This is a genomic window from Nocardia sp. NPDC006982 (assembly GCF_042869435.1).
In the GTDB taxonomy this organism is placed as follows: Bacteria; Actinomycetota; Actinomycetes; order Mycobacteriales; family Mycobacteriaceae; genus Nocardia.
Genome location: NZ_JBIAFV010000019.1, coordinates 1 through 56,582, shown reverse-complemented (window position 1 = coordinate 56,582; position 56,582 = coordinate 1). Strand labels below are relative to the sequence as shown.

The window sequence follows — 56,582 nt, the reverse complement described above, 5'->3', positions numbered from 1 at the left end:
CGCCTACCGCACGATCTGCGACGACGTGGCGGCAAACGACTACCACGCATTCCTGTTCCGGTCCTGAACCGACGACACACTCGGGTGAACCGAGTTTCCAACCAGCAGAAGGAGGTTCGCATGCAGGTTCCTGCAGCGGTCCTGTGGGCGCAAGGTGCGCCCTGGAAGATCGAGACCGTCGAACTGGACGCCCCGCACGAGGGCGAGGTTCTGGTGAAGCTCGCCGCGAGCGGGCTGTGCCATTCCGACGATCACGTGGTCACCGGCGATACGCCGTGCGCCTTCCCCATGATCGGCGGGCACGAGGGCGCCGGCGTCGTGGAGGCCGTCGGGCCGGGCGTCACCCGCACCGCGGTCGGCGACCATGTCATCCTGGCCGCCGTCCCGGCCTGCGGTCAGTGCCGGGCGTGTTCGCGTGGCCGGGCGAACCTGTGCGATCGGGGCGCGTTCGCGCTGACCGGGCACGGGCCGGACGGCACCTACCGGCGTCACATCGGGGACACCGGGATCGGCGCGTACTGCCAGATCGGCACGTTCTCCCCGTATGTGGTGGCGCACGAGACCCAGACGGTCCCGATCCGCCGGGACGTACCGCTGGAACTCGCCGCCCTGATCGGCTGCGGTGTGACCACCGGGGTCGGCGCGGCGGTGAAGGTGGGCCGGGTCCAGATCGGCGACATCGTCGTCGTGGTCGGCATCGGTGGTGTCGGGATCAACGCGGTCCAGGGCGCGCTGCTCGGCGGCGCCGCGACTGTGGTCGCGGTGGATCCGGTTGCCCGCAAACGGGATTGGGCCTTGCAGTTCGGGGCGCACCATGCCGTGTCGAGCATGGCGGAGGCCACCGAACTGGTCGGCAAGCTGACCGACGGGGCGGGGGCCGATCTGGCCATCCTGTGCGTCGGTGTCGCGCACGGTGACATGGTCGGCCCGTTGCTCGGACTGATCGCCAAGGGCGGACGGGCGGTGGTCACCTCCGTCGCGCCGGTGGCGGAGGAGAACATGAGCGGCCGGCTGTTCGAACTGGCCATGTGGAACAAGACCCTGTCAGGCCACGTTTTTGGCCAGGCGAACCCGATCGACGACTTCCCCCGGACGGTCGAGCTGTACCGCTGTGGCGCAATCAAATTGGAGGAACTCGTGACCGCCCGCTACACCCTCGACGAGATCAACGAGGGGTACCGGGCGATGCACAGCGGAGAGAACCTCCGCGGCATCATCGTCTACGACTGATCGGCGCGGGCCGCGCCGTCGGGCACGACGACGGCGCGGCCGACCACCTGCCCCGCGTGCAGCCGCGCGAAGGCGGCGTCGACCTCGGTCAACGTGAACCGAGTGGTGGCCGGCACGACCTTGCCGGCCTCGGCCAGCTTCACGATCTTCCAGGCGTCGTCCAGCGCGGCGGCCAGCGCCAGCGTCTCCGCCGAACCGACGCAGTCCAGCACCGCGTCCGCGCGGCCGTACTCGAGCTCGTGGGGGCAGTCGCGCCGCCAGTTCACCGTTCATGAGATAGGCAGCGTCGGCACCCAATTCGAGCACGTGCTCGACGGCCGGGGTGCGCGTCCACCGCGATCACGGTCGCCGCGCTCGTCGCCCGGGCCACCTGGACGGCGAGGTGACCGACCCCGCCGATGCCGATGATCACCAGGGGGCCCGCCTCCGGCACCCGGCGCAGCGCCGCTGAAACCGCATGGTAGGCAGTCAATCCGCATCCATCAGGGGTGCCGCGGCGCCTCGCTCCAGCCCTGCACCCCGGGGCCGAGGGCCTCGATCCAGGCTGTCGTCTCGTGGCCGATCGTGAGCGGGAGGGTGACATGCGGCAGCTGCCCCGGCGCTTCGACCAGCGATACGTCGCTGTGGCAGATACCGTAGGCGCCGACCCGCAGCAGTACCTCGCCCGGTCCGGGCACAGGTTTCGGGATCTCCGTCAGCTCGGCCCGGCCGGGGGCGATCAGCCGGTAGGCGGTTATCATCGTCATGCGTTCTCTCCGTTGATATTTCGCGCTGCAAGATCGGACCAGTCGGAGGTCGGCGCGAAGCCGTGCAGCGCGTGGGTCACCCGTTCGGTCCCCGCGAGCAGCCGGAGCACGTAGTCGCGCAGCTCACCGGTGGGCAGATTCGGCGGGAACTGGCTCATGGTGAACGCGAGTTCGACGCGGCCCGTCGAACCGAAGATCGGCGCCTTGAATCGTGTCACGATCGCCAGCTTGGGCTCATAGTCGTCGATCGTGAACGGGCCGAACGCAACTCGGCCGACGGCGTCGCGCAGTTCGCGCGCTCCGGGCAGGTCCACGAAGCCGTTCAACAGCCGCCGCAGCGCGCGGGCCTCGTCCAGGACGGAGATCCGGTAGCCGACCCGGCGGACATGGTCGAGGCGGCGATAATAGGCCTCGCGCTTGGGTTTGTCCGACCTGGGCAGGGCGTGGTCCAGCCACTTGTCCACGGTCGCCCGTGGCGCCCAAGCCATGAACTCCTGCCCCGAGGGCGGGACGATCGGTACCGCGTGACCGACGGGCGAGAAGTCGATCAACGGGCGTTCCGTATCCCGCCGGGCCACCACGATGGTGTCGAAGCCACGCAGGGCCGTCGCGACGCACGACACACCCAATTCGTCGTGTATGGCCAGTAGTTCGGCGCGGGCGATATCCAGCACCTCGTCACCGGCCACCTGGGCCGCGGTCGCCAGATCCACCAGCGCCGCACCCAGGGTGTAGGTCTTGTCCACCGCATCGCGTACCAGCAGGTCCTCCGACGCCAACTCCATGAGCATGGCGTGGCAACTCGCCTTGTTCAGTTCCAGGGCCCGAGCGATCTCGGTCAGGGTGAATCGCTCGCGCGGGTGCGCGCCCATAAACTCCAACACGCGGGCTGTACGGCTGACCGAACGCGCGGGTCGTGCCATCGGTTCACCTCCCATCTTTGTTTGCCATTTCGATTACCAGTTTGCACATACAGTACGGACACGACGGTGAAAATTACAGCCTTCCACTCGGCAGCGAGCCGCCCATTCACTGGTAAATCGAATGGTCGACGCCACCGGATCCGAGCCCGGCCGACTCCGGAGACGGGATCGCGCGACACCGCAGCACACCGAGCAAAATCGGTCACCAGATCGACGGATCGCGCGAAACTACAAACAGTAGGTCGGCAGTGACCGCCGCCACTCTCCGGCAAACTCGAGCTGACGGGCATGGTGTGCGAACATTGACCCACCAGTTGTTTGCAAATACGAACAACGTGCTAGTAGCGTTGCTACGACACTGTTCCACACGACCCGCTCGGCAGCGAGCTCGGAGGTGAGATGACATGGCCAGACCCGCACCGTCGGTGGAGCGCACCGTCAAGCTCTTGAAGTTCCTCGCCGACCACCCCCGAGAGCGATTCTCGTTGAGCGACATCGCCCGTCGGCTCGAGTTCAACAAGGCGACCTGCCATGCGATGCTGACCGAATTGGTCAACGAGGGCATGCTGATCCGGCACCCGTCGGAGAAGACCTATCTGCTCGGCCCGGCGCTGGTCAATCTCGGCACCGCGGCCACCCTGGACGCCGCAGAGGCCCTCGACATCGCCAAGGTCGAGATGTCGGCGATCCACGAGGAACTCAACGTCTCCTGCGTGGCCACGGCACTGGTCGGCCGCGACATCGTGGTCATGGCTCGGCGCGATGTCCAGCGCCCACTGTTCGGGCACCTGCCGGTCGGCAACCGGTCGCCGTTGCAGGCTCCGTACGGCGCCGAATTCATGGCCTGGGCGCCCGAGGCCGAGGTCGAGACCTGGCTGGATCATCACGAACCGAATCTCAGCCAGGATCAGCGCGACGCCTACTTCACCTTCCTGGATCGCATCCGGTTGACCGGCTACCAGGCGACCTCGTTCGAACAGGTGATGGCGCTGCGCCGCATCCTCGAGCTGCTGCGTGGCCTGCCCGGCGCCGCGGAACTCGAGCAGGCGATCCAGGAGCGGGCGGATCAGGTCTACGTCGAGGCGGTGCCTCCGCGCGATTTCGCGGCCGTCACCGCGATCAAGGCACCGGTGTTCGGGCCGTCCGGCCGGGTCGTCCTGGCGCTGAGCATCGCACAGTTCGATGTGGACGCGTCCCGGGACGAGATCGCCGCGGGCGCCGAGCGCCTACTGGAGGGCACGCGCCGGGTGACGGCCGCGCTGCACGGCAGCGAGCCGTTTCCGCACTGGGCCCGGCCGGTGGACGCCGGCGGGCGGCTGCGCTCCGACCTACCCGACAAACTGCCGGAGCTGTCCCCTATCAGCAACTCGGCCGAAGCGCCACCGAGCCGGCCGGCCGCCGCGCGAACCCGGGAACTGCGCAGCCGGAGCACGAAGACCGGCACCCGCACCACACGCAGCCGCTCCACCGCGGTCTGAGCGAATACAATTGCCAGACCGGCACTTTCGTGCCGCTCCGGATCCTCGCTCGCCATTCGGCGCGTCTCCGGTCGCCGACGCTCGCCATACGGCACATATGCTTGTTTGCGATACCGTCCAGAATGCGGGGCCTTCGCATCTTCGACACCCCCATTCCCTTCGGTGGCTACAAGCAGTCCGGGCTGAGCCTCGAGGGCGGACCGGAGGGGCTGGAGGATTTCCTGGAGTACAAGGCGATTCACCTCGCGTGAGCCGGAAATAGTTGGCGGCGGTGCGAATTCGATTCGCACCGCCGACTCTCGTTTTATTCCCGGCTACGCGCCCGGAAGTTGCAGGAATTCGACCGGGACGCCGTCGGGATCGCGGACATAGAAGCTGCGCACGCCGGGTACGGGCAATTTCACGATCGCGGTGGGTTGATGCGCTCCGCTCGCGGTGATCTCGGCGTGTTTGGCATCGACATCGTCGACGTTGATGCAGAAATGCAGATTGCCCACCCGATTGTGCCCGGTGGCCGGTTCGGGATTGCCCGCCGCGTGGTACTGGACCAGTTGCAGGTGCACATCGCCAGCGCGCAGGGTCACCGCATCGATGATCGCCCCGGCATTCTCGGTCAGGGTGTCGAACCATTCCCCGCCGGTCTTGAAGCCCCGCTTCGCGATCTCCATGCCGACCACATCGCGATAGAACGCGACGGAGGTCTCCAGATCCGTAACGGTCAGGCCGATGTGGTTCACCAGGCGGGTGACAGTCGATGTCACATCAATATCCCTTCTTCGTGTCGACGAGCCCCTCGAGCGGGGCACCGCTCGCGAACGCCGCGACATTGCGCCGAATATGATCGGCATATTCCTCGACGTTGGGCTCCCAGGGCAGCCCGACGAACGGGTTGGCGGTGTGCGGCGTGATCAGCACGTTGGGCAGTGACCAGAGCGGATGACCGTCCGGCAGCGGCTCCGGGTCGGTGACGTCGAGGGCCGCCGCGCCGAGCCGGCCGGATGTGAGGCAGGCGAGCAGCGCCTCGGAGTCGACGATCTCGCCGCGGGCGACATTGATCAGCACGCCGTCCGCACCCAGTGCGGACAGTTCGCGCTCGCCGAGCAGTCCACGGGTCTGCTCGGTGTACGGCAGTCCCACGATCGCGGCCTGTGCGCGGAACAGGACCGAGTCCAGATCGGAGACGGCGGCGACCGTGTCGAAACCCGTTGCCGCGGTGCCACTTCGGTTGACCCCGATGGTCCGCACGCCGAACGGCGCGAGCATCCGCGCCGTTGCGCCGCCGATGCCGCCGGTCCCCAGAATCGCCACGGTCTGGCCCCGGAGCCGGCGTCCGGGATCCGAAACCCAGGTGGTCCGCCGGGCCGCCCCGATCAGATGCCGATTGCAGGCGAGCAGCAGCGCCACCGCGTGCTCGCCCACCGTATTGCCGTAGGTCCCCTTCGTCGCGGTCCACTGCCGGTCGGCGGTGATGATGCCCGCCGCGACGTAGCGATCGACACCCGCGACCGGTAACGAGACCCAGCGGGTCCGGTCGCCGATCGCGGCGCGCAGACCCTTGACGTCGAAGGGATCGGTCCAGATCAGCGCGTTGGCCTGCGCGGGATCGGTGACCAGGTCCGCACCGGCCTCGGCCGCGGCGGCGGACAGCAGTGGATGTTCCCTGGGGCCGAGAAATATGGGGGTGTTCATCCGACCGACACGGTCATGTCGTCGACCTTCCCTTCTCCGCCCGTACCCGCATCCGGCGCCCGGGAGGAGGTCACCGCGGCGCGGTTCCGGATGCCGAGACAGCCAGCAGGACTTTTGCAATATCGTCCAACTGGTTGTTATCTAGCACGCGGTACTATACGCGAGAAGCCGGGTTACGTCATCGACCTCGCACTAATCAGCCCACCCCGCTCCCGAGCTATCGCATTATAGTCGGAATATCGACCGATTATTCGATATTCCGACCGTATCTGCTACCTTGAAGTCAGCGTTCAGTCGGTCGCGGTGGAGCAATCGCCCGGTGCCCGGCGTGGATGCGTCATCCCCATGACGCCGAGTTGAGAGGGCGAGATGAGCGAGCGGCGCAACGCCCAGCCCACATACGATCTGACGAGCAAGTACGTCCAGGAATCCGGGTCGGTGTACCTCACCGGACTCCAGGCGCTCGTCCGCGTGCCGATCGATCAGATGCGAGCCGACCGCCGGGCCGGGTTGTCGACCCGGGGCTTCGTGTCCGGCTATCCGGGCAGTCCGCTCGCGGCGCTGGACATGGAATTCGAGGCACGCGAGCCGCTGCTCACCGAATACGGGATCGTGCACCGGCCCGGTCTGAACGAGGAGCTCGCGGCCACCGCGGTGATGGGCAGCCAGACCGCCAGCAAGCTCGGCAAATTGGGCTACGACGGCGTCTTCGGCATCTGGTACGGCAAGGCCCCCGGGCTCGACCGGGCCGTGGACGCCCTGCGGCACGCGAACTACGCCGGGACGCTGCGGCACGGCGGCGCGTTGGCCTATGTCGGCGACGACCCGACCTGCAAATCCTCCACCCTGCCCAGCACCTCCGAGGCGGTGCTGGCCGACCTCGCCATGCCCACTCTGCACCCGGGCACCATGCAGGAGGTGTTGGACTTCGGCCGCCACGGCATCGCCCTGTCCCGGGCCAGCTCGCTGTGGACCGGTATCAAGGTGGTCACCGCGATTGCCGACGGTGCCGGGACCGCGCTCACCACGCCGGATCGGCTGTCGATCGTGATGCCGGTCGGTGCGGACGGACAGCCGCTGGGCCGGACCACCCCGCCGTCGTTGTCGCCGATGAACATCCTCGCCGTCGAGCAGGAGATTACGGAGGTGCGGATGCCCGCCGCGCTGCACTACGCGCGGCTGAACCGGCTCAACGAGATCACCTTTTCCACCGATCAGGACTGGATCGGGATCATCGCCCCCGGCCATCTGTATTACGAAGTGCTGGAATCACTTCGGGCCCTCGGGCTGGCGGAGTCCGACCTGTCCCGGTACGGCATCCGGCTGTTGCGCCTGGGCATGGTGCATCCGCTCGACGAGTTACTGATCCAGGAGTTCGCGGCCGGACTCGGCGAGATCCTGGTGGTCGAGGACAAGCGGCCACGTCTGGAAACCCTGGTGCGCGAAGCTCTCTACCGGCGCGCGAACACACCGCTGGTGCTCGGCAAGCGGGACGAAAAGGGCCAGGCACTGCTGCCCGGCTACGGTGCGATCGACGCCGATGTGTTGATTCCCGTTGTGCGGCAACGCTTGTCGTCACGCATCGCCGAATCGAACCTGCGTCCGGTGGTCCGGCCACGCGGCAACCTGGAGCTGACGATCATCCCGCGCACCCCCTACTTCTGCTCGGGCTGCCCGCACAACGCGAGCCTGCGGGTGCCCGAGGGGACCCAGGTCGGCGCGGGGATCGGCTGCCATTCGATGGTGTCGTTCATGGCGCCGGATCTGGTCGGCACCATCACCGGCGTCACCCAGATGGGCGGCGAGGGCGCGCAGTGGATCGGCGCGCAGCCCTTCGTGGGCGATCAGCATTTCATCCAGAACCTCGGCGAGGGCACCTTCTTCCACTCCGGCGAGATGGCCGTGCGGGCCTCGGTCTCGGCGGGTTCGAACATCACCTACAAGATTCTCTACAACCGGGCGGTCGCGATGACCGGCGGTCAACACGCCGAGGGTCTGCTCGAGGTTCCGCAGCTGGTGAACCTGCTGAAGACGATCGGGGTCGCGAAGATCATCGTCACCACCGAGGACAAGGGTCGCTACCGGCACGCCCGGCTACCGCGCGACGTCGAGGTGCTCGACCGCGACGAGATCGTCCCGGCGCAGGAACGGTTGGCGAAGGTTCCGGGCGTCACTGTGCTAATCCACGATCAGCAGTGCGCGGCCGAGGCCCGGCGGTTGCGCAAGCGCGGTCAGCAGGTGGAGCCCAGCACTCAGGTCCTGATCAACGAGCGGGTCTGTGAGGGCTGCGGCGACTGCGGGGCGAAATCCAACTGCCTGTCGGTCCGGCCGATCGATACCGAGTTCGGCTCGAAGACCGCGATCGATCAGACCTCGTGCAACCGCGACTACTCCTGCTTGAAGGGCGACTGCCCGTCGTTCGTCACGATCCAGCCGAAGCGCGGTGCGCAGGCTGCCAAGCCGGTTCCGGCGGCTCGGCCGGCTGGTCAGGCGCCCATGCTGACCGACGAGGATCTGGCCGAACCGGCGACCATCGTGGATCCGGCCGACTTCCGGGTGCGGATGCCCGGCATCGGCGGCACCGGCGTCACCACCGTGGCCCAGATCGTCGGTACCGCGGCGCTCCTGGACGGCCGGTACGTCACCGGCATGGACCAGACCGGCTTGGCCCAGAAGGGCGGCCCGGTCGTCTCCGATGTGCGAATCAGCCAGGCACCCAAGCCGAGTGGCGCCAAGGCGCGGGCCGGATCGGTGGACCTCTATCTGGCGCTGGACCTGATCGTCGCGCTGACCCCAGCCAATCTGGCCGCGATCTCGCCCGACCGGACGGTGATCGTGGGATCGACGACCCGCACCCCGACCGGCCGGATGATCGGCACCACGGCGCGGCAGCCGGCGATCGACGATCAGATCGCGGCGCTGGCCTCCCGCTCCCGCGCGGACCACAGCGTCTATGTCGACACCGCGGGCGTGACTGAGGATCTGTTCGGCCGCAGCACGACCGCGAACATCTTCGCCCTCGGCGTCGCGTACCAACTGGGTGCGCTGCCGGTACCGGCCACTGCCATCGAGCGCGCGATCGAACTCAACGGCGTGGCGGTGTCGATGAACACCCAGGCGTTCCGCTGGGGCCGCATGTCGGTGCTCGAGCCCGAGCGCCTCGATGCCGCGCGGGCCGTGGCGAAGGAGAGCGAGTCGGTCGCCGCGGAACCCGAACCGCGCCGGGCGCCGGCTGCTGCCGGTCTGCAATACCTCTTGGACGCCGGGCTCGGCGGTGAGCTGGGCCGGCTGGTCGCCGTCCGGTTCCCGGATCTCATTGCGTACCAGAACCTTTCGTACGCTCGGAGCTACCTGGACGACGTCGTCGCGATCAACCGGGCCGAGCAGGCGATCACCCCGGGTTCCGCCGTGCTCGCCGAGGCGGTCGCCCGCTACCTGTACAAGCTGATGGCGTACAAGGACGAGTACGAGGTGTCCCGGCTATACCTGGAATCCACCTCGAAGGCCCAGGTCGAGGCACTGGCCGCGGGCCGGCCGGTGAAGGTCCGAATTCGACTGCACCCGCCGGCCCTGCGGGCGATGGGCATGAAACAGAAGATCGCGCTGCCGCCGGTGCTGTTCCGGCCGGCCTTCGGCGCGCTGCGGGCGATGCGCAAGCTGCGCGGCACCCCGCTGGACCTCTTCGGCTACGCCCACCTGCGCCGCGTCGAGCGGAAGCTGGTCGCAGACTACCGGTCGGACCTGCGCGAGATCGAGCAGCGGCTCACGACCGGCAACCTGGACACTGCGGTCGCCCGGGCGAATCTGCCGGAAAGCATCCGCGGCTACGAGGACATCAAGCTGTCGGCGGTCGAGAAGTACGAATCGGAGCGCGCCGACCTGATGAACCGCCTGAACTCGGCCGATGTGGTCGGATAGCCCGGCAGCGATCGACCGGGCCCGCCACCCGCATGGAATCCAAGGAGGCAGACCGCTGTGACCGCACCCAGCACCCCGACCGGCCTGGCCGTCAAGCTCAACGGACTGGTTCCGCTGCTGGCCTCCGGACTCGATCGGCTCCCCACTGCCGCCCGCGCGGTGGAGCAGTGGGGGGCCGATCAGGTCGTGCTCGGACAGCACCTCTTCTACGACTCCGATCTGCGTCATCCCGGTGCGGTGCCACTCGATCCCGGCCGGATCTCACTCGATCCGATCCCCGCCCTGGCTGCCGTCGCGGCGGCCACGACCACCCTCGGGCTCGCTACGGGCGCGATCATCGCCCCGCTACAGAGTCCGGTCGCCCTGGCCAAGGCCGCGGCGACACTGGACGTGCTGTCCGGGGGCCGCTTCGAACTCGGGGTCGTCGCCGGTTGGCAGGAGTCCGAGTTTCACGCGGTCGGGGTGCCGTACCACGAACGCTTCGCCCGGCTCGACGAGGCGCTGGCGTTCTGTCGCACGATGTGGGCCGGCTCGCCGTTCTCCTTCGACGGCCGCTGGACGAAGGTGCAAGACGCACATGCCAATCCGCCCCCGACTCGCGGAGCGCGGCTGCCGATCCTGATCGGCGGCCGGCCCACCGCGGTCACCGCGCGGCGGGTCGCCCGGCTCGGCGACGGCTGGATCGCCAGCGAGTCCGCAGGCGCGGAGGCCGTCGCGACGGGTGCGGCACTGCTCCGAGAAGCGTACCGAACGGCCGATCGCGACCCGCGCGATCTGGTTGTCCGCGCCACGGTCGGCATCGCGGATCTCGGTACGAGCCGGATCGAGGAACTCCGTACCCGCGTCCGTGCTCTGTGCGCGGCCGGTGCCACGGTCGTCACGATCCCGCTCGCCGACGCGGCTCGCGACGCCGCGGAGGCGGAGGATCTGCTGTGCTCCCTCGCCCAGCTGAAATCATCGGACGGCGAGCCCGCGACACGGTGAACTGCCCTCGTGCGGACAACATCTCGGATCGGGCGCGCGGCCCGACACGTCCGGCCGGGCTCGTTCGCTTTGGCGACCCGCGCGTCATTATTGCGTCCACTGCAACGGCCCGGCGGCCGAAGTTCAGACCGACTCGATCTCGGAGTCGCGCCGGGCCACGGTCTTGAGCATTACCAGGGGGACTACCTCGTGGACCAGGCCCGCTCGGGCCGCCTCCTCCGCCCGGACGTAGCCCGACCAGTCGGCGGCCTCCAGCCAGGCCGGCGGCTCGGCGCCCGGCGCAGCCAGCCGGGACAGGGCCGGCCTCGAGAACAGCGCTTGGGCCGACGCGACGACCTCGTCCGCCTCGTCGAGAAAGGTGAATCCCTCCGCGCAAACCGAGCCGTTGACCGCCGCGACGATCCGCTGGCCGACACCGCAATGCCGGGGCGTGAACGGCTCGGTGGGCGGCGCGAGCTTGTCAAGACCCAGGCAGAACGTCTCCGGGCCGACACCGGTGATCACCACGGTCGGAACATCGGGCTCGTCGCGCAGCCAGTCCCAGATCCGCCGTAGTTCGCCCGCCAGCTTCCGGTCGACCATGTTGCCCGAGTGCTGACGGTTCAGCCGGACCCACAGCACATGGTCGAGCAAGCCGCACAGCGCGGTCTGTTGCCGCTGGAGAACCAATGGGATGTTCATACCGAACCGCCTGTCCGTCCGTGCACATCCGCGGTGTGCTCGGCGAGCGAGCCGGCCCGGATGCTTTCCGAGGTGTGTCCACGCGACATCCGCGCTCTTGACCACCACTGTCTTCTAGAGTCAGAATAGCGAACAGTTATTTGCATTGACAACCATCGTGGTGCCATTCGGAAGGACCAGCCCGAGATGAAGATCGAGATCGACCGCGCCCGCTGCCAGGGTCACGCACTGTGCGCGGCGGTGGACGAGACGCTGTTCCCGCTCGATGAGGAGGGCTACAGCGCCGTCCGGGATCAGCAGGACATCGCCCCGGCGGACGAGAACACCGCTCGGACGGGGGCCGCGGCCTGCCCCGAACGCGCACTGCGCGTGGTGAATTGAGAATCCCAGCTACATGGAGGTGATGACGTGCAGACCATCTCGGTCGGCGGTGCCACACTGGCCGTACTGGACGACGGCCGCTTCGACATGCCGCCGGATTTTCTGAGCGGCCCCGCCGAACCGGGCATCGAGGATCGGACCGAGGGCGGCCGGATGCCGCTGCCGATCCAGGCATTCGCCGTCACCGGGCGCCGGACGGTGCTCGTCGACGCGGGGCTGGGGCCCGATCCGGAGCGGGCGCTGAGTTCGCTTGCCGCACTGTTGAACCGGCCCCGGCAGGCGATGAGCATGGTCGGCACCGCCGGTCTGGTGCGGGAACTCGCCGCGCACGGAATCGAACGCGGCACTGTCGACACTGTCGCCATCTCGCATCTGCACATCGATCACACGGGCTGGCTGGCCGATGCGGACGGCTCCCCGATCTTCGAGAACGCCCGAATCCTGTTGCCACGCGCCGACTTCGAGCACTTCGTGACGGGCGGTCACGCCAGTCTGCTGCCCCGCGAGACCGTCGACGCGCTGCGCGCCCTGGTCGGCAGCGGCCGCGCGGAATTGTTCGACGGCGAAACCGTGATCAGCCCCGAGGTGACGGCGCTCCCGGCGCCGGGGCACACCCCCGGCCACACCGTCTTCGCCGTCGTCGACAGCGGCGAACGCGCCGTGCTCGTTGGGGACGCGCTCTACTGTCCCGCGCAGCTGGGCGAACTCGAGGTCGGCGCGATACACGACGTCGATCCTGTGCTGGCCCGGAGGACGCGCGAGTTGATCGCCCGCGACGTCGAGAAACACGAGGCCCGCGCGATCGGTTGCCACTTCGCCGGGGGCCGCGTCGCCCGGCTCGTGTCCGGGAGACCAGTGATCGGCTGACGAGCGTCAACGATCGCTGGCCGGGCGCACCGACGGGGTGTTCTACCGCCACTGACCGAGGTCTTCCCGGGCGAATCCTCCGGGGTCCGCACGGTAGCCGGTGGCAGCGCTGGACCGCAGAGAATACCGCGATCACACGGACCGGCCGCGCATCGGACGATGCGCGGCCGGTGGCTCCGGGAACGACTACCGCTCGTAAGTGGCCGGACTCGGGGGCTTCCAGTACAGCGCGAGCTGCGCCAGACCACCCGCGACACCGAGACCGGCCGTCACCAGCGCGCCGGACAGCCCGGTCCCCCGCGTGTCCCTGCCCAGGATCCGATCCACACTGAACCGGCCGCCGCCGAGCGCGCCTAGCGCCACGGAGGCCGCTGCCAGGTTGAGAACGTACTCGTAACCCTCTGCAGTGATGAAGAACCCGTTACGCACGTGTACCGAACGAGCCGCGACCACCATCGTGCCGACGACGGCAGCACCGGCCAGCGGCGTCGCCACGCCGGCGACGAGGGCTGCGCCCGAACCGATCTCGACCACCGCGCTGGCCTTCGCCTGCAACTCCGGGTTGCGAAAGCCGATGGAGGCGAACCACTTACCGGTTCCCTCCAGCGATCGCGCGTGCTTGATGCCGTGCGCGACCATCGTCGCGCCGACCACCGTGCGCAAGGCGAGACTCGCCAGATCCGAAGCACCCATTGCGATCTTCTCCCGTCAGAGCCGCTCGATGATCGTGGCGTTGGCGAGACCGCCACCCTCGCACATGGTTTGGAGGCCGTAGCGGCCGCCGGTGCGCTCGAGGTGGTGCAGCATCGTGGTGAGCAGCCGGCCGCCGGAGGCGCCCAGCGGATGCCCGAGCGCGATCGCGCCGCCGAGCGGATTCACCTTCGCCTCGTCGGCGCCGAACTTGCGCAGCCACGCGAGCACCACCGGCGCGAACGCCTCGTTGACCTCGAAGTGGTCGATATCACCGATGCTCAGCCCGGATTTGGCGAGCGCCTTCGCGGTCGCCGGAATCGGTCCGGTCAGCATCATGATGGGGTCGACGCCGGCCAGCGCGAAGGTGTGGAACCGGGCGCGCGGACGCAGGCCCAGCTGTTCGGCGCGCTCTCGGGACATGATCAGCAGCGCCGAGGCGCCGTCGCTGATCTGCGAGCTGTTACCGGCGGTGATCGAACCCTCCGGCGTGAAGGCGGGTTTCAGCTCCGCCAGCTTCGCCGCGGTGGTACCGGGCCGTACCCCCTCGTCGGCGGACAGGACGCTGCCGTCCTCGACGACCTCCCGGGTCTCCTTGTCCAGCCGCTTGGCGGGCAGCGGCACGATCTCGCCGGCGAAGTGCCCCGCGGCGGCCGCCGCGGCCGCGCGCTGCTGGCTGCGAGCGCTGTACTCGTCGAGATCCTCGCGGGTCAGACCCCACTTGCGGGCGATGAGCTCCGCCGACAAGCCCTGGTTGATCCGGCCGCGCTGACCGAAGTTCTCCTGATCCGCGTACCTCTGGTCGACCAGGGGGCCGAACGGCTGCCCGTAGGCAGGATCGGAGACCTGGGCGCGCATCGGGATCTGGGTCATGTTCTCGACCCCACAGGCGATCGCGATGTCATACGCGCCGGAGATGACGCCCTGCGCGGCAAAATGCGCTGCCTGCTGCGAGGATCCGCACTGCCGGTCGATCGTGGTGGCAGGCACGCTCTCCGGCCAGCCGGCCGCGAGCACCGCGGACCGGCCTACGTTGAGGGCCTGCGAGCCGACCTGGTTGACGCAACCGGTGATCACGTCGTCGACCAATTCCGGGTCGAGACCGGTCCGGGTGACCAGTTCGGTCAGGGTGGCGGCGAGCAGGTCGGCCGGGTGCCAGCCGGACAGCGATCCGTGGCGCTTTCCGGTCGCGGTCCGCACCGCTTCGACGATCACGGCTTCCGTCATCAGAGGTTCTCCATCATTGGTTCGAGGGGTGCGCAGCCGGAGCCCCTAGGCCCGGTCGCGGATCGTGGGACGTCAGGCGGTCAACTGGATCTCGGCGACCCGGGCCTGGTGGTCGTGGACGTCACCCAGCAGCAGCCGGTCCACCTTCCCGCGCCGCCAGAACAGGTGCGCGTCGTGCTCCCAGGTGAAACCGATACCGCCGTGGGTGTGGATAAGGGTGTCCGCGGCCTGTTCCAGCGCCGCGCCCGCGTAGGCCGCCGCGGCCGAGGCGTAGAGCGCCAGGTTCTCCGGCTCGGCGTCCGCCGACCAAGCGGCGAGCCACACCAGCGACCGCAGTTGCTCCTCGGCGACGTAGGCCTCCACCAGCGCGTGCTTCAGCGCCTGAAAACTGCCGATGGTCCGGCCGAACGCCTGTCGCTGTTTGGCGTATTCGACTGCGCGGCGCACACATTCGGAGGTGGCGCCGAGATCCTCGGCGGCCAAGACGACGGTCGCGATATCGGTGGCCCGCTGCCAGGCTCGCGTCGCGTGGTCGCCGGACGCCAGCGTCACGGCCGGCGCGCCGCGGAATTCGAGGGTCGCCAGGCGCCGGGTCGGATCGAGGTGGTGGCGCGGGCTACGGGCGATATCGCCGCCGGCCTCGACCGACACCAGCACCGGCTCCCCCGCGTGCTCGGTGAGCACGAGGATCGTGTCCGCGACAGCGCCGTCGAGCACCGGGGCGCTAGTGCCGTGCACCGAACTATCTGCGGTGCAATGGATTCCGGGACCGTCGGCCACAGCGACGGCGACCGTCCCGCTGAGTACCGCGGTGAGCAGTTCGAGCGCCTCCGGGGTACCGGCGGCCTCGAGCAACGGCACCGCGCGGGCGGAGGTGCCGACCAGCGGCGACGTGGCCACGGTGCGCCCGGCCTGTTCGGCGACCACGGCGAGGTCCAGTACGGTGCCGCCGCGCTCCTCGACCGCCAGGATGCCGAGCACCCCGAGCTTCGCCAGATCGGCCCGGAGGTCCGGCAATCCGTCGATGCCCTGGTCGAGCGCGATGCGGGCCGCCTCGATGCCGGGCTTGCTCGCGAAGAAGTCCCCGGCCATCTCCTGGAGGGCGACTTGTTCTTCGGACAACTGGAAATCCACGGTCAGTCCCTCCGAGCCGGGGCGGCCTTGTCGGCGCGCGGCTCGGGCGCGAGGCCGAGCACCCGTTCGCCGAGGATGTTCTTCATGACCTCGGTCGTGCCGCCGGCCAGCGCGATTCCGGGCGCGAAGGTCGCGATGTCCTGCCAGGTGCCCGCGTAGGCGCCGTCGTCGCCCTGCACCCGCACACCCAGTTCGGCGGCGCGCGCGAGCAATCGGCTCGACGCGAGCTTGCCGACGCTGCCCTCCGGGCCGGGTTCCCTGCCGTGCGACAGCGCGGTGAGCATCCGGTTGCCGGTCATCCGGCACGCCAGCGCCTCGATCCAGCAGGCCGCGTATTCCTGGAGTACACCCGGCCGGCGATCCGCGGACAGACCGGGCAACCCGACCCGGACCGCGCGGGTGAGCGCCTCGGGCCCGGCGCCGTAGACCGACCCGTCGCCGGCGACGGTGTACCGCTCGTTCATCAGCATGGTGAGGCCGACCGCCCAGCCGCCATCGATCTCACCGAGGCGCGCGGAGTCGGGCACCACGACGTCGTCGAAGAAGATCTCGTTGAAGACCGCGGCGCCGGTCATCTCCCGCAGCGGCCGCACGGTGACCCCGGGGGCGTGCATATCGAGTAGGAACATGGTGAGCCCGCGATGTTTCGGCTTGGCGGGATCGGTGCGCGCGAGCAGCATGCCGTAGTCGCACCACTGGGCACCGGTGGTCCACACCTTCTGCCCGGTGATGCGCCAGTTGTCACCGTCGCGGACCGCGCGGGTCGACAGGCCCGCCAGGTCACTGCCCGCACCGGGCTCGCTGAACAGCTGGCACCAGATCTCCTCGGCCCGCAGGATAGGCGCGAGGTAGCGGTCCTTCTGCTCGTCGGTGCCGTGGGCCATGATCGTCGGGCCGCACATGCCGACGCCGATCCAGTTGATCAGCCGCGGCACCTCGGCACGCGCGAGTTCCTGATCGATGATCACCTGCTGGACCGGATTGTTGCCCCGGCCACCGTAGGCGACGGGCCAGGTGGAGCCCACCAGCCCCGCCGAATGCAGCAGCGCCTGGGCCCGTTTGAGCTCCGGTACCCGCTCGGGCGAGGCGCCGCGGCCGATCGACAGGTCGGCGCGCTGTGCGGTGACGAATTCCCGCACACCCGAACGGAATTCGGCTTCCGCGGGCGAATCTCCGATATCCACACCCGCTCCCTACTTCGGCTGGAGGCGCGCGGCGCCGTCGAGCCGGACGACTTCACCGTTGAGATAGCTGTTGCCGACGAGTTCGATTGCGAGACTGGCGAACTCGTCCGGCCGGCCGAGCCGCGAGGGGAACACCACATCGCGGCGCAGCTTCTCCTTCACTGCGGCCGGATCGGGGAAGCCGTCGTAGATCGGGGTATCGACCAGCCCTGGGGCGATGGTGTTGACCCGTACCCCCAGCACGGATAGATCCCTGGCCACCGGCAGCGTCAGGCCGACGATCCCGCCCTTGGACGCGGAGTACGCGGCCTGGCCGATCTGACCGTCGAACGCCGCGATCGAGGCGGTGTTGACGATGGCGCCCCGCTCACCGTCGGCGTCGGATTCGTTGCGGCCCATAGCCGTTGCTGCCAGCCGGATGCAGTTGAAGGTGCCGATCAGGTTGACCGTCACGATCCGGGTGAACTTCTCCATCGGGAACGCCGCGTCGAAGTCACCGTCGCGGCCCGCCGTCCGGGCGGAACCACCGATCCCGGCGCAGTTGACCAGGATGCGCAGCGGCGCGATGGCCACCGCGGCCTCGATGGCGGCTCGGACCTGCCCGTCGTCCGTCACATCGGCGCGCACGTAGGTGCCGCCGTTCTCGGCCGCGACCGATACGCCCTTGTCGTTCTGGAGATCCACGACAATGACCGATGTACCCCTGGCCGCAAGCGCCCGGACCACGGCTTCGCCGAGCCCGGATGCACCCCCGGTCACGATCGCCGACGACCCCGCGAAGTCCACCTCGGCCTCCTCACCCTGTCCACAGAAGACACTATTGCATCTAGTCGTTTGCAATTTCGAACTTAGAGATCAGCTTTCGCAGTGTCAAGGGTCGGGACCCGTATTGACAGCGAGAACCATCTAGACATACGTTCACAGTTACAAACTATCAGTCGCTTATACAAACATCCGGAAGGGCTCGAGTCATGGCGGTCTCCAGCTTGGCGGGCAAACGCGTGGCGATTACCGGCTCGTTCTCGGGAATGGGCCGCGCTGCTGTCGAGCACCTGTTGGCCGACGGCGCCGAAGTACACGCACTCGACATCCGGCGCAACGAACTGCCGGTCACGTCGTACCGCGAGCTGGACCTGCGCGATCCCGAAGCGATCACCAGTGCGACCGACACCCCGATGATGGACCACTTCCGCAAGACGCGGACCGACGCGCAGCTGAATGCCTCCACCGGCGGGATCGGCCGGATGGCCCGGCCGGAGGAGCAGGCCCTGCCGCTGCTGTCCCTGGCCAGTGACGCGGCGAGCTACGTCTCGGGTGTCAACCTCGTCGTCGATGCCGGCACCCTCGGCGGATTCATCACCGGCGAACTCGCGCCGCCGGACGTGCCGCAGTACGCGAACGTCCGCGCCGGCGCTACCGCGGGCGCCTGACCGACCCGATCCCAACCTCCAGGAGGCATGCGTTTCATGAACGCACTCACCGACGCACCGCTGCACGACGCGATCATGCGGCCGGAATTCGTCGAGGACCCCTACGGCGTCTACGGCCGGATGGTGACCGACGCGCCACTGTTCTGGGCGACCGGCACCGACCTGCTCGTATCGAATTACGCACTGTGCCGGCAGGTTCTGACCGACGCGGACACCTTCGGGCAGCGACCGGCCTCGTACCTGCCGGTGCTCGGCGCAGGCCACCACACCAGCGTCAACCTGATCGGCAACGGGATGCGGGCGCTGCTGTCCAACCCGGATCAGGTCGCACTGCTGAAGGCCCGGCCCGAACTGATCGGCAACGCGGTCGAGGAGATGCTGCGGATCGATCCGCCGTTGCAGGTGGAACCGCGACTCGCGTTGCGGGACACCACCATCGGCGGCGAGTACGTCGCGGAGGGCACCATGGTCCACGCCATCCTGGCCGCCGCCAACCGCGATCCGGAGGTCTTCGCCGACCCGGAGCGGTTCGATGTCGCGCGTGCCGACGCCAAGAAGCACCTGAGCTTCGGCATGGGCATTCACCACTGGCTCGGCGCCTCGCTGGCCCGGACCGAGGGTCTGGCCGCGGTGAGCGCGCTGCTGACACGGCTGGACGGCCTGCGGCTCGACGGCGACGCCGAGCACGACGGGCTCTACCGCCCGCGCGGCTTGGCCGACCTCCCCGTCACCTGGGACGCGTGATGAGCGTCGAATCCGTTCGGCTGGAACAGCATTGGATCGGAGGCCGGTGGGTCGACCCGGTCGGTTCCGAGCGCGTCGAGGTCGTCGACCCGGCGACCGAGGAGGTCGTCTATTCGGTGCCCGCGGTCACCGACGTGGAGGTCGTGCGCGCCGTGGACGCGGCGCAACAGTCCTTCCGCGCCGGGGACTGGTACCGAGCGGGTATCGCCGAGCGCGCCGCAGTGATCGAGCGCGCCTCCGATCTGGTCGCGGCGCGAGCCCCGCGGATCGGTGAGGTGATGACCCGGGAGATGGGCGCGCCGCTGAGCGGTACCGTCGGTGGTCACGTCACCGCTTCCGTCGCTGCGATGCGGGAACTCGCGGCGATCGCCCGGACCATCCCGGAACGGGAGATCCGTTCCGGCCGGGGGCCCGACGCTCTCATCGCCCGCGAGCCGGTCGGTCCGGTGGCGGCGCTGACGCCGTGGAACGGACCGTTCGCGACCGCCGTCAACAAGGCGGTCGCGGCCCTGCTGATGGGCAATCCGGTCATCGCCAAGCCATCCCCGCAGACCCCGCTCGACGTCTACCATCTGGCCGAGTCGCTCGCCGAAGCCGGTCTGCCGCAGGGGTTGTTCAGCATCCTGCCGGCAGGTGCGGCCGAGTCCGAGGCGCTGATCTCGCATCCGGACATCACGGCCGTCTCCTTCACCGGCAGCACCGCGGTCGGCGCCCGGATCGGTGAGATCTGCGGCCGCCGGTTCGCCCGCGTGCAACTCGAACTCGGCGGTAAGTCCGCCGCGGTGGTGCTCGACGACGCGGACGCGGAGACCGTCGCAAATGTCCTGCGGTCCGGCGCATTTCGCAATGCCGGGCAGGTGTGCACCGCGCTCAGCCGGGTGCTCGCGCCCCGGGATCGGTACGATGAGATCGTCGATGCCCTGTCGGCGACCGCCGATCGGATCGTCGTCGGCGATCCGATGGATCCCGCGACCGAGATGGGCCCGCTGGCCACCGCCGCGCAGCGCGACCGCTGCGAGACCTTCATCCGTCAGGCCGTTGCCGACGGCGCCGAAATCGCTTACGGCGGAGAGCGTCCCACGAAACCGGGCCGCGGCTGGTATCTGCGGCCCACGGTGCTGCGCAACGTGCACAACCGGATGCGGGTGGCGCAGGAGGAGATCTTCGGCCCGGTCGTGGTCGTGATCCCGCACGACGGCGACGACCACGCGGTGGAGATCGCGAACGATTCCCCGTACGGCCTGCACGGCGCCGTGTTCACCGCCGACGAGGGCCGGGCCCTGTCGGTGGCCGCGCGGGTGCGCACCGGCACGTTCAGCGTGAACAGCTGCGTCAACAATCCGACCCCGCCGTTCGGCGGGGTGAAGGCCTCCGGGATCGGCCGGGAACACGACCGGGAGGGGCTGGAGTTCTTCACCGAACTCAAGACCGTCAATCTCGGTGGCGGCCTGACGGGTTCGCGCGCGCTCGATCTGATGGCGGGGCGGTTGTGACCACTCCCGCATTCGAGACGCTGCGTTACGAGGTCGACGAGGGCATCGCGACCGTCACACTGAACCGGCCGGACAAGCTCAACGCGTTCAACATCGCGATGCGCGACGAGCTCATCGCGGCCTTCGATCACACCGACGCCGACGACGCCGTCCGCGCGGTGATCGTCACCGGCGCCGGGCGCGGGTTCTGCGCCGGCGCCGACCTGTCCGGCGGCGGCTTCGAGGCGGCGAAACGCGGTAACGGCGAACAGTTCCCGCCGTTGCCGCCCGATTCCGCGGGCATGGTCACGTTGCGGATCTTCGCCTCCGTGAAGCCGGTGATCGCGGCGATCAACGGACCCGCGGTCGGCGTCGGCGCCACCATCCCCCTGGCGATGGACATCCGGCTCGCCTCCGAGAAGGCGCGCTGCGGCTTCCTGTTCGCGCGGCGCGGCATCATCCCGGACGGGGCGTCCAGCTGGTTCCTACCGCGGGTGGTCGGCATCGGGAAGGCCGCCGAATGGGCACTCACCGGACGGATGATCGCGGCCCCGGAGATGCTGGACACCGGCCTGGTGAACGGGGTGTACCCCGAGGCCGACCTGCTGCCCGCGGCTCGCGAGATCGCCCGGGAGATCGCCGCCAACGTCGCGCCGGTGTCCGCGGCCCTGACCCGGAAACTGTTGTGGCGCATGCTCGGCGCCGACCATCCGATGGCCGCGCACCTCGCCGAATCGCGCGGGCTGTACGAACGCACCCGGAGCGCGGACGCGGCCGAGGGGGTGGCCGCCTTCCTCGACAAACGGCCGGCCGTGTTCCCGATGTCCGTCGCCCACGACACCCCCGACATCTTCGACGGCGTCACCGATCCGGCATTCCCCGACGAGCGGGTGTCGAGCCGGTATTCGCCTGCACAGCAACAGATCTGATCGATCGGGTTGGATACCCGGGATGTCGACTTGGCACAGCCAACGACTACTTCACCCCAGGCTCACCGAGAGGTGCATCGGCTTGACACCTCCAAAGAAGCCGACCATTCTATCCGACATAGCAAACCATCGTTTGCATGGTGAGACTGAAGGCCTCGGAGGCCGCGGGCGCCACACCGGGCCCGGGCCCGGATTCGGGCCGCACGGCACGCTCTCAGGCAAGGAGCACAGATGAGCACGATTCTCCGGGCCGTCGTCGTCACCGGCGGCGGATGCGGCATCGGTGCGGCACCGTGACCGGTGGGCCACGGATTCGCCGTTCCGGTCCCGGATCGGACCAGGATGTCGGTGTGAGCGATCGTCGAAGCGATCGCCCACACCACCTCACGCCCGCCCGGCGCGGACTGCGGATGCCACTCGGGTCCAACCGCCCGGGTGGCCGGCGGCCTCCGAGTACTACGAGCGCTACTGTCGAAACACGTTCGGCCGGAGCCGATTCGGCCGTGCCCGCGGTCGCCGCCGCGGGCGTGCCGGGCATTCGCGCATTGATCGGGGTGCCCCTCGGGCCGACCGCCTGGACCGGTATCACCTCGGAGCGGGCGGCCGCATTCGCCTACGCCACGGGCGATCACCAATGCCCGTAAACCATCGCCGGAGACCGGACGGCGCCCCGGTTCCTGCCCCTGTCGCTCGTTCCACGATTCCTCTCTCAGCTCATGGGACTCGACGGATTCGATACCGCGGTGAATTACGGATGCGAGAAAGTACGGTTCCCGGTCCCGGTGCCCCGCGGCGGCCGGGTGCGGGCGCGCGCCGTTGTGGAGAACCTCATCGAGGTCGACGGCGGCGTCCAGCTGTGGTTGACGCTGACCATCGAGATCGAGCACGAAATCCCCCCCGGCGTGTGTCGCCGTGGTCCTGCTCCGCCGCTACCACTGACCGACCTTCCGAAGGACACCGATGACCGCACCACCCGCCGCGCTCCCGACCGGTCGCGCCATCCTCGACGGCCTCCGGGTCATCGAGGTGTCGAGTTTCGTCGCCACTCCGCTGGGCGGCATGACCCTGGCCCAGTTGGGCGCGGACGTCATCCGGATCGATCCGCTCGGCGGCGCCGCCGACATCGGCCGCTGGCCACTGGCACCGAGCGGGACGAGCATGTACTGGACGGGCCTGAACAAGGGCAAGCGATCGGTCACCGTCGACTTCCGCTCGCCGGCCGGGCGCGAGCTGATCACCCGGCTGATCACCGAGTCCGGTCCGGCCGGCGGCATCCTGCTTACCAACGCCGGGAACCTGACCTGGCTGGCCCACAACGAGTTACAGCGAATCCGGCCGGATGTCATCCAGGTGCAGATCCAGGGCCACCACGACGGGGCCGCCGCGGTGGACTACACCGTCAACGCGGCCATCGGGTTCCCGCTGGTGACCGGCCCGGCGGAGCACGACGGACCGGTGAACCACGTCCTGCCCGCCTGGGACATCGCCTGCGGGCTCTATGCCGCCGTCGGCATCCTCGCCGCCGAAAGACGCCGTCGCACCACAGGTTCCGGCGAACTGGTCCGAGTCGCCCTGTACGACGTCGCGCTCGCGATGGCCGGCAACCTCGGTCTGCTCGCCGAGGCCGGGATCAACGGGACCCGGCGGGAGCCGATCGGCAACCACCTCTACGGCGGCTACGGCTGCGACTTCCGGACCCGCGACGGCCGGCACGTGATGGTCGTCGCCCTGACCACGCGGCACTGGCGGGACCTGCTCACGGTCACCGGTCTGCACGAGGCCGTGACCGCGCTGGAGCAAATCCTGCACGCGGACTTCACGATCGAAGGCGACCGATACCGGCATCGGGCCGTGCTCTCGGCCCTGCTCGGCCCGTGGTTCGAGGAACGGAAACTGCCGGAGGTCGAGCAGGCGCTGGGAGCCACCTCCGTCCTGTGGTCGACCTATCGCAGTTTCGCGGATCTGGTCGCCGATTCCGATGGTCTGCGCGCGAATCCGATCATGGCGGAGATCGAGCAGACCGACGTCGGCACCGTGTTCGCGCCCGGTTCCCCGTTGCGATTCGGCTACTCCGAGCCCGTACCGGTCCGGCCGGCACCGGAACTGGGGGCGCACACTGATGCGGTCCTCACCGAAATTCTCGGCCTGACACCGGCGGAACTGGCCGGACTACATCGCGATCACGTCCTGGAGCCGCACGCATGAGCCTGGCCGATTATCTCCGAGACTGGCACCCGGACAACGATATTCGCACCGAGCGCCTCTCCCCCGGCCCTATGCGGGGCCTCGCCGCGTTGCTGGATCGGACCGTCGCCGCCGACGAAGGCAGCCCACTGCCGCCCCTGTGGCACTGGCTGTATTTCCTCGACGCGCTGCCGCAATCCGCGCTGGGCCCGGACGGCCATCCGCGCGACGGCGGCTTCCTGCCGCCGATTCCGCACCGCCGCCGGATGTTCGCCGGCGGCCGCCTCACCGTGCACCGCCCTCTCACGATCGGCGACGAGGTCACCCGGGTGTCGACGCTCGAACGGACGACGCTGAAGCAGGGTTCGACCTCGGAGCTGTTGTTCGTCACGGTACGGAACGAATTCAGCGTCGGCGGAACGCCGATGGTCGTCGAGGAATCGGATCTCGTGTACCGGTCCGATGATTCGGCGACTCCCGCGGCCGCTTCGGGCCCGCCGATCGAGCCCGCCCCCGCGACCGACGCCCCCTGGCAGCTGACCTTCACCGCCGACCCGGTACGGCTGTTCCGGTTCAGCGCTCTCACCGGCAACGCGCACCGGATCCATTACGACGAGCCCTACACCCGTGAGGTGGAAGGCTTTTCCGGGCTGGTGGTGCACGGCCCGCTGCTGGCCCTGCTGCTGCTCGAACTGCCGCGCCGATTCGCCCCCGAGCGCACCGTGGCCTCCTTCGAATTCCGCGCCCGCAAGCCGATCTTCGCCGGACAGCCGTTCACGGTGCACGGCCGCGACGATGATCCGGGCATCGGCACATGGAACCTCGCCATCGACACCGGGAACGCGCCCGAAGCCATGACGGGCAGCGTCTGGCTGAACTGATCAGTGCGGGCGCCGGTCGGTGCCACATGGTCCGGCTCGGCCTGATGTGGGCCCGCACCGATCAGCCGACGGGCCGCGCGACCGCCTTCAGTTGCAGGAATTCCTCGAATCCCCACACCCCGTTCTCATAGCCGGTACCGCTCTGCTTGTAGCCGCCGAACGGCGTGTCCAGCCCGAACCAGGCGCCCCCGTTGATCGCGCACGAACCGGCCTGCAAACGCCGCGCCAGAGCGAGCGCGACCTCCGGCGGGCCACCCGTGACCGACGACGAGAGTCCGTACTCGGTGCCGTTGGCGAGTTCGACCGCCTCATCGAGGGTGTCGTAGGACTGCACAACCAGCACCGGACCGAAGATCTCCTCCCGCACGATCTTCATATCCGGCGTGGTGTCGGTGAACAGGGTGGGCTCGACGAAGTAGCCGCGGGTACGGCCCGGCGGCACACGGCCTCCGGTCACCAGCGTCGCCCCTTGATCGATACCGCTCTGCACATAACCGAGCACGCGTTCGTGCTGACGCTGGTTGATCAGGGGCCCGATGAAGGCGGCCGGGTCGTCGACGTCCAGATCCGGCAGCGACCGCATCACATCGGCAACCGCGTCCACCACCTGCCCCTGGAGCTTGCGGGGCACGATCAGGCGCGTGATCAGCATGCAGCCTTGACCCGCATGGAGACTCACCCAGCGCGCCGCCGCGTCCGCCGTGGCGGCGACGTCGATATCGTCGAGCAGAATGTTCGCCGACTTGCCGCCCAGTTCCAGGGTGACCTTCTTCATGGTCTGCGCGGCCCGCGCGCCGATGTGCCGCCCGACGGCTGTGGATCCGGTGAAGGTTATGCCGTCGACGGCCGGATGCCCGGTCAGGACGTCACCGACCTCGTTGGCGCCGGACGTGACGACGTTGACGATTCCCGGCGGCAGGTCCGGGATCGATGCGGCGACCCGGCCGATGATCGTGCCGCTCCACGGCGTGTCGATCGCGGGCTTGAGCACGATCGCGTTGCCGGCGGCCAGCAACGGCGCGATCTTCATCAGATTCAGCTGGAACGGGCTGTTCCACGGCGTGATCACACCGACCACGCCGTACGGCTCGCGCAGCACCAGTCGCTGATGCTCGACCCCGCCGCGGTTCAGCGACGGCATCTCCTGCTCGTACGAATAGGATGTCGCGAAGTCCGCCCAATACCGGATCCGGTCGGTCACATCGTAGAAATTGCCGTGCGCGCCGAGCGGAATCCCGGTCTCCTGCAGGAAGGTCGGCCGGAACTCCTCCTTGACCTTCTCCAAGCCATCGGCCAGTGCCAGCAGCACCCGCCGCCGCAACTCGGGATCCCGGGACCACACGCTGGTGTCGAATGCGGTGCGGGCCGCGCCGATCGCCCGTTCCATATCGGCTGGCTGCCCGTCGGCGGCCGACCCGATCACCTCCCCGGTCGAGGGGTCGATGACCGGATAGGTCCCACCCGATTCGGCCAAGCGTGCCTCGCCGCCGATGTACAACACCGGCTCGGCGCCGAATAATTCACTCATTCTCGCGTCCTTCTCCCGATAATTCCTCTCGCACAGCGGTTCTCAGAGCAGCCCGCCACCGAGGTCGACCGGCAGCACGATGCCGGTGACATGGCGCGACTCGTGGGAGGCGAGATAGATCATGGCCTTGGCGATGTCCTCGGGCTGGGTCCACGGCACCGGCATCGGCTGCAGACTCCGGAACGCCTCGATCACGTCCTCGCGCACCGGATGCTCGAGATCCGGCCGGAACGCCTTGAAGATCGTCGGATTGTTGATCATGTTGGTGTCGACACTGTTCGGAGCGAGCGCGTTCACCCGGATCATCCGCGGCGCCAGCTCGAGCGCCATCGACCGCATCAACCCCACGACCGCGTGCTTGGCCGCGGCATAGTCGGCGATGTTGCGACCGGCCTTCAGCCCCAGCAGGGAGGCCGTGATGACGACCGAACCCTGAATATCGTTCTCCACCATGCCCGGAACCGCCGCGGACACCGTATTGAGCACACCCAGGACGTTGATGTCCATGATGGTCGACCAGCGCCGGGCACCGATCTCCCAGAACGGGATACTCGACGGGCACACCCCGGCATTGGCGACCACCAGATCGATCACACCCAGCTTCACCTGAGCATCTGCGACCACAGCCTCCATCGCCGCCCGATCCCGGACGTCCGCGACATGGACGAGCACCTTGGCGCCGCGCTTCTCGCATTCGGCCGCCGTGTCGTCGAGCTGCTCGCGGGTGCCCATCGGATAGTGCACATCCTCGTGGTCCTGCAACAGATCCACGAGCACCAGATCGGCGCCCTCCGAAGCGAGTTCGAGCGCATGCGCCCGCCCCTGCCCCTGCGCGGGCCCGGTTACCAGAGCGATCCGACCCTCCACCCGCCCGGTCATGCCGCCACCACCCTGGCATCGAAGCGCATATCCCACGGCCCTGCCATCGCCAAGGTCATTTCAACTCCATCGTTTTCGAGCGGACTACTGTTTACATTAGCGATCAATCGGTTGCAATGAGACTACGATCGCCTCTGCGATGTGTCAAAGGCCACATTGAGGCCGGCCGGCCGAGAACCCGCCAATTCGATGTCAAGAGCAGGCTCTCGGCAGCCACAGTCGCTGCCACCGGAGCCGATAGACCCACCAGGCAGATTGAATGGTGTATGCAGTAGCTAACGGTCAGATGGAAAATCATCCGGCCTTCGGTTGGGGAATCTCAGACGATCGAGTGCGACGGTCCCGGGGAGTGCAGGTGAGGCGAGCAGAAAATCATGCGGGCCTACCGAGCGCCGGCGGGCGGCGGCCGAGGAACTGCCCGTACCGTTGGCCGGGACCGACGAGGTGGTCATCCGGATGGTCGCCGCCGGGATCTGTCGAACCGGCCTCGAAGCGACGCTCGGGCACGAGAATGTCGGCCGCATCGTCGAACTCGGTGCGAATACGCAGGACCTGGAACTCGGAGCCATGGTCGCCGTCACCCCCGGCTAGTTCCTGTGGCGTATGCGAGTACTGCCGCGAGGGCAATGACAACGTCTGCCGAATCGCCCGACGAACTACGGCATCCGCGGCGACGGCGCCTGGCGGAATACCTACGGGGCGAAGCGCCGCGACGTGTTCCTGATCGGCAAGCTCGATCCGTTCCTCATCGCCCCGCCGCCGACGCCGGCGCGGCGCGGCGGACTACGGCGTGATCTATCGAACCCTCCCCTACATCCGCGACAACAAATTCGTCGCCGTCACCGGTATCGGCGGTGTCGGCTTCGCCCTCGAACTGCAGGAGGTGTTCGGGAGCTCAAAAATGTCGGAAGTGCTCAGGCCCGATTATCTCCTCGACCGACACTCGCCGCGCGGCCGAGGACAGCAAGGCGTTCCTCGACTACCTCGCCTCGCGCGACGATGTCGCCGATACGGGAGTCGGCGTGACCGGTTAACTGCATGGGCGGGGCGCTCGCATCCACCGCCGCCGGCACCTATCCCGACCGGATCGTCGCGCTCGCGACGTTCGACACCGGGCGCCGCATCACCGACGACGAGCTGAGCCCGAGCCGCGTCGTGCCGACCTTCGAGGCCCGGGTGCTCGTCGTCGGCGCCGACCACGACACGGGCTACCTGCCGGAGATGGCCGAGGAGCTCGACCGGCAGCTGACCGAGGCCGATGCCGATCACATGATGGAGGTGTACCGCAAGCGCTGCACAGCTGGACGCAGACCGACTTCCCGGTCTACGACGAGGCCGCCGCGGAGCGCCACTGGACCGAGCTGATTGCCCTGTTCGGCGAGACCCTCAAGCCAACAGACGTATGAGGGCCTTCTGTACACAGCCCCGGATCATGCTCGCGCGACCGGCAGCTCGGCGATCTGGTTGATGAAGTTCGACCATCCACGCTTCGGAGCGCCGTTCAAGCGGAGGCGGACGCCGGCGGCGCGTAGCTCCTCGAAGAGGATCTGGACCTCGAGCTTCGCCAGATATGAGCCGATACAACGATGAACCCCACTGCCGAAGGCGAGGGTTGCCGTCTCCGTCCGCCACGGATTGAAGGTGTCAGGCTCGGCGAAGACCGACGCGTCCCGATTGGCCGCGACGAAGTAGAGAACGACTGCGTCACCCTTGAGCACATTTGTGCCCGCCACTTCCACGTCGCGAGTGGCCAGGCGAGCCATCTGCATCGCAGGGGTGATGAAGCGGATGAACTCGTCCGCCAGCTTCCCGCTGAGCCCTTCGTCAATTGCTCGGTCGGCAGCAGACCGGATGTCCTCGTTCTCGAGAATCAACCGCATCGACTGACCGATCGCCGTGTGCGTCGTCTCGAAACCCGCGGTCATGATCAAGAGCGTCCACTGAAGAAACTCCGACTGCGTGATGTCGCCGGCATCCGCGATTTTGCCGAGCGCGGTGAACATGTCATCAGCGGGTTCCTTCCGCTTGCGCTCCTGCATGACGGCGCAGTACGCCTCGATCTCCTCCTGGACGCGCAGCACCGCGGCGATCTGGGCGGCCTGCCCGTCCTCGGTCTGCTGGCCAACCGCGAAGAGCCTGTCCGTCCAGTCGAGAATGCGCTGGCGGTCCTCGCGGGGACAGCCGAGCACTCTGCCGATCACATAGGCAGGAATGGTTCGAGCGAACTTCTGGACGTAGTCGAATTCCGTCACCGACTCGACGTCGGCGATGGCTTCGCGGACGATCTCCCGGACCCAGGGGTCGAAGTTCGCGACGACCCGCGGCGCGAATCCCGCCGCGGCCGAGCGGCGAAGGCCAGCATGACGCGGGGGGTCGGTGAACATGAGGTTGTCGCTCAACGGCGCCGGGGCCGGGAATGGGAAAATCAGCGGATAGGAGACGCCGTGGGTTGACGTGAAGGTGCTGGTGTCCCGTTCGATGGCGACGATGTCCTCGAAGCGCGTCACGGCCCAATATCCGCCGCGCGACGGCGAGATCTCGGTTGGCTGCCAGTACAGCCCATCACGCTCCCGAAGCAGGCGGAACCCGTCATGGGGGACCGCTTCCACGAACGTCCGCGGGTCACTTAGGTCAGGAATGACATCGTCTACGACTGTCGGTCCGGCCACTTCTTCCTCCTTGAATGCGTGACTCGAAGATGCAGCGCATCCCAAACGGAAGGTGGTTCCGCTTCGCTGCAGATATAAGGTGCTCCCCAATAGTGAGCCACGACACACGTTACAAGAGCTCTGGGGCGTGGTCAACCATTTGGTTGATCCGTTTGGAAAGCTAGTCGGGAAGCCCATGTCGCGGCCGATGAGCCAGCGCGTTTCCGAGCCGTCCGGGCCAACGAGTACCGCTCGTCGAGCCAACACCAGGTTTGAGACGCCTGGTGAGACCGCGGGCGGCAGCGGCCATCTGATAGGTAAGTCGAGCCCCTCGACGGGCGTGTGCCGCGGCCGTCGAGGGGTCGAAGTAATGCCAGTTGATCTGGACTGGAACCCGTCGGGCTGGGTCTTCCAGCGTGCCCACGACTGTGTTGCCTTCGCTAGGCGGATGCTGAACTGAACCACCGTGTCGAATCCACGGCGCCTGCGACACGGGACTGAGCAAGCCCGATCCGCCGACGAAGCAAATCCGCGCTCGGTCAAAGCTCACCTCGCCACCCTCGCCCACGTAGTAGGTCTGTCCCCCGACACGGAGCGCGAGCACGACCCGCCAATGTGCGGTGGCAGCCGTTGCCGACGACGAGGCGATCGATCTTGTGCGTCGCGCGAAAAGCCGGTCGCGACCGATCAGCTGTTCCAGACGGGGGCTGCGGCCCCAGGTCGGTCGGGGGTCTTGTCCCAGAACAGAGGACTGCGCTCTATCCCGATCGGGAACACCATCCGCTTCACGGGTCCGAGCGGGCTGCCATAAATGCGGTCTTCCCAAGGCCCGTCGAGGGGGAGCCGGATGTCGGGTCCGCCCGCGGGGTTCGGCCCGGCCTTGATGAGCAGAGATGCGGTGCGCGCGAGCGAATACTTCGTCATCGACCCCGCACCGGTCTGCAAACGCTTGGTAAGGCCGCGGATCGCGGCCGCCGCGATCTGATACCCGGTGGCGAGATCCAAGCCCTCGACAGGCGTGTGGCGTGGCCGCGATGCGTCGAAGTCGTACCCGTTGATCTGAAGCGGCACCCGGTGCGACGGGTCGGCGAGCGCCCATTCCTGCGTCGCGTTGGCCAAGCCGACACTGAACTGCACCACGGTGTCGAAGCCACGGCGCATGCTCCAGGGCCCCTCCCATCCGTATGCGCGGAGGGCGACTTCGACGAGATCCGGGTTGATTCGGCGGCGCTCCTCCTCTGGAACGAAGCCGTCGATCGCGCCCGGCCGATAGCCGTGGACGAGCACATCCGCTTCGGCGAGAAGGCGCGTGAACTGCTCGATACCCTCCGGAGTTTTCAGGTCGAGGAAGGCCCACCGCTTGCCCAGCAGCAAGTCGTAACCGAGCGGGATGTAGCGCGACTCCTCGGAGTCGGGTGCGTCGATTCGGAGCACCTCGGCGCCGAGAGCGGCGAGGAACCGGGTGCCGGTCGGACCGGCGACGACACGCGTCAGATCGAGCACCTTGATGCCCGAGAGCGGGCGGCCCGGCGTGGGCCGCCAACCACTGCCCTCCGCGGCGAACTCGGTCACCGCAGCCAGGGGTTCGGCATCCACTGCCGCTCCGGCGGGATGCGCGAACCACTCTTCGGGGGTGCGACTCGCCGCGACGACACACCCGGCGGCCACGAGCTCCTGCTCGATCTCATCGACGGCGCGCTCGCGAACGACGGCTGCGACGGCGTCGATGTCGTCCGCCACGCCGAGTGCCTTGACGACGCGCTCGCGGTTGGCCGGGAAGCCATGCAGCCGCAGCCAGCGCCCATCCGCGGTCGCGATCTCCGTGTGGAACGGAGGGAAGTGAACCGGGCGCGGCGGCGGTGGGTTCAGCAGGCGCGACGGTCCGGGGGGCAGCAGGAACCATCCGCTGCTCAGCACGCGGTCGACCTCTACCGCGGACGCGGGGGCTCCGCCGGCCTCGAGCAGCTCGCTCACGGCGGCGCCGGCAACGCCGAACGCGGCGGCGGCGAGATCGGTCTGCGCGAAGGCGCCGGGCAGCGAGCCCTCACCGGTGAAGGTCACGCGCTCGGCGACCGACGCGTCACCTCCGAGCGCCGCCCACATCTCGGACAGGAAGGTCCGGGCGAGGGGCTGAATCGTCTCTGACATGTCGATTACCTCTTCATTCGGTGTTCGGATGGCCGGGATCACGCGACCGGTCGCTGGTGCTGCCCGGCATCGACCACCAGCCGTCGAGGAGCCCGCGGAGCACTCCGACGAAGGCCAGCGGCTGCTCGAGCATGGGATTGTGGCCGGCCTCCGGCACGGTGGTCACAACGGCGCGGGCCGGGGTGAGTTGCTGCATCTCCGCCGCTGCCTCGGGCGTGAGCAGCCCGTGGTCGGTGCGCACGATCGCGAGCGGCACGCGCAGGTCCGGCAGGAGTCGGCGCAACGGGATGCGACGGATGCCGTAGCTGTCCGCACGCTTCCAGCGCCAGGCGTCGCCGTCCCTCCTGAGTGAGGTCTCGGCGACATGCCGCTGCAGAGCCGGATCCACCTCGAGGTCACCGCGGGAGGCCACGGGGGCGAACTGCGCGATCCCGTCCTCGAGGGTCGCGAACCGCTCACTGGGCTTCTCCCGTCCCGGCCACTCCCCGTCGTGGAACCGGACGTCGACGGTCGCGACGCCCGAAAGGGCGTCACCGAACTCGACGGCGGCGGTTACTGCGGGCAGGCCGCCCATGCTGTGCCCGACGACGATCGGACGCTCGAGTCCGTCGTCACGGATCACCGCCGAGAGTTCCCTCGCCCATTGCTCGGTGTCGTACTCGGAGCGCCAAGCGCTGTCACCGTGCCCTGTGAGGTCGGGGGCGAGCACACGATACCCACCCAGGAGCGGGGCGATGTGGTCCCACCACCGGGCGTGGGCCAGACCTCCGTGCACGAGCACCACGCCCGGAGCCCCCACAGGGCCCCACGCGCGGTACCGCACCGCTGCACCTTCGACGTCGACGGCCCGCTCATCGGGTCGCGCGGCGAGCGCACGGCGCAGCCACTCGGGTCCGGTCGACTCGGTCATCGACGCGTCACGCGGCGGCGAACCGCAAGAGGGTGACCTCGTCGCTGGCGTCGTCCCAGGTCGCGGTGACGCGCATGTCCACCTTCGCGTCCTCCGGCGCGATGTCGAGCCGCACCGTGAACACGGGACCGTCGTCGGTCTTCACACGTCCCACGACGTAGGGGATCTCGTCCTTCTTGCTCGGATCGAGCGCACGGTGGTACACGATGTAGCTCCACAACGTGCCGTTGGGTGAGATCTCGGTCCAAGCCTGGTTGGTCGACCAGCACCGGGGGCAGATCTCCAGGGCCGGGTAGCGTAGGTAGCCGCAGTCCAGGCACTTCTGAGCGGTCAGGACATGACGCTTCGCCGCCTCCCAGAATCCGGCCGTCAGCGGCAGGTCGGTGGCGGGCAGATTGGGGTTGTCACTCACGGGTTCACTCCGATGATCGATGCGGCGCTCTTGAGGAAGGTCATCGTCGAGCAGTACAGGGCCAGCTCCGCTCCGGGCACCTGACGGTCGGGCTCGACCGTGCCGCGGAGCTGACGCACGGCCTCGACCATGTGCAGCCAGCCCCACATGTAGCTCTCCGACAGTTGACCGCCGTTCGTGTTCAACGGCAGGCCGCCGCCGGGACGGATGTGCCCCTCGGCCGCCCAGGCCGCGCCCTGCCCTTCCGGTGCGAAGCCGTAAGCCTCGACCATCTGGAGGTTCCAGACGGCCGTCGGGTTCTGGATGTACAGCACGTCGATGTCGGACGGCGTGAACCCGGTGGTCTTCCAGATCTCCGCCGCGGTGCCCTTGATGTTCGGGCGCATGAGGAAGTCGTCGAAGGTGTCGCCGGCGACCTCGGTGTTCTCGGCGATGCCGAGCACGTAGACCGGCTTGTTCGGGTAATCTTTCGCCCGGTCCGCGGAGGTCACGATCAGTGCGACCGCACCGTCCGAGATCATCGTGACGTCCTCCCGGCGCAGCGGTTCGACGAGGTATGGCTTGGCCAGGTAGTCGTCGATCGTCATCGGGTCCTGGAAGATCGCGAGCGGATTGCGTTGCGCCCACTCCCGTTCGGAGACGGCGAACCAGCCGAAGTCCTCCTCCTTGGTTCCGTACAGTGCCTTGTGGCGCTGGAACGCGAGGGCCGCCGGCCCGGCGACGTGCACGAAGCCGGACGCGCTCTCCAGCGACGGAGCCGCCGCCGAGAAGTTGAATTTGCCCGATCGGGCATTGGCGCCATAGACCAGCACGACCGTTTCGGCGAGTCCGGAGAGGATCGCCTGGGTCGCCAGGTGCAGCGAATAGTTGCAGGTGCCGTAGTCGAGCGTCTGCGCGTACTTCGGGCTCAACCCGAACAGCGGGCCCACCTGGATATCGACATTGTTGCCTTGAACCGATTTGCACGTGATCAGCCCGTCGAGCTGGTGCTTGGTGAGTTGCGCGTCGGTCAAGGCCGCCTGGATCGCCTCGATCGAGAGCTGCTCGGCTGTCTTGCCAGGGAACGTGCCCTGGTCGGAATGGCCGACACCGACGATCGCGACCTTGCCGCGGATGTCCACTGTCATTTTTCTCCTTGGTCCGAGTCTTCTGAAGTCCGTGGATTCGGGTGCGTCATCCCTGGCGGGCGTTCGCTGGCGCCGACACGATCGCCCGCTCGACGAGCGACTCGATCTCTTCTTCGCCGTAGCCGAGTTCGCCGAGTACCTCGAGCGTGTCCTCGCCGATCCGCGGACCGTTGCGACGGATGCGGTCCGGACCGCCCTCGTCGAAGGCGACCGCCCAGCCGCGCTGGCGTTCGGTTCCGCCGCCCGGTGCGGCCACCTCCTGCCACCAACCACGCGAGCGCAGATACGGGTCATCGAGCAGCTGCTCGCCGCTGCGCACCGGTACCGCCATCACACCCGCCGCCCGCAGTCTCGCGGAGGCATCCGCGTCAGAGCGGGATACCGACCACTGCTCGGTCGTCGCGCGCACCAGCGCGGCGCGTGCCGCGTCGTCACCGGCACCGGAGAGGTCGGCACAGACGACGGATGCGACCAGCTCGAGTTCCTCGGGCGACCGCAGCGAGATCGCGACCCACGCGTCGTCTCCCGAGCTCGGCGTCAGCCACTCGATGCTGTCGGGGGTGCTGTTGCCGGTGGGCACCGGATTCTCGCCGGTCAGGGAGGTGCGCAGCACCTGGTCGCCCATCAAGGTGGTGACCGTCTCACGCTGGGACAGGTCGAGCCAGCGCGCCTGACCATCGCGACGAGACGCAAGCACGGCCGCGATGATGAGGGCCGGTCCGAGCGAGTTCGCCGACTGGTCGGGGTAGTTGATGCGCGCGCTCGACCAGATCGGGCTGTCGCTGTCGTACCCGGAGTACGACATGACGCCGCCGAGAGCGTCCAGGGTCAGGCCGAAAGAGATGAATCCGCTGCTCGGTCCGGTGATGCCCTGGCTCGAGATCGAAGCCAGCACGATGTCGGGCCGGATCGCGAGCAGGTCGCGGAACCCTAGGCCCAGGCGCTCGACCACGCCCCGGCGGAAGTTCTCGGCGACGACGTCGCTCGTGGCGACAATCCGTCGCACGACCTCCAGCCCCTCGGGGGTCTTGAGGTCGACGGCGATGGCGCGTTTGTTGCGATTGGCCGTGCGGAACGGCGGAAAGGCGACGTCGTTGGTAATGTCGCCGCCCATCCCGCCGCGGTAGAGGTCGGGGCGGGTGACGCCCTCGATCTTGATCACGTCCGCACCGAAGTCGGCCAGCACCTGGGTGGCCGCGGCACCGGCCGTCACGATCGTGAGGTCCGCGATGCGCAGACCGTCCAGCATCCCGCTCATGCGACGGCGTCCTCGGGACCGAAGACCTGCCACGGTGCGTCCGGGAGCTGTCCGACACCCACACCCGGCACCTCGACCGACCCGAAGAAGCCGCGTGAGACGTACTGAGGCGATTCGAGGAGGTCGGTGACGGTCGCCACGTACCCGGCGGGGATCCCGTGAGCCTGAGTGGCGTGGTAGAGGTCCTTCTTCGACATGGTTCTGGTCGTCTCCTCGATCAGTGCGGCGAGCCGCGCTTGGTTCTGGATCCGGCCCTGAGGGGTGTCGAATGCCTCGTCGTCGAGCCGGCTGTCGCCGATGATCTCTTTCATGACGCCCCAGTCCCGAGGGTTGTAGTAGGCGGCGAAGTGCCCGTCCCGGCAGTGCAGAACCAGTGCACCGTTGTCTTCGCCGCGGAGCTCGCGGCGGAGCCCTGCCTGCACGAACGTGGCGATCTTCCACTCGGCGTGCGCTGCGGCCTCGAATTCGGAGGTCGTGAAACGTGCGCCCTGACCGGTGCGTTCGCGAGCGAAGAGCCCGATCATCACGCCGTCGAGTGCGAGCAGCGCCGCGATCGACCGCAGCGGGTGGCCGCCGAGCCGCACCGGCTCGTGGTCCAGGTCGCCGATGAGCCGCATGAAGCCGCTCGCCGCCTGGAGTGCCAGCTCGCTGGAGGGAAGGCCCGCGGCCTCGTCGCTCTCGCCCCAGGGACTGATGCGGCCGATGACCGCTGTGGGCGCCAGCTCCTCGAGGCGATCGGCGGAGAGGCCGCGTGCACTCCACTCGGCAGCGGTGCCGGCCACGAGGATCACATCGGCGGAGCGCAAGAGCTCATGAAGGTTCCCGCATGCGGTCGCGTCGTCCAGATCGACGTCGACGCGGGTCTTGCCGTCGCGGAGCCAGAGGCCCAGCGTAGAAGCACGCTGTGCATCATCGCCGACGAACGGTCCGCTCTCGTCGAGTACGTGCGCTTCTCCGGCAACCGCTACCTGCGTGACCTGCGCCCCCAGCTTGAACAGGAGGCGTCCGCAGATCGCGGTCGACACGGACTCGCCGAGCTCGACCACCCGTAGCGTTCCGGGCAACAGCGCTGAATTGCGGGGGGCACGCGCGCCCCCGTGTGCAGGATTGGTCATCGACGTGTCCTCGGACTCAGCGACCCTGGCCCGGGCCACGCTCGCCCGCGAGGAACTTGGTCACGCCCTGCGCCGCCTCAGGGGCCTGCGCACGGATGCTCTCGACGATCAGGCTGCTGTAGTCCTGGGCCTCGTCCCAGGTCATCGACTGCACACGGTGGTACGCGCGCTTGGAGATGTCGAGGCTGAAGGCGTTGAAGGCGGCGATGTGCTCCGCGAGCGCGATCGCCTCGTCGAGCAGCTCGGCATCCGGCACGACCTTGTTGACGAGGGCCATACGGAAGGCGGTCTGCGCGTCGGCACGCCGCGAGGTGAAGATGAGCTCCGCGGCGTGCTTGGGAGCGATCCGCTTGATCGAGGCCGGCCCCGCCTGCATCGGCCAGCTGCCGAACCCCTGCTCCGGCATGGCGATCTGCGCGGACTCGGCGGCGATGGCGAGCTCACACGTGTTGATGAGCGTCGACCCGCCGCCGAGAGCGTACCCATTGACCGCGGCGATGAAGACGGCGCGGTGCGCTCGAATGTCGGCCTGCACCTGGGTCCAGGGATGCAGCACCTGGGTGCCGTGGGACTTGGTGTACTCCTCCATGCGGCCCGTGTTCTCCGGCGAGAGATCGACGCCGGCGCAGAACGACGGACCGGTGCCGGTGAGCACGACGACCTTCTTGTCGGCGACCTCCACGAGCGCCTCGCGCAACCGCCTCATGGAATCCATGCTCATCGCGTTGCGCTTCTCGGGACGGTTGATCGTGAGGACGGCGTAGTCGCCTCGGTCGTCGACGAGCACGAGTTCGTCGTACGGGGTCGTCACGGAGCTGGCGGTGGATTGCGACATGGGAATCCCTCTCGGATCGGGACGCCGACCGGACGCGCCCGGGCCTCTGAGGGTCATGCCGTCGCGTCGCTGGAAGTCGGCTTGGGTGATGAGTTGCACGTTAGGCGAGACCAACATCCGCGTCAACCTTTTGGTTGATATAGGGCTACCGAGTGGGGTTGACATAGGGCTACCGAGGTTGGAGGGGGCTACCGTTGACCGATGACCGACAGCGACCCAGCCACCGCGCGTCCTGCGCTCACAGCCAGAGAGCGGATTCTCCGCGCAGCCAAGGAGGAGTTCGCCGAGCATGGCTTCTCCGGCGCCCGGATCAACCGCATCGCGGAGGCCGCAAACTTGAACAAGCAGCTGATCTACCACTACTTCGACAGCAAGGACGGCATCTACGCCGCAGTGCTGGGCGAGATGCTGACGTCGATGCACGACGCGATCGACGCCACATCGGGCATCCGGGAGCTGGTACGGCGGCAGATCGGCGACCCAGAGACGCGGCGCGCATGGTCGCGCATGGTCGCCTGGGAGGGGCTCGCCGGCGATCGGCCGGTGACCTCTGCCGTCGAACGGCAGGAATCGATCCACCGGCAGGTGCAGGCGATCATGCGCCTGCAGCTGGAAGGTCAGCTCGCAACGGACATCGACCCCCGGTTCGCCCTCGCCACCATTTACGCGGTAGGCACCGCGCCGTACGTGATCCCGCAGCTGATCGACTTCTGCATCGGGCCGGGAGCGTCGGATTCCGAGGACACGATGGCAGCCTGGGCCGACATGATCGCGCGGCTGTTCACACGGCGCGCCCCCACGGTTCGTGAACGGGGCGAATCGGCCGCGATGTAACCAAACGGTTGACCGTCAATGGTCGCGGGAGTATGTTGCTGATGACATCGGGCGACGACGCCCATGCTGAAGATGAGGGCGATCGATGACGACTACAGACCCGCGGGTTGCCCCCCGCTTTCCCGAGTTCGACCCCGAGCAGCGCTACGGGATGATCATCGACGGCGAGCACGTCCAGGCCACAGACGGTGAGACCTACCGCTGCGTCGACCCGTTCGAAGACGCCGAGTGGGGCTACGTTCCCGTCGCGGGAGCCGCCGACGTCGACCGTGCCGTGCGCGCCGCCCGGGCCGCCTTCCCTGCGTGGTCCACAACGTCGCCCTTCGCGCGACTCGAGCTGTTCCGACGCTGGGCCCAGCTCATCCGCGAGCACTCGTCGGAGCTGGCGCGGCTGCAGGTGCATGAGAACGGCAAGACCATCTCCGAGATGAACATGGTTGGCGGGGCACTCGCGCAGGGTGCCGACTTCTGCGCCAACTATGCGCTCACACTGCACGGCGAGACGGTCACGCCGATCATGCCGGGGCACACCGCCTGGACGGAGCGCGTCCCGCTCGGCGTCGTCGCCGCGATCGCCCCGTGGAACAACCCGCTCGGCCTGCTCCAGTGGAAGCTGTTCGGCGCGCTGGCGTCCGGCAACACGATCGTCGTCAAGCCGTCCGAGGTGACGCCGGTGTCCACGATCCGGTTGATCGAGCTCGCGCTGGAGGCCGGATTCCCGCCCGGCGTCGTCAACGTGGTGACCGGGGCCGGAGCCACCGGCGCAGCCCTGGTCGAGCATCCCGGCATCGACAAGGTGGCGTTCACCGGGTCGACCGCGACGGGCCGCTCCATTGCCCAGGCGATCGCGCCCCGTCTCATCCGGGCGACCCTCGAACTCGGCGGCAAGGGCGCCAACATCGTCTTCGAGGACGCCGATCTCGACCGCGCCGCCGAGGGCGTGCTCACCGGAATCATCGCCGGGACCGGCCAGGCCTGCAACGCCGGCTCGCGCATCCTGATCCAGAGCAGCGTCCGCGACGAGGTGCTGACCCGGCTCGAGAAGCTCATCTCGCAGGTCGTGATCGGCGACCCGCTGGAGTCCACCACCCAGATCGGACCCCTCGCCTCGCGTCCCCAGTACAAGAAGGTGACCGGCTACTTCGACATCGCCGACCGCGAGGACGACACCTCACTCATCGTGGGCGGCCGCTGCGGCACCGATGTCCCCGGCGTCACCCGCGGCTTGTTCGTCGAGCCGTCCTTGTACGCGACTCCGGACCGCGCGTCGCGGCTGCGACGCGAGGAGATCTTCGGGCCGGTTGGTTCCGTCATCGTCTTCGACACCGAGGACGAGGCCGTCGAGATCGCCAACGACACCGAGTTCGGTCTGGTCGGCGGCCTCTGGACGCGAGACCTGGACCGGGCGCGACGCGTCTCGCGGCAGATCGACACCGGCGTGGTCTGGATCAACACCTGGCGCGCCTTCAGCCCCAACGTCCCCTTCGGCGGCCGCAAAGTCAGCGGACTCGGGCACGAAATGGGGCTCGACATCTTCGAGGAGTACACGGAGCCGAAGGCCTACTGGCACGGTCCTGACAACTCCTGACCCCCTCCCTCCATCCCACCCGTCAGTAACCTCGCCACCCATGTGAGACAAAGGCGTTCTCATGTCCGAATCCAGCACCCCCGATGTCCGCGGTCCTTGGGATGCGGTGGTCGTCGGCCACGGTTTCTCCGGCCTGACCGCCGCAAAGGCGCATCTCGAGGCCGCGGCGAAGGAGGGGCGCGCCGCACGCGTCGCCGTCCTCGAGCGCGCCCCGTTCGAGCAGCGTGGCGGTTCGACCCGGTGGACCACCGCAGTCCTCTCCCTGACGCCCGAGCAGGAGCTCATCCCGTTCTGGGGCGAGCGTGTGCGGGAGACCGCCGGGCAGCTGGCGAACGACGCATACATCGACGCGTTCTACCGTCTCGTTCCCGAGACGCTCGAATGGCTCCGCCGCAACGGCATCTCGTTCGACAACTACCACGGCATGTGGAGCGTCCACGGCGGTGGCGCGTCCGTCGTGAATGCCTTCCCCGACCAGATCCGTGCGGCGGGTGGAGAGATCTTCTACGACACCACCGCGCTCGGCCTGGTGCGCGGCGACGAGGGACGAATCGTCGCCATCGACGTGCGTGACGCCTCTGGCGCCACCGTGCGTGTCGACACCCAGGCGGTGATTCTGGCCAGCGGCGGCTTCGAGGGCAACCCCGAGTGGCTGACCCGCTACATCCCCGAGGCCTACAAGCTACGAACGGTGTCGCCCGGCACGCGCAACAACCGCGGCGACGGGATCCGCATCGCGGTGGAGGCCGGTGCCGACACCGCCGGCCAATTCGACGGCGCACACATTGAGCCGTGCGACCCGCGTTCGGACGACATCGAGCCGCTGGTCGGCGCCTACTGGTGGGGCATCCTGGTCAACCAGCATGGCGATCGGTTCATGGACGAGGCCGCCGATGTGCAGATGATCCATTTCGACACCGTCGGCAACACGATCCTCCGCACGCAGGGCAACCTCGCGTACGCGATCGTCAGCGACCCTCAGTCGAAGTTCATCGTCCCCATCCCGGGCGTGCGCCAGACCGACATCGACCCGGTGGTGGCCGATTCCATCGAGGAACTCGCCGAGAAGCTCGGCATCGCCCCTGGTCGCCTCCGCCGCACCGTCGACGAGTTCAACGCCGCAACGCCCGACCAGGCCGGCTTCGATCCCACGGCCCTGCTCGACGGCCTGGGCACGACCGGCATCGTCCCGCCGAAGTCCAACTTCGCCACACCGCTGACGCAGGGTCCCTTCCGCGCCTGGCCGGTGTCCGGCCAGATCTGCTTCACGTACGGCGGCCTTCGTGTCGACGGCGACACGCACGTGCTGGACGTCTTCGGCCGTCCGATTCCGGGCCTGTACGCCGCGGGCGAAATCGCGGGGATCTTCTACGAGCAGTACCCGGCGGGAACCTCCGGCCTCCGGTCGATGACCTTCGGCCGGTGGGCGGGTCTCACCAGCGCCCGCGAGATCGCCTCCACGGCGGTCACCGCATGACCTCGGGGGGCTGCGGTCGGCGACATCGCGACGGCTGCAGCCCCCGCACCTCGAATCCACATGCTCCACCGGGGCATCCCTGCGCGAGGGACGCGGAGAGTAGCCGCTCACAGGCGTATCTGAGAAAGGTTGAGCGTGAGGGGGTCTCTGTAGTACTGGCGCAGAAAACAACGAAGTTCCCGTAAGCCCTGGTGGGGGTGATTGCTTCTGAGTTGGGGTGCGGGACAGAGGTGTTGGTGCTTGGCTGGGTTGCTGATGTCTGCTTGCCGGAGGTCGGGGTTCGTGGCGACGCGGTTGTTCGCGGATGGGGAACTGGACCCCAGCCAGGCCCTCCCCGAGGTGGTCGACGAGTTACACGCGCATAGCCCGGTTATCTGGCATTGGTGCCGCAGGGCATGGCATTCACCAACGAGGTCGCAGCTCGGATCGCATTGGCTGTCCCATTCCGCATTCCCGGCCGCGCCGCACGCAACGTGCGGTGCCCGATCCTGTTCGCCGTGCGCGAGAACATATCTACGTCGGTGAGGCGTTCGAACGAGTAGTCGCCGACCAGATCCGGTTCCTCGCCACGCACGTACCGCCCACACCTTCGATGAGAAGGACCACACGTCATGACCCGGTATCCCCTGACCGGGCGCACTGTCGCCATTAACGGGTCCACCGGCGGCCTCGGCACTGCACTCGCCGCCGCGTTGCGGGCCCGCGGCGCGAACCTTGCCCTGCTCGATCTCGATGCCTACCTCGCTGGGGCGCAGGCCAGTTCGCTCGGATCGACAACGTGGCCCGCGGCTGGCGGGCCGATGTGCGCGATCTGTCGAGCTTGGAGGCCACGCTCAGCGAAGCGGCCGAGCACTTCGGGCGTCTCGATGTCGTGATCGCGGGTGCGGGAATCGACACGATGGCGCCCATGGCCACACTGGACCCGGCCGCGTTCGAACGAGTCATCGACATCAACCTCACCGGCGTCTGGCGCACCTTCCGCGCAGCACTCCCACACGCGAGTTCGCACGGCGGTTACCTACTCGTGATTTCCTCGCTGGCTGCGTTCTGGCACTCTCCGCTGCAGGGTTCCTACACTGCGAGCAAGGCCGGAGTCTGGGCGATGTGTGACAGCATCCGACTCGAGGTGCGCCACCTCGGCGTCGGTGTCGGCAGCGCCCACCCCACCTTCTTCCGCACCACCTTGATGGACGACGTCGTTGCCGATCCCGCCGGTCAGGAACTCTGGGGCGGCAACGAAAAGGGCCTGTTCAAGATGATCCCCATCGAGACCGTGGTCGATGCCATCGTCACCGGGTTGCCCGGAGCGGGAGACCTGGCACCGTGGCCGCCGTCGAAGTCCCTGGCAACGGCACCAAGAGCCGCTCACCAGCCTTGACACCACGGACCGCGTCTGGGCGAGTACGGGGGCGACCTATCGCCGGTTCCGAGGTCATCGGATTCAGGAAAGCTGCTGATGTGCCCGGTCCACGATCCAGGCCGCGATCTGAGCACGGGAGGTGAACCCGAGTTTGGTCAGGATGTGTTCGACGTGTCCCTCGGCGGTGCGCTGGGAAATCACCAGATTCGCGGCGATCTGCTTGTTGGTGAGTCCTCGGGCGATCAGCTCCGCGACCTGCTGTTCCCGCTTAGTGAGCTGCGCTGGCCGGGCGTAGGTGGGAGGCGTCTCGCTCGACTGCTCGCCGAGCGCGTAGGCCACCGCGGCGTCCAACGCCATCGCCCGCCCCCGCCGGAACGCCGCATCGAACCGTCGCTCGCCGAGCGCGCGCCGCACGATACGAACGCATTCCTCGTGCGACTGCGACAGATGCGGAAAGAAGACCGAGAACCCCGGGCTGGAGCGCAGCAGACTTTCGGCGGCACCCATCAGGACGGCTGCCCGCTCGCCGTCCTCCTCGGCGGTGATCCAGGCCAATCCCTCGAAATCGAGTACCGAGACAAGAGGGCTGCGGACACGCCGGTTCACCCGCAGTGATCGATCCAGCAACTCCTGCGCGCGTGCCCTCTCTCCCTGCCGCCAGGCAAAGATCCCCAGTCCCCACAATGTGCCCGACCGGAACAACGATTCGCCGCGCGCCTCGGTGATGGCCAGAGCTTGCTCGTGATCGGCGATCGCCCGCCGGACATCGCCCTGCGCGGCCCGCGCCCAACCGAGCGCCATCAACACCGCGATATGGAGATGTCCGGCGGGATCCGAGCCGAACACCTCGGCCGCGCGTTCGAAACACGACACCGCGCGTGCGGCGTCGCCTCTGTAGAGCGCCATCATTCCGTCGTCGGTTTCGATGAGTGCACGGTGCGGCGGGACGGAGTCGTGTTCGGCGAGCTCGCGAGCTTGGTCCAGCAGCGACTCCGCGGCCGCGAAGTCCTTTTGCTCCACGGCCATCACGGTTCCGACATGAAGTGCCCGGATGCGCGCGGGTAGCGAGCGCGCGAGCGGATGGGCGAGCACGCGGTCGATCCAGCGCCGACCTTCTCCGTACGTACCGCGGAAATTCCAGAACAGCCACAGAGCGGTGACCGTCCGCAGTCCCGACTCACCCGATTCGGCAGTGTTGTCGGACACGCAGAACTCGAGCGCTTCGCGCAGATTCAGCTGCTCGCGTTCGAGCCGGGCCAGCCAGTCGGGCTGCCGCTCGCTGATCCATCCAGCTTCGGCATCCAGCGCCAGTTGTCGGCACCAATCACGGTGGCGCCGCCGCAGATCGGCTTCGTCGCCGGCCTCTCGCAACTGCTCACGTCCGAAGTCGCGCATGGTCTCGAACATGCGGAACCGCACGCCCCTCTCGAGCTCCTCCCGCATGACAATCGACTTGTCCACCAGCGACGACAAGGTGTCCAGCAGACCCCCGCGCTCCGGCTCGGCGGTGCAGACCCGCTCGATCGCATCCATCTCGAAACCGCCCGCGAAGACGGACAATTGGGCCCACAGCCGTTGCTCGGCCGGTGTGCACAACCGGTAGCTCCAATCTACGCACCACCGCAGTGTCTGCTGCCGCTGCGGCGCTGTCCGGCTGCCGCGAGTAAGCAGTGCGTAACGATCGGTCAACCGCGCCAGGATCTGCTCGGGCGACATCGTACGGACACGTGCCGCAGCGAGCTCGATCGCCAGCGGCAGCCCCTCCAATCGGGCGCAGATCCTCGCCACGGCAGCCATATTGTTCTCGGTGACCTCGAAACCGGGCAGCACCGCCGCGGCGCGCTCGGTGAACAGCGCCACCGCGTCGTATCGAGGCAGCCCCCGCAGCGTCGGCTCGCCGTCGAGACTCGGAACGGTCAGCGGCAAGACCCGCAGCACCGCTTCTCCGGCAATATCGAGCGGCTCGCGGGTGGTTACCAGAATCCGCAGGTCGGCGCAGGACACCAGCAGCGTTTCCACCAGATCCGCCAGGGCGTCCACCACCTGCTCACCGTTGTCCAAAACCAGCAGCGCTTTCCGCGACCGCAGAAATTCCATCAGAACATCGCGCATCAGCCGCGCCGAATCGTCGCGCAAGCCCAGACCGCCCGCCACCACATCGATCAGCAGTGCCGGATCGCTCACATCGGCAAGTTCGATCAGCCGGACGCCGTCGGGAAAATCGCCTCGCACGGCCGACGCGGCCCGCAACGCCAGCCGAGTCTTGCCGACACCACCGACACCGGTCAACGTCACCAGCCGCCCCGCCGCCAGCAAGCTCTTGATCTTGGCCGTCTCCACCCGGCGGTCGATGAAACTGGACAGCTCGAGCGGAAGCTCTGCGGTGCCGGCGAAGCTTCGAACCGACTGCGGCGCAATAACTTCCGTCTTCGGCCACGTCTCGTGGCGGGGCCCGAGCGCAGCGTCGGCTGGTCCCCGCAGGGCCATCTCACCGACCTGGTACCCGTGGCGGCGCTGTACCTCTCGGATCGCCTGGCCCAGCTCCTGCGCCGACGGCCGCGCCTGCCGATCCCGATTCATCGCCGACTCCACCACCGCCGCGACGTCGGCGGGGATACCGCCTTCCCGCAAATCCGGCAGAGGCTGGCTGGTGATCCGCAGGAACTGCGCCACGACCTGCTCACCACTGCCGCGCTCGAACGCGGCATGCCCCGTCAACGCGGCGAACAGGGTCGCACCAAGTCCGTACACATCCGCCGCCGGTGTGGCTGCCTCCCCTGCGAGCACCTCGGGCGCGGTGAACGCCGGCGACGCGGTCACCACCCCCGAAGCCGTATGGAAGCCCCCCGCGATCCGGGCGATGCCGAAATCGGTCAGCGCCGGCTCCCCGTACTCGCTCAGCAGAATATTGCCCGGCTTCACATCCCGATGCATGATCCCCACGCGATGCGCGGTCTCCAGCGCACCCGCGATCTTCACCCCCACCCACAGCGCCGCATCGACCGGCAACGGCCCTTCCCGGCGAATCCACGCATCCAGTGAATCCAGCGAGTGATACGGCATCACCAGATACGGTCGCCCACTCGCGGTCACTCCCACCTGCAACACCGTGACGATATTCGGATGCCCGGTCAACCGGCCCATCGCCTTCTGCTCCCGCAGGAACCGCGCCTGATTGTCGGCGTCCAACTCCGCGGTCAGCACCTTCACCGCCACCGTGCGATCCAGGGCCGGCTGCGTACAGCGGTACACCACACCGAAACCGCCGTGCCCGATCTCCTCGGCATCCTCGAAACCCGACGCACTCAATTCCACCGCCACCGGCATGTTCAAGTCGCGGCTGGTGCGCAGCGGATCTTCGTCGACCATCAGTCACTCGCGAACAACTGGAAAAGGGCACGTACACCGGACGCCATGCGCTCACCTTCCGACACCCCAGCGTATCGCCGGCGAAGCCGAAGGACTCACGCTTCGATGCCTCGAACGTGCACTTCTCACATCCGCCGCCCTGAGCGCGCAATTCCTCAGCGTCAACGAAACCGCGACCAGCATCGTCACCATGTTCGGCATCGCCGTCTCGATCGACTACGCGCTGTTCATCGTCGAGCGCGGCCTGGATCGTGCGCTGGCGGCTGGCGTGCGGGACATCGCCGGGTTCGGCAGCGTCACCGAGACGTTCGCCAGACGGAACCTCAACCGGACGGTGCACGAATCGCTGGCGATGTTCGCGCCGGTCGTTGCCCGCGCCCGCCAAGCGGACCTGGGCGCGCGCGGCTACCTGTACATGTGCTTCGGCGACCCCGTGGGAGGGTGAGGTTCCGGTCGCGCGCCGAATTGGTGGAGGCTGGTACGCCAGATGTAGTCGGGGGTCGGTTCACGGATGTGGGCCAGGACGCGGGTGGCGATGCCCTCGCCCCAGAGGTGCTTCTCCACGTCGAGGTTCCAAAGGGTGATTGAGCGGACATCGGTGGGACGGCCCTCGGTGATTGGCGGGCCGTCGTGCTCGTATCGGATCGCGCGCTGGATCTGGCGCCGCGCACGGAGGCGGCGCTGTGCTTTTGGGGTTGTAGGAAGGTCCCCCAAGCTCCCCAGAAATAGCGGGTCAGGCCGCTGCTCGCGGCGGGGGCCGAAGAGTAAACGTCCGCCGCCCGACTGTCGCGAAGACGTCTCGCGTGGAGGGTCTTGTAGTAACGGAGAGCTGCGGCGAGTTGTAGAAATGCCGGCAGAACAACTGGGCCTTACCGACACAGCGCGGAGGGACTTCGCCGGTGCTGCGGTCGGCCGTGGCGCTGCTGGCGCCAGGATGGGTTCTGACGGAGCGGGTCACCGCCGGGATGGCGGCTAGTGACCAGCGTGGCCGGTCGGTGATCCCCTTTTCTCGCTCGCATACTCGCAGAAACCAGGATCGCCGCGCTCAAGTCGAGGTCGCCACGGCTCCGAGCCGGTTGAGGACCGCCCGATGCAACACCTCGCTGGGCACCAGACCGGATAGCGCACCCCCGGCGCGGGTGTGATCGCGCCGAGGAGCTCTTCGGCGTCGGCCAGCTGGGGGATCCACTTCGCGGGGACAAAGCTGGTCGTTTCGACCAGTGTGTGCCCGGCGTCGACGAGCCGGGCGACGAACTCGGCGTTGACCTCGACCGGCAAGACGACAGCTTCGTTCTGGAGGCCGTCCCGGGCCGACTTCGCAGATCGTCATCCGGGACGGCAGGCCGTCGAGCGGCGTGGTGCCGAAGTCCGTGTCAGGCGTTCCGGACCGTGGCGGCTTCGCCCAGATCGAGGAGCTGCACGGATTTCTCCCGCATCTCGATCTTGCGGACCTTGCCGGTGACGGTCATCGGGAACTCGTCGACGACCAGGACGTACCGCGGGATCTTGTAGTGCGCGAGTTTCCCGGTGGCGAAGGCCCGCAGGCTCTCGGCCGTCACCTCGCCGACGCCGTCGCGGAGTTTGACCCACGCGCAGAGCTCTTCGCCGTACTCGAGGTCCGGGACGCCGATGACCTGGGCGTCGACGATATCGGGGTGGGTATAGAGGAATTCCTCGATCTCGCGGGGGTAGATGTTCTCGCCGCCGCGGATGACCATGTCCTTGATCCGGCCGGTGATGTTGACGTATCCGTCGGCGTCCATGACGGCGAGGTCGCCGGTGTGCATCCACCGCGCGGCGTCGATGACCTCGGCGGTCTTGCCGGGATCGTTCCAGTAGCCGAGCATCACCGAGTACCCGCGGGTGCACAGCTCGCCCGCCTCGCCATGCGGCACGGTCAGGCCGGTGACCGGGTCTACGAGCTTGATCTCCAGGTGCGGGTGGACCCGGCCGACGGTCGAGACGCGCAGGTCGAGCGAGTCGTCCATCCGCGTCTGGGTCGAGACAGGGCTGGTCTCGGTCATGCCGTAGCAGATCGTCACCTGGTTCATGCCCATCCGGGACACGACCTGCTTCATCACCTCGATCGGGCACGGCGAGCCGGCCATGATCCCGGTGCGCAGGCTCGACAGGTCGTAGCCGGCGAAGCCCGGGTGGTTGAGCTCGGCGATGAACATCGTCGGCACCCCGTACAGCGAGGTGCAGCGCTCCTGCTCGACCGCCGCCAGGGTCGCGCCGGGGTCGAAGCCCGGGGCCGGGATGACCATGGTGGCGCCGTGGGAGGTGCAGGCCAGGTTGCCCATCACCATGCCGAAGCAGTGGTAGAACGGCACCGGGATGCACACGCGGTCTTCCGGCGTGTAGCCGCAGAGTTCGCCGACGAAGTAACCATTGTTGAGGATGTTGTGGTGCGAGAGGGTCGCGCCCTTGGGGAAGCCGGTCGTCCCGGAGGTGTACTGGATGTTGATCGGGTCGTCCGGGGACAGCGCCGCCTGCGCCTCGGTCAGCCGGGCCGGGTCCCCGCCTCGGCCGGCGTCCAGGAGCAGGTCCCATTCGCCGGACCCGATCAGCACCACCGAACGCAGCTCGGGGCAGTTCCCACGGACTTCCTCGATCATGCCGGCGTAGTGCGACGTCTTGAACTCGCGCGCCGACACCAGCATCGAGATTCCGGCCTGCTTCAGCACGTATTCGAGTTCGTGGGTGCGGTAGCTCGGGTTGATGTTGACCAGGATCGCGCCGATCTTGGCCGTGGCGTACTGCAGCAACGTCCACTCCGCCATGTTGGGCGCCCAGATCCCGACCCGGTCGCCCTTGGCCACGCCGGTCTCCAGCAGCCCGAGCGCGAGAATGTCGACGTCGGCGCGCAGCCGCGCGTAGGTCCACCGCCGGCCGGTCGCGACGTTGACCAGGGCCTCGCGGTCCGGGCCTGCGGCGACCGCGCGGTCGAAGTTGTCGCCGATGGTGTCGCCGAGCAACGGCACGTCGGAGGTGCCGGACGCGTAGGAGGCGCGGTTCACGCTCGACCTTCCGGAGCCGGGATCACGGGGAGCACGATGCGGGAGAGTCGGGTGGCGTCGTGGGCGATTTCCTGGTGGGCAGTCTGCGATCGCGTGCCGTCCCCGGTGTTGAGGTTGCGGTCCCAGCGCGGGAAGTTGCTGGAGGTGACCTGCACCCGGATCCGGTGCCCGGCCAGGAACACATAACTGGTGGACCACAGGTCGACGATCTGCTCGGTGAACTCGCCCGGCGTCGCGACCGCCCGCACGATCCCGTCGACGATGTTCCGGGACACGCCCTGGGGGTCGACGTCGCAGAGGCGCACGACCCAGTCGGTCGTCGGAGCGTCGGTCGCCGCGGTGAGGTGGGCCCGGACGCGGCCGGTGACCTCGAGATCCTCGGCGAGCGGGTCGCTCGTGTAGACCAGGACGTCCGGCCGGGCTTCGACTTCGGCCTGGTCCAGCGGACCGGGCGGGAACTCGTTCGACATCAGCAGGGCGCCGCCGGTGGTGGGCACCGGGTTGGCGGGGTCGTAGCGGTAGCTGTCGGCTCCTTCCCCGGCGTCCGGGGCTTCGAAGGCGAGCCGGTGGCCCGCGCGCAGGTACAGGTCGGTGTCGACGGCGCGGGCGAGTGGCCACTCCTGTTCCTCGCGCCACTGGTTGATCCCCATGACGAACAGCAGGACCTGCGGCAGCTCGGGCTGCGCCGGGCCATCGCCGGGGGCGAGCCACCGGCGGAACCAGCCGAGTTCGAGGTCGGCGAACCGGCCGCGGAAGCCGAGGAGTTCGGTGCTCGCGGCCATCCCGAAGTTGACGTCGCCGAGGTACCCCGTGCTGCCGAGGTGTTGCCACGGGCCCATGACCAGGTTCGCGGGCCGCCCCGCCGCGCGCATGGCCGCGTAGTTGTCGAGCGTGCCCTGACAGAAGATGTCGTACCAGCCGCCGGAATGCAGGCTCGGCAGGTCGATCTCCGCCTGCCGCCCGGCGACCCGGCACGAGTCGCTCCAGCCGGGCTCCCGGCGGGACCGTTCGAAGCCGAGTTCCGGGATGCCGTGCCGTTCGAAGACAGGGTGGCGGTCGGCGGGCAGCTCCCAGTAGGTGGTGGACGCGACCGTGTCGGTGTCGGCGATCAGGGCCATCAGTGCCTGTCCCTGGGCCATCGGGTCGTCGGCGTGTCGGCGCAGCAACGTGTCGATGCCCTGCATGAGCGACCAAGGCACGGTTATCCCGAGTTCCCGTGCACCCCCGCGGGCGTGGAGCCCGTCGTCCGGCTCGGACCAGGTGAGCCCCGGCGAGATCGCCTTCAGCTCCGGTGGCTTCGACAGCGCGGCCATCCACTGGGTGTTGCCGAGGTAGCTGACCCCGAACATCCCGACGGATCCGTTCGAGCCGGGGAGCGCGGCGGCCCACCGGACGGTGTCGTACCCGTCGTCCGTTTCGAAGGTGAAGGGGTCCCATTCGCCGTCGGAGGCGTAGCGGCCCCGGGTGTCCTGGACGACAACGAGGAACCCGCGCCGCGCTTTGCCGACCGGGTCGATCACGGCGGCGAGCAACGGCTGGTTCTTGCCGTACGGCAGCCGGGTCAACAGCACGGGCCACGGCCCCTCACCCGTGGTCCGGTACACATCGGCCCGCAGCACGACGCCGTCGCGCATGGTGGCCGGCACGTCGTGTTCGATCGTTACGTCAAGCATGGGTAGCCTCGTTCCTCGCACCGATGGGAGCGACCGAACATTGGCAGGCCGGTGACCTCCCGTGGCACACCCGAATGGGTGTAGTGGCTCGTGACAGACCCCGGCGGGCCGTGTTCAATGTGGACATGCGGGCGCACCCCCTCCTTCTCCTAGATCTCGGGGAGCAGTACGCGAATCTGCTCACGGCGCTCGACCGTGGCCAGACGCTGCGGCGCGCCGTGGCGCTGCTCGCCGAAGGTTCGGAGGTCGCCTGGTCAGCTCACCCGGACGCGGACGGCGTCCTGACGCTCGATCAGATCACCGGCGACCGCAGCGGTCTGCTCCGGGCGCTGCGGGTGCCGGTCGGCACGGGCCTGACCGGCAAGGTGTTCCAGGCCGGGCGCGTCAGCTGGGTTGACGACTACTTCGGCAGCCCGGACATCACCCACGACTTCGACCGTCACATCGCCACCGAAAACGTGCGGCGGGTACTGGCCGTCCCGTTGCTCCGCAACGGCGAAGCCCTCGGCGTGCTCGCCCTCGGACCGCGTGAGGACGGAACCTTCGGCGACCGCGAGGTCGAACGCGCCTCGGCGATTGCGGCCCAGGCCGCACTGGCGGTTTCGGTCGCCGAACGCGCACGGCTCAGCCGCGAGATCGCGGTCCACGAAGAGCGCCGCCGGATGGCGGCCGACCTGCACGACAGCGTCGGCGCCCTGCTGTTCGCCATTGGTTCGGGCGTGGCCGACCTCGCCGAAGCCACGAAGGCGGACCCGGAACTGCGGGCCCGGCTCGACCGGCTGCAGACGCAGGCCGAGGAGGCCACCACGGCGTTGCGCGATTCGTTGCGCACGCTGCGTTCGTCGCCGGCCGCGCTCGCGCTCGGGGTCGCCCTGCGTGCCGACTGCGCGGCCTTCGCCGATCGCACCGGGCTGCCCGCGGAACTCGTCATCCTCGACGAAGACCCTCCCGAACTCGCCCCGTCCCGCTCGGACGTCCTGCTTACCGCCGTCCGTGAAGCTCTGCTGAACGTCGAAAAACACGCCCGAGCCGGGGCGGTCACGGTGTCGGTGCAGCGACGCGATCCCTGGCTGACGGTCGCGGTGCACGACGACGGTGTGGGCCTGCCGCCCGACCACTCGCCCGGGCTCGGCCTCGCCAGCACCGGCGAAGCGCTCGCCCGGCTGGGCGGTTCGGTGCGGGTGGTGTCCGATCCGGACGGTGGCACGATCTGGCGAGCCCGACTGCCATGCTGACCCGCGAGCAGACCCGGATCGTAATCGTGGACGACCACCCGGTCGTCCACGACGGGGTGGCCGCCCAGCTGCAGCGATATGCGGACATGGTCGTCGTCGGCCGCGCCACCACCGGCGCGGCGGCGGTAACCGTCTGCGCCGCGGAACGACCCAACGTGGTGCTGCTCGACCTACGGCTGCCCGACTGCCTCGCCGCCGACGTCGTACCCGAACTACACCGAGTCAGCCCGGGCAGCCGCATTCTGTTGTTCACCGCGTTCCCCGAACACGCCGCCGTGGCGCCGACCCTGGCCGCCGGTGCCTGCGGCATCCTGGTGAAACACGCGGGCAGCACGGCCATCCGCGACGCGATCCGCAGCGTCGCCCGCACCGGCACCTTCCAGACCGAACCGTCCGCCTCGTCCACCGCACCGGTGACCGCGCGCGAGTACGACGTCCTGCGGCTCGTCGCCGCCGGGCACACCAACCCCGAGATCGGCACGGAGCTGAACCTCTCGGTCAACACCGTCAAGACCTACCTGCGCACGGTGATGCACAAGCTCGCCGCCCGCAACCGGGCCCAGCTCATCGCCAACGCCCGCGGGCAGGGCCTGCTCTGAGCTGTCATTTGTGCAGCGGACTAGATTTCAAATTTGAACAACATGTAGGCCGCAGTGGTGGCGGAACCCCGGTGGTTGAACGAGCGTGAGACGAGGCTCTGGCAGAACTTCCTGGCGGCAGGAGCGCTGGTGGAGCGGGAGGTCGACCAGCACCTCAACAGGGCATATTGCGTGTGGGTCAAGCCCTCCCTCTTGCCCCCGGCTGAAACCAGAGACCCCAGGACCCGCAGCTGACCACCGCCCCGTCCGCGAATAATGATAAGAAGTGTGAGCGCCGCCTCGGGTCGGCCGTGTGGCCGCCGTAGCACGCGGATGCCGTGGTCTGCGATTGTGGCATGGCCACCGAGCAGGCGGAATTATGAACCCCCGGTGCCGTCACCACGCCTTCCGCTGACGCAGTTGTAGCATCAACGACACGTGAATTCTGGGTCTGGCGCAATTGTGATTTGCGCCGTACCCGTTCCGTCCGCCTGTCGGCGGACGGAACGGGGGCAGGCGGAAATTCGATTGCCAGGGGCACCGAGCCGATCAGTACGCGGTACCTCCGGTGGTGGGCGTCCTTCCATGTCGCATGAGTATTGCGATGATCAGGGCGACAACCGCGGTAACGACCCCGAACCAGAACCCCAATTCGTAACCTCGGTCAGCGAATACCTGTGGGATCACTGTGGTTTGCGGCGGTTGTCCAGCTACGCTCACGCTGGCCTGCAGCGGGTTGGCGTTGACAAATGCGGTGACGATCGCGACACCAATCGCGACGCCCATGCTCTGCACGACTCCGAGCATGCCGACACTGATGCCTTGCTGTTCCTGAGGTACAGCTTCGACGATCAGATTCGGGGCCGCGGCGTAGTAACAGCCGAGAGCCAGCCCGAACACCGCGTTGGTGACAGCAAACAACTGCCAGGAGTGCGGACCGACCGCTTGGGCAACTCCGACCACCGCGAATATCGCGACGGCGAACAACAGCGGGAGCCGTGCACCAAGTTTGCGGGCGACCACACCCGCAACGATGCCCATGATCATCGACAGCACACCTTGCATCAGTGAAATCTTCACGGCGAAGTCGAGCAATCCGAAACCGTCGCCGTAGGTGTAACCCGGATCAAGAGTGACTTGGACAAGCTCGGGTGGCATTTGCTGACCGGTCATCTCGGCAACCTTCGCGAGCGTTCCCTGTATCACGCCTTGTTTGATCACCCCCTCGTCTGGTGTCTGCACCATGTAAGCGATGGCGTATCCCTGGACGCCAATGATGCACGACGCCAGCAATGCGCTGAGGATCACCAGGCTCATGCGTGGATGCAACAGCATCTTCATATCGATGATCGGGGTGGTCGCACGCAATTCGACGACGACGAATGCCATGAGCAGGAGCAGGCCACCGACGAGCCAGGCAAGTGTGGTGGGGCGGGCCCAGCCCCAATCGTGGCCCTTGTCGACGTAGATCAAGATCAATGCGGCCCCGATCGAAATCAGCGCAGCCCCAACGACGTCGATGGGTTCGCGGACGCGCAGCTTCGACTCCGGCACGAGCACTAGTACCAGCGGCAACAACACCATGGTGAACGCGAACAGGAACCAGAACATCGCCCGCCAGCTGTAGTTGTCGACCAACCAACCGGCCAACAGCGGTGCAACAGCGGCCGAGAAGCCGAATCCCGTCGAGGTGACGCCCAGCCCGATCGTCACGTACTTGCGTGGCATCAGATCCCGGATCAATCCGTAGGCCACGACCACGGTCGCTATGGCGAACGACTGCAGGCAGCGGCCCACCAGGAAGATCGGCCAACTGCTGGTCGTCGCGGAGATCAAACAACCGACCGCGAACAGGACGCCGCAGAGGACGAACATCCTCTTCTTCCCCCACACGTCGCTCATCTTGCCGATCAGCGGCGACGCCGAAGCCCCGATCAGCCCGAAAACGATCATCGCCCAGGTGATATTTGCCCCCGCCTGCGGGAAAGCGGGAGCAATTTTCTGTAGGGCGGCAGCGACCATCGTGTACTGGATCGGGGCGATTTCGCTGAACAGCACAATGATCGCGAGCAAGGAGAAGATGCGTAGTTTCGACGCACCTTCGAGTCGACCGGTAACGTCCGGACCGTTGGACGCCCCTGCGTCATCGAGTGTGGAAGTTGTGGACATTCCAACCCCTTTCGGGATTTGTAACCAAAGAGAATGGCGTGAACCATGTCACAGCCGCCGATGTGCGCTATCGGTCGATTTCACTCACCGAAACACTGTCTGGTCGAAGGATTTCGGTCGGTGGACATCCCGGTACCATCGCGGGACGCAGGCGACCACAATCACCTCGAATGACCACGACCGCCCTGGTCGGGCGATTGCGTCTGCCGCACCCGGCGAAGATGCCAGGAAGTAGGCATGCGAGATCCCGTTGTGCAACCTTCGCGTGATCGAGCTCGTCACGGAGACCACCGACAAACGTGTCGAGCGGGATGACGCTTCGGTAGGCCACCGCCGCACTACGTCCGCTCATGCCGCCTGTCACACGACCGGCACAGCGCCGAGATGCGCTACAGATCAGGACATTCCGTACTGCCGAATTGCAATCTAGCCCGAAAAATCCGGCTCGATAGAATGACTGCGATTGAAAGTCCAGACCCGAACTCTCCGCTGACCTACGACAGAGCAGTGCGCACAAACTCACACCTTGCGCCGCAACATCGTCCACGACGTGTATTCGGCCCGACACCCGCTCGGCAAATAACCGTCCGCGCCGTCGCAACGCCCGTTCCACCGTCGAGGGCGATACCTCGTGTCCGTAGAGCGTTGTTTCCGATTTCCCTACTCGTCGAGGTGATGCGGCCACGCGGTCATCGACCGACGTTCATCGTTCCGCAGGTCGGTGCGGGCCAATCCGTAGCATCGGAAACGGCGATGTACTTGTCGAATCCTGCAGCGATATCCTGCGGAAACGCGGTCGATCGTCGACGCTCGAGATCGACATGGACCAGGACGAGTTCGACGGTGCTGGCAAGTCGATCGTGGGATCGATCGAGCAGGAAGGTCAGCATCTGCACTGCTTTGTCGGTACGGCCCAGCACTCGCGAATGTGCCGAGAATGTGTCGCCTTCGTGCAGCTCACTGTAGTAACGCAAATGGTGCTCCGCCGCAAACAACCCCATTCTCCGTACGGCGCGATAGGTGTCGTCGACACCGATGTCCTTGACGACAGTTTCGGCACAATCAGAGCAGAACTCCAAGTAGTGGCGAATGTTCATATGGCCGTTCTCATCGATGAAGTCCGGTGTGACGACATCCTGCGCCTGGTGCGGCAAAGCCAAGACCTGAGCGACGGTGGGCAGCAAGTCGACGCGCGCCATAGATATCCCTTCGGTGCCGCGAACATGATCGGCAATGCTGCAACGTGGGGTGATGCTTCGCGCCACTATCGTCCATTCAGTGGAACTTCCGTCGTCGCTGGTAGCGGAACGAGGCGGCAGACTCCGCCCGCGATAATGTCGCCTGGCTCCATTCAGGTGCCCGCGCGTGCTCTGAGTGCGTCGACCACTGGCACGCCTATCACGGCTATACCTGCGTAGTTGGGGTGCACAGATGCGGTGTTTGCGACAGCGCGGCTCCTAGCCCCCGCATCAGCGTACTGACTGGCGCTGTGGTCGCCGCTCGCGCTGTAAACATCGGCTCGGGCATGCCGAATGTCAATGGCCAGTTGCGGGTGGCTCTGGCACACTTTCGATGACGGCGTGCTAATCGACCAGGAGCACACGGCGGCGAAGAAGATCGAAGTTGGCTCTGCCAAACATTTGCCGC

51 protein-coding genes (1 of these 51 running past the window's edge) are annotated in these 56,582 nt (G+C 67.8%); 24 read left to right on the top strand and 27 right to left on the bottom strand.

Annotation, left to right across the window (positions count from 1 at the left end; all coding sequences use genetic code 11):
• A protein-coding gene (locus tag ACFYOW_RS41970) for a hypothetical protein (RefSeq protein ID WP_387296386.1) crosses the window boundary here: on the top strand, positions 1-67 show its final stretch. The gene continues 275 nt to the left of window position 1, outside the view; 67 of the gene's 342 nt are visible here — the last part of the coding sequence; its start codon lies beyond the left edge, outside the window; the stop codon is at positions 65-67.
• Between the two features lie 53 nt (positions 68-120).
• The gene (locus ACFYOW_RS41965; RefSeq protein ID WP_387296384.1) at positions 121-1,230 is read left to right on the top strand and encodes an NDMA-dependent alcohol dehydrogenase; all 1,110 of its coding nucleotides are present in this window, start codon (positions 121-123) and stop codon (positions 1,228-1,230) included.
• Here ACFYOW_RS41965 and ACFYOW_RS41960 read toward each other — a convergent pair.
• From ACFYOW_RS41960 to ACFYOW_RS41950, 3 genes are all read right to left on the bottom strand, one after another.
• Positions 1,221-1,496 carry a hypothetical protein gene (locus tag ACFYOW_RS41960; RefSeq protein ID WP_387296382.1) on the bottom strand — a complete coding sequence of 92 codons (276 nt, stop codon included), beginning with the start codon at positions 1,494-1,496 and terminating at the stop codon, positions 1,221-1,223. The two genes, ACFYOW_RS41965 and ACFYOW_RS41960, sit on opposite strands and share 10 nt — an antisense overlap.
• Before the next feature lie 216 nt (positions 1,497-1,712).
• Positions 1,713-1,976 (bottom strand): alcohol dehydrogenase catalytic domain-containing protein, encoded by a 264-nt coding sequence (locus tag ACFYOW_RS41955; protein WP_387296380.1) that lies wholly within the window; start codon positions 1,974-1,976, stop codon positions 1,713-1,715.
• Positions 1,973-2,899: an IclR family transcriptional regulator gene (locus tag ACFYOW_RS41950; protein ID WP_387296378.1), complete on the bottom strand. Its 927-nt coding sequence runs from the start codon at positions 2,897-2,899 to the stop codon at positions 1,973-1,975. Before ACFYOW_RS41950 ends, ACFYOW_RS41955 begins: the two co-directional genes overlap by 4 nt.
• A 404-nt stretch (positions 2,900-3,303) precedes the next feature.
• Between ACFYOW_RS41950 and ACFYOW_RS41945 the strand changes: the two genes are divergently transcribed.
• A complete protein-coding gene (locus tag ACFYOW_RS41945; protein ID WP_387296376.1) occupies positions 3,304-4,377 on the top strand; it encodes an IclR family transcriptional regulator in 1,074 nt (357 codons plus the stop codon).
• 122 nt (positions 4,378-4,499) lie between these two features.
• Positions 4,500-4,628 carry an aldehyde dehydrogenase family protein gene (locus ACFYOW_RS41940; protein ID WP_387296374.1) on the top strand — a complete coding sequence of 43 codons (129 nt, stop codon included), beginning with the start codon at positions 4,500-4,502 and terminating at the stop codon, positions 4,626-4,628.
• 63 nt (positions 4,629-4,691) lie between these two features.
• On the opposite strand, the gene ACFYOW_RS41935 is transcribed toward ACFYOW_RS41940, so the two are convergent.
• Positions 4,692-5,138, bottom strand: a complete 447-nt coding sequence (locus ACFYOW_RS41935) for a VOC family protein (RefSeq protein WP_387296372.1) — start codon at positions 5,136-5,138, stop codon at positions 4,692-4,694.
• A 1-nt stretch (position 5,139) separates the two neighbouring features.
• Entirely contained in the window at positions 5,140-6,066 is a 927-nt protein-coding gene (locus tag ACFYOW_RS41930; protein WP_387296370.1) for an NAD(P)-dependent oxidoreductase, read from the bottom strand.
• A 369-nt stretch (positions 6,067-6,435) separates the two neighbouring features.
• Here ACFYOW_RS41930 and ACFYOW_RS41925 point away from each other — a divergent pair, with 369 nt between their 5' ends.
• The gene (locus ACFYOW_RS41925) at positions 6,436-9,984 is read left to right on the top strand and encodes an indolepyruvate ferredoxin oxidoreductase family protein (RefSeq protein WP_387296368.1); all 3,549 of its coding nucleotides are present in this window, start codon (positions 6,436-6,438) and stop codon (positions 9,982-9,984) included.
• Positions 9,985-10,041: 57 nt separating this feature from the next.
• Positions 10,042-10,968 (top strand): TIGR03619 family F420-dependent LLM class oxidoreductase, encoded by a 927-nt coding sequence (locus tag ACFYOW_RS41920; protein ID WP_387296366.1) that lies wholly within the window; start codon positions 10,042-10,044, stop codon positions 10,966-10,968.
• A gap of 123 nt (positions 10,969-11,091) precedes the next feature.
• Here the strand turns inward: ACFYOW_RS41920 and ACFYOW_RS41915 are convergent, their stop codons facing one another.
• Positions 11,092-11,649 carry an enoyl-CoA hydratase/isomerase family protein gene (locus ACFYOW_RS41915; protein WP_387296364.1) on the bottom strand — a complete coding sequence of 186 codons (558 nt, stop codon included), beginning with the start codon at positions 11,647-11,649 and terminating at the stop codon, positions 11,092-11,094.
• 186 nt (positions 11,650-11,835) lie between these two features.
• On the opposite strand from ACFYOW_RS41915, the gene ACFYOW_RS41910 reads away from it, so the two are divergent.
• Entirely contained in the window at positions 11,836-12,030 is a 195-nt protein-coding gene (locus tag ACFYOW_RS41910; RefSeq protein ID WP_387296362.1) for a ferredoxin, read from the top strand.
• 27 nt (positions 12,031-12,057) lie between these two features.
• Positions 12,058-12,897, top strand: coding sequence for an MBL fold metallo-hydrolase (locus tag ACFYOW_RS41905; protein ID WP_387296360.1), 840 nt, complete (start codon positions 12,058-12,060; stop codon positions 12,895-12,897).
• A gap of 186 nt (positions 12,898-13,083) precedes the next feature.
• Here the strand turns inward: ACFYOW_RS41905 and ACFYOW_RS41900 are convergent, their stop codons facing one another.
• The 5 genes from ACFYOW_RS41900 to ACFYOW_RS41880 form a co-directional block, all read right to left on the bottom strand.
• A complete protein-coding gene (locus ACFYOW_RS41900) occupies positions 13,084-13,590 on the bottom strand; it encodes a DoxX family protein (protein WP_387296358.1) in 507 nt (168 codons plus the stop codon).
• Between the two features lie 15 nt (positions 13,591-13,605).
• Entirely contained in the window at positions 13,606-14,814 is a 1,209-nt protein-coding gene (locus tag ACFYOW_RS41895; RefSeq protein ID WP_387296356.1) for a thiolase family protein, read from the bottom strand.
• Between the two features lie 72 nt (positions 14,815-14,886).
• A complete protein-coding gene (locus ACFYOW_RS41890) occupies positions 14,887-15,936 on the bottom strand; it encodes an acyl-CoA dehydrogenase family protein (protein ID WP_387296354.1) in 1,050 nt (349 codons plus the stop codon).
• Positions 15,937-15,950: 14 nt separating this feature from the next.
• Positions 15,951-17,132, bottom strand: a complete 1,182-nt coding sequence (locus ACFYOW_RS41885; protein WP_387296352.1) for an acyl-CoA dehydrogenase family protein — start codon at positions 17,130-17,132, stop codon at positions 15,951-15,953.
• Positions 17,133-17,141: 9 nt separating this feature from the next.
• A complete protein-coding gene (locus ACFYOW_RS41880) occupies positions 17,142-17,918 on the bottom strand; it encodes an SDR family NAD(P)-dependent oxidoreductase (protein ID WP_387296351.1) in 777 nt (258 codons plus the stop codon).
• A gap of 185 nt (positions 17,919-18,103) precedes the next feature.
• Between ACFYOW_RS41880 and ACFYOW_RS41875 the strand changes: the two genes are divergently transcribed.
• The 7 genes from ACFYOW_RS41875 to ACFYOW_RS41845 all read left to right on the top strand — a co-directional run bounded on the left by ACFYOW_RS41875 (position 18,104) and on the right by ACFYOW_RS41845 (position 24,772).
• Positions 18,104-18,562 (top strand): SDR family oxidoreductase, encoded by a 459-nt coding sequence (locus ACFYOW_RS41875; protein ID WP_387296349.1) that lies wholly within the window; start codon positions 18,104-18,106, stop codon positions 18,560-18,562.
• Positions 18,563-18,598: 36 nt separating this feature from the next.
• On the top strand, positions 18,599-19,306 hold the full coding sequence (locus ACFYOW_RS41870) for a cytochrome P450 (protein ID WP_387296347.1): 708 nt from the start codon (positions 18,599-18,601) through the stop codon (positions 19,304-19,306).
• On the top strand, positions 19,306-20,799 hold the full coding sequence (locus ACFYOW_RS41865) for an aldehyde dehydrogenase (protein WP_387296345.1): 1,494 nt from the start codon (positions 19,306-19,308) through the stop codon (positions 20,797-20,799). Before ACFYOW_RS41870 ends, ACFYOW_RS41865 begins: the two co-directional genes overlap by 1 nt.
• Positions 20,796-21,707 (top strand): crotonase/enoyl-CoA hydratase family protein, encoded by a 912-nt coding sequence (locus ACFYOW_RS41860; RefSeq protein ID WP_387296343.1) that lies wholly within the window; start codon positions 20,796-20,798, stop codon positions 21,705-21,707. Before ACFYOW_RS41865 ends, ACFYOW_RS41860 begins: the two co-directional genes overlap by 4 nt.
• Before the next feature lie 350 nt (positions 21,708-22,057).
• Complete coding sequence (locus ACFYOW_RS41855) at positions 22,058-22,351, top strand: hypothetical protein (protein WP_387296341.1); 294 nt, start codon at positions 22,058-22,060, stop codon at positions 22,349-22,351.
• Between the two features lie 316 nt (positions 22,352-22,667).
• Positions 22,668-23,912, top strand: coding sequence for a CoA transferase (locus ACFYOW_RS41850; protein ID WP_387296340.1), 1,245 nt, complete (start codon positions 22,668-22,670; stop codon positions 23,910-23,912).
• Entirely contained in the window at positions 23,909-24,772 is an 864-nt protein-coding gene (locus ACFYOW_RS41845; RefSeq protein ID WP_387296338.1) for a MaoC family dehydratase N-terminal domain-containing protein, read from the top strand. The genes ACFYOW_RS41850 and ACFYOW_RS41845 overlap by 4 nt, the downstream gene beginning before the upstream one ends.
• 61 nt (positions 24,773-24,833) lie before the next feature.
• Here the strand turns inward: ACFYOW_RS41845 and ACFYOW_RS41840 are convergent, their stop codons facing one another.
• Both ACFYOW_RS41840 and ACFYOW_RS41835 read right to left on the bottom strand, forming a co-directional pair.
• Entirely contained in the window at positions 24,834-26,300 is a 1,467-nt protein-coding gene (locus ACFYOW_RS41840) for an aldehyde dehydrogenase family protein (RefSeq protein WP_387296336.1), read from the bottom strand.
• A 42-nt stretch (positions 26,301-26,342) separates the two neighbouring features.
• The gene (locus ACFYOW_RS41835) at positions 26,343-27,179 is read right to left on the bottom strand and encodes a mycofactocin-coupled SDR family oxidoreductase (RefSeq protein ID WP_387296334.1); all 837 of its coding nucleotides are present in this window, start codon (positions 27,177-27,179) and stop codon (positions 26,343-26,345) included.
• A 426-nt stretch (positions 27,180-27,605) separates the two neighbouring features.
• Here ACFYOW_RS41835 and ACFYOW_RS41830 point away from each other — a divergent pair, with 426 nt between their 5' ends.
• Positions 27,606-27,770, top strand: a complete 165-nt coding sequence (locus ACFYOW_RS41830) for an alcohol dehydrogenase catalytic domain-containing protein (RefSeq protein WP_387296332.1) — start codon at positions 27,606-27,608, stop codon at positions 27,768-27,770.
• A gap of 447 nt (positions 27,771-28,217) precedes the next feature.
• Positions 28,218-28,544, top strand: a complete 327-nt coding sequence (locus tag ACFYOW_RS41825; RefSeq protein WP_387296330.1) for a hypothetical protein — start codon at positions 28,218-28,220, stop codon at positions 28,542-28,544.
• Between the two features lie 65 nt (positions 28,545-28,609).
• Here the strand turns inward: ACFYOW_RS41825 and ACFYOW_RS41820 are convergent, their stop codons facing one another.
• From ACFYOW_RS41820 to ACFYOW_RS41785, 8 genes are all read right to left on the bottom strand, one after another.
• Complete coding sequence (locus tag ACFYOW_RS41820) at positions 28,610-29,848, bottom strand: cytochrome P450 (RefSeq protein ID WP_387296328.1); 1,239 nt, start codon at positions 29,846-29,848, stop codon at positions 28,610-28,612.
• A 666-nt stretch (positions 29,849-30,514) separates the two neighbouring features.
• Positions 30,515-31,975 carry a CoA transferase gene (locus tag ACFYOW_RS41815; RefSeq protein ID WP_387296326.1) on the bottom strand — a complete coding sequence of 487 codons (1,461 nt, stop codon included), beginning with the start codon at positions 31,973-31,975 and terminating at the stop codon, positions 30,515-30,517.
• 13 nt (positions 31,976-31,988) lie between these two features.
• Complete coding sequence (locus tag ACFYOW_RS41810) at positions 31,989-32,885, bottom strand: alpha/beta fold hydrolase (RefSeq protein WP_387296324.1); 897 nt, start codon at positions 32,883-32,885, stop codon at positions 31,989-31,991.
• Positions 32,886-32,892: 7 nt separating this feature from the next.
• Positions 32,893-33,297 (bottom strand): Zn-ribbon domain-containing OB-fold protein, encoded by a 405-nt coding sequence (locus ACFYOW_RS41805; RefSeq protein WP_387296322.1) that lies wholly within the window; start codon positions 33,295-33,297, stop codon positions 32,893-32,895.
• Positions 33,294-34,418, bottom strand: coding sequence for a thiolase family protein (locus ACFYOW_RS41800; protein ID WP_387296320.1), 1,125 nt, complete (start codon positions 34,416-34,418; stop codon positions 33,294-33,296). Before ACFYOW_RS41800 ends, ACFYOW_RS41805 begins: the two co-directional genes overlap by 4 nt.
• Before the next feature lie 52 nt (positions 34,419-34,470).
• Positions 34,471-35,682 carry a CaiB/BaiF CoA transferase family protein gene (locus ACFYOW_RS41795; RefSeq protein ID WP_387296319.1) on the bottom strand — a complete coding sequence of 404 codons (1,212 nt, stop codon included), beginning with the start codon at positions 35,680-35,682 and terminating at the stop codon, positions 34,471-34,473.
• Positions 35,679-36,797 carry a CoA transferase gene (locus ACFYOW_RS41790; protein WP_387296317.1) on the bottom strand — a complete coding sequence of 373 codons (1,119 nt, stop codon included), beginning with the start codon at positions 36,795-36,797 and terminating at the stop codon, positions 35,679-35,681. The genes ACFYOW_RS41795 and ACFYOW_RS41790 overlap by 4 nt, the downstream gene beginning before the upstream one ends.
• Before the next feature lie 16 nt (positions 36,798-36,813).
• Positions 36,814-37,632, bottom strand: a complete 819-nt coding sequence (locus ACFYOW_RS41785; RefSeq protein ID WP_387296315.1) for an enoyl-CoA hydratase/isomerase family protein — start codon at positions 37,630-37,632, stop codon at positions 36,814-36,816.
• 201 nt (positions 37,633-37,833) lie between these two features.
• On the opposite strand from ACFYOW_RS41785, the gene ACFYOW_RS41780 reads away from it, so the two are divergent.
• The 3 genes from ACFYOW_RS41780 (at position 37,834) to ACFYOW_RS41770 (ending at position 41,531) form a co-directional block, all read left to right on the top strand.
• Positions 37,834-38,466: a TetR/AcrR family transcriptional regulator gene (locus tag ACFYOW_RS41780; protein WP_387296313.1), complete on the top strand. Its 633-nt coding sequence runs from the start codon at positions 37,834-37,836 to the stop codon at positions 38,464-38,466.
• An 85-nt stretch (positions 38,467-38,551) separates the two neighbouring features.
• Complete coding sequence (locus ACFYOW_RS41775) at positions 38,552-40,054, top strand: aldehyde dehydrogenase family protein (protein ID WP_387296311.1); 1,503 nt, start codon at positions 38,552-38,554, stop codon at positions 40,052-40,054.
• A gap of 61 nt (positions 40,055-40,115) precedes the next feature.
• Positions 40,116-41,531: an FAD-binding protein gene (locus ACFYOW_RS41770; protein ID WP_387296309.1), complete on the top strand. Its 1,416-nt coding sequence runs from the start codon at positions 40,116-40,118 to the stop codon at positions 41,529-41,531.
• A gap of 370 nt (positions 41,532-41,901) precedes the next feature.
• On the opposite strand, the gene ACFYOW_RS41765 is transcribed toward ACFYOW_RS41770, so the two are convergent.
• Complete coding sequence (locus tag ACFYOW_RS41765) at positions 41,902-42,105, bottom strand: hypothetical protein (protein WP_387296308.1); 204 nt, start codon at positions 42,103-42,105, stop codon at positions 41,902-41,904.
• Positions 42,106-42,309: 204 nt separating this feature from the next.
• Between ACFYOW_RS41765 and ACFYOW_RS41760 the strand changes: the two genes are divergently transcribed.
• Positions 42,310-42,909: an SDR family NAD(P)-dependent oxidoreductase gene (locus tag ACFYOW_RS41760; RefSeq protein ID WP_387296306.1), complete on the top strand. Its 600-nt coding sequence runs from the start codon at positions 42,310-42,312 to the stop codon at positions 42,907-42,909.
• A gap of 63 nt (positions 42,910-42,972) precedes the next feature.
• Here the strand turns inward: ACFYOW_RS41760 and ACFYOW_RS41755 are convergent, their stop codons facing one another.
• Positions 42,973-46,260, bottom strand: coding sequence for a protein kinase (locus ACFYOW_RS41755; RefSeq protein ID WP_387296304.1), 3,288 nt, complete (start codon positions 46,258-46,260; stop codon positions 42,973-42,975).
• Positions 46,261-46,450: 190 nt separating this feature from the next.
• On the opposite strand from ACFYOW_RS41755, the gene ACFYOW_RS41750 reads away from it, so the two are divergent.
• On the top strand, positions 46,451-46,705 hold the full coding sequence (locus ACFYOW_RS41750; RefSeq protein WP_387296302.1) for a hypothetical protein: 255 nt from the start codon (positions 46,451-46,453) through the stop codon (positions 46,703-46,705).
• 928 nt (positions 46,706-47,633) lie between these two features.
• Here ACFYOW_RS41750 and ACFYOW_RS41745 read toward each other — a convergent pair.
• On the bottom strand, positions 47,634-49,280 hold the full coding sequence (locus tag ACFYOW_RS41745) for an AMP-binding protein (RefSeq protein WP_387296300.1): 1,647 nt from the start codon (positions 49,278-49,280) through the stop codon (positions 47,634-47,636).
• Positions 49,277-50,953 carry a CocE/NonD family hydrolase gene (locus tag ACFYOW_RS41740; RefSeq protein WP_387296298.1) on the bottom strand — a complete coding sequence of 559 codons (1,677 nt, stop codon included), beginning with the start codon at positions 50,951-50,953 and terminating at the stop codon, positions 49,277-49,279. The genes ACFYOW_RS41745 and ACFYOW_RS41740 overlap by 4 nt, the downstream gene beginning before the upstream one ends.
• A gap of 125 nt (positions 50,954-51,078) precedes the next feature.
• Here ACFYOW_RS41740 and ACFYOW_RS41735 point away from each other — a divergent pair, with 125 nt between their 5' ends.
• Both ACFYOW_RS41735 and ACFYOW_RS41730 read left to right on the top strand, forming a co-directional pair.
• Positions 51,079-52,188, top strand: a complete 1,110-nt coding sequence (locus tag ACFYOW_RS41735) for a GAF domain-containing sensor histidine kinase (RefSeq protein WP_387296296.1) — start codon at positions 51,079-51,081, stop codon at positions 52,186-52,188.
• A complete protein-coding gene (locus ACFYOW_RS41730) occupies positions 52,182-52,787 on the top strand; it encodes a response regulator transcription factor (protein WP_387296294.1) in 606 nt (201 codons plus the stop codon). The genes ACFYOW_RS41735 and ACFYOW_RS41730 overlap by 7 nt, the downstream gene beginning before the upstream one ends.
• Positions 52,788-53,315: 528 nt before the next feature.
• Here the strand turns inward: ACFYOW_RS41730 and ACFYOW_RS41725 are convergent.
• Complete coding sequence (locus tag ACFYOW_RS41725) at positions 53,316-54,935, bottom strand: MFS transporter (protein WP_387296292.1); 1,620 nt, start codon at positions 54,933-54,935, stop codon at positions 53,316-53,318.
• Positions 54,936-55,624: 689 nt separating this feature from the next.
• Complete coding sequence (locus ACFYOW_RS41720) at positions 55,625-56,134, bottom strand: thioesterase family protein (RefSeq protein ID WP_387296290.1); 510 nt, start codon at positions 56,132-56,134, stop codon at positions 55,625-55,627.
• Positions 56,135-56,582: the final 448 nt, after the last annotated feature.

Excerpts from the sequence above, each read along its gene's own strand:
- ACFYOW_RS41790 (WP_387296317.1), bottom strand. The coding sequence starts at position 36,797 with ATGACCAATCCTGCACACGGGGGCGCGCGTGCCCCCCGCAATTCAGCG.
- ACFYOW_RS41955 (WP_387296380.1), bottom strand. The coding sequence starts at position 1,976 with ATGACGATGATAACCGCCTACCGGCTGATCGCCCCCGGCCGGGCCGAG.
- ACFYOW_RS41870 (WP_387296347.1), top strand. The coding sequence starts at position 18,599 with ATGAACGCACTCACCGACGCACCGCTGCACGACGCGATCATGCGGCCG.
- ACFYOW_RS41915 (WP_387296364.1), bottom strand. The coding sequence starts at position 11,649 with ATGAACATCCCATTGGTTCTCCAGCGGCAACAGACCGCGCTGTGCGGC.
- ACFYOW_RS41750 (WP_387296302.1), top strand. The coding sequence starts at position 46,451 with ATGTTCGGCATCGCCGTCTCGATCGACTACGCGCTGTTCATCGTCGAG.
- ACFYOW_RS41845 (WP_387296338.1), top strand. The coding sequence starts at position 23,909 with ATGAGCCTGGCCGATTATCTCCGAGACTGGCACCCGGACAACGATATT.
- ACFYOW_RS41770 (WP_387296309.1), top strand. The coding sequence starts at position 40,116 with ATGTCCGAATCCAGCACCCCCGATGTCCGCGGTCCTTGGGATGCGGTG.
- ACFYOW_RS41775 (WP_387296311.1), top strand. The coding sequence starts at position 38,552 with ATGACGACTACAGACCCGCGGGTTGCCCCCCGCTTTCCCGAGTTCGAC.
- ACFYOW_RS41740 (WP_387296298.1), bottom strand. The coding sequence starts at position 50,953 with ATGCTTGACGTAACGATCGAACACGACGTGCCGGCCACCATGCGCGAC.
- ACFYOW_RS41810 (WP_387296324.1), bottom strand. The coding sequence starts at position 32,885 with ATGACCGAGTCGACCGGACCCGAGTGGCTGCGCCGTGCGCTCGCCGCG.
- ACFYOW_RS41840 (WP_387296336.1), bottom strand. The coding sequence starts at position 26,300 with ATGAGTGAATTATTCGGCGCCGAGCCGGTGTTGTACATCGGCGGCGAG.
- ACFYOW_RS41925 (WP_387296368.1), top strand. The coding sequence starts at position 6,436 with ATGAGCGAGCGGCGCAACGCCCAGCCCACATACGATCTGACGAGCAAG.
- ACFYOW_RS41950 (WP_387296378.1), bottom strand. The coding sequence starts at position 2,899 with ATGGCACGACCCGCGCGTTCGGTCAGCCGTACAGCCCGCGTGTTGGAG.
- ACFYOW_RS41825 (WP_387296330.1), top strand. The coding sequence starts at position 28,218 with ATGGGCGGGGCGCTCGCATCCACCGCCGCCGGCACCTATCCCGACCGG.
- ACFYOW_RS41850 (WP_387296340.1), top strand. The coding sequence starts at position 22,668 with ATGACCGCACCACCCGCCGCGCTCCCGACCGGTCGCGCCATCCTCGAC.
- ACFYOW_RS41940 (WP_387296374.1), top strand. The coding sequence starts at position 4,500 with ATGCGGGGCCTTCGCATCTTCGACACCCCCATTCCCTTCGGTGGCTAC.
- ACFYOW_RS41720 (WP_387296290.1), bottom strand. The coding sequence starts at position 56,134 with ATGGCGCGCGTCGACTTGCTGCCCACCGTCGCTCAGGTCTTGGCTTTG.
- ACFYOW_RS41910 (WP_387296362.1), top strand. The coding sequence starts at position 11,836 with ATGAAGATCGAGATCGACCGCGCCCGCTGCCAGGGTCACGCACTGTGC.
- ACFYOW_RS41965 (WP_387296384.1), top strand. The coding sequence starts at position 121 with ATGCAGGTTCCTGCAGCGGTCCTGTGGGCGCAAGGTGCGCCCTGGAAG.
- ACFYOW_RS41730 (WP_387296294.1), top strand. The coding sequence starts at position 52,182 with ATGCTGACCCGCGAGCAGACCCGGATCGTAATCGTGGACGACCACCCG.
- ACFYOW_RS41945 (WP_387296376.1), top strand. The coding sequence starts at position 3,304 with ATGGCCAGACCCGCACCGTCGGTGGAGCGCACCGTCAAGCTCTTGAAG.
- ACFYOW_RS41930 (WP_387296370.1), bottom strand. The coding sequence starts at position 6,066 with ATGAACACCCCCATATTTCTCGGCCCCAGGGAACATCCACTGCTGTCC.
- ACFYOW_RS41875 (WP_387296349.1), top strand. The coding sequence starts at position 18,104 with ATGGCGGTCTCCAGCTTGGCGGGCAAACGCGTGGCGATTACCGGCTCG.
- ACFYOW_RS41785 (WP_387296315.1), bottom strand. The coding sequence starts at position 37,632 with ATGTCGCAATCCACCGCCAGCTCCGTGACGACCCCGTACGACGAACTC.
- ACFYOW_RS41835 (WP_387296334.1), bottom strand. The coding sequence starts at position 27,179 with ATGACCGGGCGGGTGGAGGGTCGGATCGCTCTGGTAACCGGGCCCGCG.
- ACFYOW_RS41815 (WP_387296326.1), bottom strand. The coding sequence starts at position 31,975 with ATGTCAGAGACGATTCAGCCCCTCGCCCGGACCTTCCTGTCCGAGATG.
- ACFYOW_RS41865 (WP_387296345.1), top strand. The coding sequence starts at position 19,306 with ATGAGCGTCGAATCCGTTCGGCTGGAACAGCATTGGATCGGAGGCCGG.
- ACFYOW_RS41755 (WP_387296304.1), bottom strand. The coding sequence starts at position 46,260 with ATGGTCGACGAAGATCCGCTGCGCACCAGCCGCGACTTGAACATGCCG.
- ACFYOW_RS41780 (WP_387296313.1), top strand. The coding sequence starts at position 37,834 with ATGACCGACAGCGACCCAGCCACCGCGCGTCCTGCGCTCACAGCCAGA.
- ACFYOW_RS41735 (WP_387296296.1), top strand. The coding sequence starts at position 51,079 with ATGCGGGCGCACCCCCTCCTTCTCCTAGATCTCGGGGAGCAGTACGCG.
- ACFYOW_RS41895 (WP_387296356.1), bottom strand. The coding sequence starts at position 14,814 with ATGACGGAAGCCGTGATCGTCGAAGCGGTGCGGACCGCGACCGGAAAG.
- ACFYOW_RS41725 (WP_387296292.1), bottom strand. The coding sequence starts at position 54,935 with ATGTCCACAACTTCCACACTCGATGACGCAGGGGCGTCCAACGGTCCG.
- ACFYOW_RS41900 (WP_387296358.1), bottom strand. The coding sequence starts at position 13,590 with ATGGGTGCTTCGGATCTGGCGAGTCTCGCCTTGCGCACGGTGGTCGGC.
- ACFYOW_RS41795 (WP_387296319.1), bottom strand. The coding sequence starts at position 35,682 with ATGAGCGGGATGCTGGACGGTCTGCGCATCGCGGACCTCACGATCGTG.